Genomic DNA, 57,671 nt, shown 5'->3' with positions numbered 1-57,671 from the left:
AAATGCTGTGTTTCCGGGGCAGGTGCGTTAAAAATCAACTATAAAACCCGAACCCTTAAAGTTAATGGCCATGAGTACCACGAAGGGGATTGGATTTCAATCAATGGCTCAACAGGTAATATTTTGGAAGGAAAAGTCGGCACCAAGGAACCAGAATTGAGCGGGGAATTTGCCGAGTTGATGGAACTATCCGATAACTACGCCACCATGGAGGTAAGAACAAATGCCGATACCCCAAAAGATGCTCTGATCGCACGAAATTTTGGTGCGAAAGGCATTGGTTTGACCCGTACCGAACATATGTTCTTTGAGGTGGACCGCATTAAAGCCATGCGGGAAATGATTCTGGCCGATACCGTAAAAGGCCGTAAACAAGCCTTAAAAGAACTGCTCCCTATGCAACGAGACGATTTTGAAGGAATTTTTAGGGCCATGGAAGGCTATCCCGTGACCATACGATTGCTCGATCCACCATTGCATGAATTTGTACCCCATCAGTTGGCGACCCAAAAAGAGTTGGCCGAAGAGTTGCATATTTCTTTGGCCGCTGTAAAAAGTAAAGTGGCCGAACTGGAAGAGTTCAACCCCATGATGGGACACCGTGGATGCAGATTGGGGAACACCTATCCTGAAATCACCGAAATGCAGACCCAGGCCATTTTGGAAGCTGCACTTAGTGTAAAAAAAGATGGTATCCATGTAAAACCTGAAATTATGGTTCCATTGGTAGGTACCGTTGAAGAGTTTGTGCAACAAAAAGCAATTATTGATGCAACTGCCCAAGAGGTATTCAAAAAACGTAAGGATACGGTGGAATATTCCGTGGGCACCATGATAGAAACCCCAAGGGCTGCTTTGATAGCTGATAAAATTGCAGAAAATGCGGACTTCTTCTCTTTTGGAACCAACGACCTTACCCAAATGACATTTGGATATTCCAGGGATGACTCAGGGAAATTCATGCCCACCTATCTTGAAAAAGGTATCCTGAAAGCAGACCCTTTTGAAGTTTTGGACCAAGAAGGTGTGGGCCAATTAGTGGAATTAGGCACCAAACGAGGTCGTGAAACACGATCCAACCTTAAAGTTGGAATCTGTGGGGAACATGGCGGGGAACCTAGCTCAGTAGGCTTTTGCCAGAAAGTGGGAATGAACTATGTGAGCTGCTCACCCTTTAGGGTGCCCATTGCACGGGTCGCCGCTGCACAAGCAACTTTGACCGAAAATTGACCAACTGACTTTTACTTGGTTGAATCCCCAGCTTTTTTATGATTCAAAAAGCTGGGGATTTTTTTTGGGTGCTTTTTTATTCTGTAATCACGACCTTAGCAACATGTAATCAAAAAGAGTGAGCAACGAAAAAACCGCCATACGAACCACTTATTTTAGCATACTTGGCAATGTGGGCTTGGCCTTGATAAAAGGTTTGGCGGGATTTTTCGGGAATTCCTATGCGCTAATTGCTGACGCCATAGAATCCACTACCGATATTTTTTCGTCCTTTTTGGTCTTGTTGGGCTTCAAATATGCCGAAAAACCGCCAGATGAGAACCATCCATACGGGCATGGAAAAATTGAACCCCTGGTCACATTTATTGTAGTGGCCTTTTTGGTGACTTCGGCAACCATCATTGCCTACGAAAGCATTCAACACATTCAAACCCCGCACAAAGTTCCAGAACCTTGGACGTTGATTGTTTTGGGAGGCATCATCCTTTGGAAGGAAATTTCATTTCAAGTGGTCATCAAAAAAAGCAAACAGACCCAAAGTTCCTCGTTGCGGGCAGATGCTTGGCACCATAGGAGCGATGCGATAACCTCCGTAATGGCATTTTTGGGGATTTCCATTGCGCTCCTATTTGGCGAGGGCTATGAAACAGCGGATGACTGGGCCGCCCTTTTGGCATCGACCTTTATCCTTTACAATAGTTATTTGATATTTCGTCCCGCTCTTGGCGAGATCATGGATGAACACCAATACGATGACTTGATTTTGGAAATAAGAAAGAAATCTGCCCAAGTGAATGGTATTTTGGGAACCGAAAAATGCTTTGTCCGAAAATCGGGGATGAAATACCATGTGGATCTTCATGCCATTGTGGACGGCAAGATTTCAGTGGAAAAAGGCCATTGGATCGCCCATGAGCTTAAAGATTACCTACGAAAGGAAATTCCCAACCTTGGTCATGTACTCATCCATATTGAACCCAACAAATACACGTATAAACAGTAACGTATCTGAAATACTGACACGGCTCAATTTATGCGTACCGTAAGTGGTTTATATTTGTTTTATGAATCAAATGCTGATACCTGTTCTTCTAGTCCTTTATGTGCTTATTGCATTGACAATGGTTGTAAGCTTATTGTTCAATGGGGTCAGGCCAAGTAAAACCTTGGCATGGCTTTTGGCCATTTTCACAATTCCGGTTGGTGGTGTTCTTCTTTACGTCCTATTCGGGCGAAATAGGAGAAAGAACAAGATGTTCGCTCTAAAAAACCGGTTTGATCAAGAAAATACCAACAACACCATCCATTGTGCACCCGAGGTTTCAGTAAACAAACTCAAAATCACCCAACTGATCAACAATACCTCATGGTGTCCGGTTACCTGCCATAATGATCTGGAATTGCTGAAAGACGGGAAAAACACCTTTGAGAGCATATTTGAGGCATTGGAGGAGGCCAAAGAATACATTCATCTACAATATTACATTTTTGAGGACGGGGAATTGGCCGATAAACTGCTTCAACTATTTGAAAAGAAGATAGCCGAAAATGTTACCATTCGACTTTTGTACGATGGTATTGGCAGTTACTCCCTTAGCAAAAAATATCTGAAAAAGCTTAAGGAAATAGGTGTGGAAACAGCTCAGTTCCTTCCCTTTAAGTTTGGCAGGTTTATTAGTTCCCTAAATTACAGGAACCATAGAAAGATCATTGTTATTGACAATAAAGTTGGATTCACCGGGGGGATCAATATATCTGACAAGTATTTAAGGGGAGACACTGCCCTAGGAAAATGGCATGATACCCATTTAAAAATTGAAGGCGAGGCTGTTGATTTCTTGAACAAAACCTTCATTAAAGATTGGTTCCTTGCCAGTGAGAAAAATGTGGATACCTCAACTTTTAAAACATTCCCCACTCCAGAAAAAGGGTATTCGTTGCAAATAGTTCCAAGTGGCCCGGATGATGATTTTGATGTGATGGAGCAGGCTTATTTTTCCATCATAAATAGTGCAGAAAGGTATCTATACATCGTAAACCCATACATTATACCCAACCATGCCATTTTACAGGCCCTAATGACCACAGCATTGAGCGGGGTGGATGTTCGGATTCTCATGTCTACCACAACAGATAGCAAACTGGTGGATTGGTGTGTTAGGGCTTATTTTGAGTCCTACCTAAAGGCCGGCATCAAAATTTACTTATACGCTGATGGTTTTTTGCATAGCAAGGTGATGCTGTGCGATGATGAGATAGCCAGCATTGGAACTGCAAACTTGGACAATAGAAGCCTGCAACAAAATTATGAGGCCCAGGTTTTTGTTTACAACGAAACCCTTTGCCAACAAATGAAATCCGATTTTTTGAAGGATTGCGAAAAATCCGTCATTCTATCGGATTATGAAAAACACAAACAAAGGCATTGGTTTAAAAAGTTGATTGAAGGCTTTGCCAAATTGTTGAGCCCCCTTTTATGAGACAAAGGTTTCATAACCCAACTCGTTTTTGCAGCCCCTCCCCTCTTGCCAGCAGTCAATGTTGTAGATGGTGGTCTCAGCAATCCGGTCCAGGGCTTCATTGGTGGCAAAAGCTTGGTGCGGGGTCAGCAATACATTGGGCAACGAAAGGAGTTCCAAAAGCTGCTCGTCCTTAATCCCCGTTCTGCTGTTGTCCTTGAAAAAAATGCCTTCTTCCGCCTCATATACATCTGTGGCATAGCCTGCCAAATTGCCTTTTTTGAGTGCGTTTATAACATCTTTGGTCTTTACAATGGCTCCCCTAGCGGTATTGATGAGAATCGCATCCTTCTTCATTAGTTTGAACAATGATGCCCTAAAAATGTGATGGGTATCGTAAGTAAGCGGAGCATTGATGCTGACAATATCGGATCTTTTGCAAAGCTCTTCCAGGGTTACGTACTCCAAACCGTAGTGGTTCTCCAAATATTGGTTCTTTTGAACATCATTGGCCAATACCTTGCATCCAAATGCATGGAGGATTCTCACCACAATGGACCCTATCCGGCCAGTTCCGAACACGCCCACAGTTTTTCCGTTTAAATCAAAACCCACCAGATTATCCAACAGAAAGTTGTATTGATGTACCTGTTCATGGGCCTGAATCAATTTTCGGTTCAACGCCAAAAGTAGTGCTATGGTATGCTCAGCAATGGCATGTGGGGAATATTCCGGTGCATAAGCCACTCTAAGACCTATACGTTTTGCAGATTTAATGCTGACATTGTTGTAGCCTGTTGCCCTTAAAGTGATGTACTTCACCCCCAGGTCCTTCAAAATCTCGAGCACCACCAAAGAGGCATCATCATTGGAGAAAATGGAAATGGCCTCATATCCGGCGGCCATAACTGCCGTATTGGAATCCAATTTATCCGGCACAAAGGTGATTTTGTGCTTGTTTCCATTCACCTTTTTTATATTGTCAATCTCAAAATCTTTGGCACTGTAAACTAGTACTTTCATCGTTGGCGTATTAGTATAATAAATGGGCTTGGGCAGAGTTCAAAATGATTCTACTGCATCCATTAAAATAAAACAAATGGGATTCCCAACATCCTAATTGAGAAGTTTTTTTTGCTTTTTTCTTTTGATGGCCTTGGAGACTACATCAAAAATCTTGGTTTTGGCCTCACGGTATTGTATAAAGTAGGCCTCCATTTCCTTGGCCAATTCTGAATGGGTGTCCAAATAGGCATTCTCCATCTTGTTTTGGTCCACCTCATCGACCATGATCTCCAGTTGGTTCTCATGCAATTGGACTTTTTTGAAGATATGGACCAGATCGGATTCCAACTTTTTCAACGACTCAACCACGGGTTGCACGGTGTTGAACATATCAGCATCCAATATGTCCAAGGTATAATCCTTGACCATACTGTTCAAGAACTTTTGCTCGTCCTTGGCAAATTTCAGTTCGGAGCACCATTTTCTGGATTCTTCGTGCAGTTCCGCTGCACTGAACCACTCCCTGAACGTTCCTTTTTTGTTTTTTGGTTTCATAGCTTTTGGCATTGTTGCGGCAAATGGAAATCCATTTGCCGCGTGTTCTCACTTAAACAACCTCAATGACCTTTTTTTGGTTTTTCTTGGCTTCCTCCATTTTATGAAGGTTCAGCTTTAGAATGCCATTTTTATAGGTTGCCTTTACATCTTTTGAACGGTCCACCGAATTGGGCAATTGCATACTTCTGGTAAACGCACTGTAGTTGAACTCCCTTCGGGTGTATTCCTCATCTTTTTTGGTTTCCTCTTTGCTTTTTTTGGCGGAAACTTCCAAGACGTCATCCTTCATGGTGACCTGAAAATCTTTTTTATCGAACCCTGGGGCCGCAATCTCAATTTCAAAATCATCATCATGCTCCTTTACATTCATTGAGGGGTGGGATTTTTCCAAATTGAAGAAATCATCGTCAATAAATGCATCGCGATTAAAAAAATCGACCAAGCTTTCGTTCCATGGAAATCGTTTTCCATTAAATTTTACAAGTGACATAATAATTAGGTTTTAAGATTAATGAACTTTAGTTTAAAAACATTCACCGTGGTATGGCAAACATCAATCCACGGGCTTCCTTCTTTTCAATACAGACCCTGCGTAGCTGTACACCTTGTTTTTGAGGTTCAGGTAATCATCCAAATAGTTCAGGATCCTATTCTGTAATTTATTGTGCTTTTCGTAGTAGCTGACATCACAAATCTCCGAGGTGCACTCAAAAATGCCTCCTAAATGGCTCTCGTGACGGCGAATCTGCTTTTTAAGCAGCTCCTTTTCTTTTTTTGATTCCAGAAATTCTTGTTTGAATTGTTCCAACCGCTCAAACAAATTGGGGGTCCTGGGTTCAAAGACATAAGAGTTCAACAACTTTTGTATGAAGGACATTTCACCCTCTATGAACTGCAAATGCGATTTCCATTTTTGCAGCTCATTGTGAAGATTTTCTATTTTGTTCTGTACAACCATGACCCAATCCTTCATTGATTTGAAGTTGAACATGAAAGTAAGGTTTGGTTGGTTCCTGTGAAATGATATAAATCAATTTGGTAGGTTGATCAGAGATCCATCACAACTGATCATCAATTTTAAAAAAGCGCTTGGCCATGGCCTTGAATTGGTTGTCGGTCATACTATCAGCCTTCTCCTTGATTTTTACCTTATCGGCCAATTGGGGATGGTTCTCCCTAAGTTCCTTTACAAATTTTTCCGAAGCCTCCGCAGGACCATAAAGTGCCAGTTGATCTACATCTTGGACCGCATCCACGATCTTTTGAAAATAGCGTTTCATCTGGTGTTTTTCCGTTTCCAAATATTTACTGTCTTGGACCACATCCTGGGGCCCCCATTTGGTTTTGGAGCGTGCACCGCCCCTGGGGTTAAAAAAGTCCATTTCCGAAGGAATGTGAAAACCACTTTCCTTCCCATCCTCAAAGACCACTCCCTTGGCCTCCAGTTTATCCATCCAAATTCCTACCTGTTTCATTCTTTCCTATTTTTCAATTATCATTCAGTTCTAAAATGGGTATTGTGGGCTCATACCCAATTTCCTTTACCAACGGATTGGAAAGTATGCTGCCAAAAAACAAATGTTTTCTGTTCATAAATGCAACCATATCGCAATCCTTGCTTTCAATAAAAAGGTTGATGCCCTTGCTGATTTTAACGGCCGACAAAAAATGGATCTCATAATCGGTACCATCCAAAATATCTTGCAATAACCGTTTATTGGTTTCTTCCTGCTTGTTCAACTTTCCGTCCTTGTTCTTATCAATATGCACCACATTGATTTTTGAGTCGTGCAATTTTGCGATCTCCACCAATTGGGCCATCTCGGTCTTCTTAAAGTCTGTTTTGTAATCCGTTGGAAAAACAATTTCTTTGGGCGGAGCATATAAATAATCACTGGGAACGGCAATGACAGGGCATTTTTTTATAGCTTCCATTACCGATACCGTGTTGGTGCCAAAAATCCGTGCCTTCGATTCGGTCAAACCTTTGGTTCCCATAACGATGAGATCAATATCCTTTTTTGCAATCACGTTCTTAATGGCTTCCACCAAACTGTTGAACGTGCAAATGGTATGGAATCGATGTTTTGGGTTTTCTGGGTGGAGTTTAATCATTTCCATGAGCCGCTCCATCCCTTCCTCAGATTCTTTTTTGGCCAAATCGTAGAAACGCTCTCCCGGTTCAGGAACCATCATACTGTCCAAAGTATAGCCCGAAACATGAAACGCATTCAAAATATAAAAATCACACTGAATATCTTTGTAGAGATCTAATGCATATCTAATGGCATTCAATGCATTTTTAGAATAATCCGTAGGCAACAACACTCTTTTGTCCATGACCACTTGGTTTTTCATTAAAGCTACACTAAGCTGTCATCCTGTGCCATGATTTAAGTCAATTTGCCTGATGGGACAAAATCAAAAATGGGACGGTTAATTTGGTGTTCAGTTCCTTAATTATTCCATTCCCAATAAACTCCAAGAAAAAATGATGCGGATAATACACCATGCAGAGCAAATCTATGTTCCATAAATCCACAAACTCCATAATGGTCTTTGTCTTATCCCCAAAAACGGGCAGTACCACCTCTTTGGACATCTTTTCTGAAAGAGCCGAAAAAAAACTTTTCTTGTGCTCCAAGACCCTTTTTTCGCCTTTACCATCATCAATGCTCATCGGCACCAGAGCACTGTCCGTCACTGTTTGAAAAAATTGCAGGGCGCGGATGTTCTCTTCTGAAATGGGGTTGGCGTAATTGGAGATAAATCCAATTTTTTCCACGTTCCTAAAATCTATCTCCAAGGGAACAATAAGAATGGGACAGATAGTGACCTCCCGTACCAATTGCATGGCGTTTGTACCGAACAAAATGTGCTTTACCTCCTCTTTGGCCTTGTTCCCGATGACCATGAGGTCGGCCTTTTGTTCTTCCACATAATTGGAAATGCCTTTGTTAACATCTGCACATAGCGAAACTTTTTTGAGTTGGTGCTCTTTATTTTTGCCAACATCCCTTACCAACCTATGGCAAATGGCATCTAGACCTTGGGCAGATTCAATTTTGGCTTCCTCAATTTTTGATTCGCCTTCATTGCCGCAAACATTCACCACATGAAAAGTACATTTCTTATCTTTTAGAAGTTGGGCAGCATAAAACAGCGCATTGTACGAGTTATTGGAAAAATCGGTGGGCACTACTATCTGTAACATAATGCAAGGTTTTTAGGGGTTATACGAAAGCACCAAAAAGGGAACTTTGCTATGCAACCCAATATTTTTGATTATGGGCTCCACAAAAAGACGCTCCAAAAAGGAGTGTTTGTTTTTTACCATGGCCAACATATCAACAGGGACTTCTTCTTGGAAGGTATTTATGGCCTCTACGAGTTCTTGGTCTGGAAGATCATGGATCTCATGGGCGTGTTGGTGCATCATTTTCTGGAGATTTGCCTTGTTTGTTTTTTGTAGTGGCGTGAGTCCATCAGGAGTGGAAACATGCATTACATGCAGTTTGGCACCCCATAATTTTGACAAGTGCAACAAGAAATCCAGGTCCGTATGCGCATAATCCACTTCATAATCTGTGGGGAACACTATTCTTTTAGGTGGGGTGAAGTCAAAATTGGATGGGACGGCCAAAACGGGAACAATGGCTTTTTTAAGGACATGAACGGTGTTGGATCCAAACAATATTTCTCTGGCCCCGGTTGCACCTTGGGTTCCCATGATGATCAAATCTATGTTCTCCTTGATTACCATGGTCTTGATCTCATCTTCCAAAGTATTGAAGGCCGCATGGGTCACAAATTCATGCCTGGGATTGTCAAACTTGGCTTTGATTCTTTTCTTGGTTTTTTCCAAAGCGACCTCGGCACTGTATCTATGGTCATCAGGGAGCCCAAGTTGGCCAGGACTGCCCAAAGTATAATCCACCCGATAAATAGGTGGCGTGTAGGCATGCAAGAGATAAAAAATACAGGTAGTATCCTTTACTAATTTGGCTGCATATGCAATGGCATTGAATGCATTCTCTGAAAAATCCGTGGGCAATACAATCCTCATCATGACATACTAATTTTAACAAAACTACATCTGACCCAAGTCTTATACCATGATTTTCATCAATTCCCGAAAAAATCGGATCTCATAAATTGCATCCATAAATTGTTGTACTGATGAAAGGAAATTTTAATGACCTGATAGACGCTGACCAATTGGTGCTGATCGATTTTTCCGCAGAATGGTGCGGACCGTGCAAAATGTTGGCGCCCATCCTCAAAGAAGTGAAGGAAGAATTGGGAAATTCGGTGAAAATTGTAAAGATTGATGTGGACAAAAACCAACCCTTGGCCAACAAATACCAAGTGCGGGGTGTTCCCACCATGCTGCTCTTCAAAAAAGGGCAACAACTATGGCGGCAATCTGGTGTACTGCAAAAATCCGAGATTGTCCAAGTAGTAAAATCCTTTATGTAAACCAATTCCGAATCTCCGTTTACTCAAACAGGTGCATCACCAAAAACGGCACTTGGGTATTGAAGGAAACTTTCTTGATAACGGCCTCATGGGTAAGCTTTTCAAAAAATCCATGGCCGTAGTTTATCATGGCCACCATGTCCACATCCTTGTTCTCTTCAACAGTTTTTTGAATGGCACTGTGTATTGAACTCCCTTTTTCCACTTCAACAAATTTATGCTTTACGCTTTTCAGCTTCTTTTCCATGACTTTTTTCGATGCAAGCTGTTGGGGAGTCAATTCATTTGGGTTTCCAGCGTGGGTTACCCATATTTCAGCGTCAAAAAGTTTTGCAAGCTTCAAAAGAGGATGTAGCTCGTAGGTTTCAAAAAGATGCTCATACCCGGTTGCCAACACAATGGTATTGATGGAATCCTTGATTGTATACTCATCGGGAACGGCAATAATGGGGCAAAAATCTATTTCATTGATGATTTTATAGGTATTGCTGCCCATAAAAACTTCTTTAAGTCCAGACGCCCCTTTGGTCCCCATCACTATATAATCGACTTCCTTATTGTAGACGGTCTTTCCAATGGCATTAACAAGGTTGTCCGCAATGGAAAATGTGGTAAAACTGTGTTTGGGGTTGTCACCAATTTCCTTGATTTTTTCCATAAGCCTTTTGAGCTCCCGCTCTGATTGTTCTTTCATCAACCGGAACAAACGGGTATCATTGGCCCTTCCCCTTTTGGTGGCCAGGCCAGAGGAACCCACTTGGTAGGCGTTCACAATGAAGAACTCGCACTCCACACCTTTGAAGATGGATAGCGCATAGTTAATGGCATTCCATGCATTTTTGGAAAAATCGGTGGGCAGTACAATTCGTTTCATGTCTTTGTTGTTTCTATGCTATCCCTGAAAATCTGGTAGGACCATCAAAGGGATTTCGGTTCTAAAAGTTACTTTTTTTACCACAGGTTCCTGTGTCAATTTATCAAAAAAATCATGGGAATAGTTGGTCAGTACGATCATGTCGGTCCTTTCTTCTTCCGCAAATTGCCGTATGGCCTCTGCCACAGTGGTTTTTATGACCACCTTATGGAAGGAGGTTGGATGACCTGCAAACCGCTTTTTCAAGATTTCCTTGTTCGATTTTTGTGTCTCCGATAAGCCAAAGGTCTGTGCCACATGGAACACTTTGACTTTGGAATTCCACAATGTGATCAATTTCAATAGCGGTTGAAGTACATTTTTTGGAAAAAAATGGACATACTCCGTAGGAAAGACCAACGATTCCAGTTTTTGGAAATCATAAGATTCGGGAACTACCACCGTAACACAGTTCTTAATGCCTTTTAAGACGTTTACCGCATTACTGCCCATAAAGACCGATTTGGCCCCGGTTGCACCTTTGGTTCCCATGACAATGGTGTCAATGTCGTACTTTGGCACGAGGTCCCGGATGGTTTCCACCAGCCCTCCCGAAATGGACAACTTCCCAAAGCTATGCTTTGGATTCTTGTGGTTTTTCTCTAAATATTCCATAATCTCCCCAAGCTGCCCTTCCGATGCTTCAGCCAAGGATTGGTATACCACTCCGGCCCGGGTGCTGCTTTTAAACCCAGCAATGTTTTCTTTTTTGGGCTCGAAGGTGTGCAACACATAAAATTTGCATTCCATATCGGCGTAAAGTTTTACGGCCATGAAAATGGCATTCCAAGCGTTCTTGGAAAAATCGGTGGGCAAGAGTATATTTTTCATCATTTCCGGTTTTTTGATATGTCAGCCGTGTCGGGCAGCACCAAAAAGGGCACCGCACTATGGTATCCCACAGCATCTACATTTTGTTTGAGCACAAGCCGCTCCAAAAATGAATGTTTACGGTTCATCATGGCAATGAGCCCTATAGCGTTCTTTTCAATATAGGTGTGCAGGCCATTGGGCATATATTCATCTGTAATATCTTTAAAAACCGTTGGGATTCCTTCCAGTAATTGCTCCAAATGCTTTTTATTTTCCATCTGTACGCTCGTCAAATCATGTTCTTCCACAACATGTGCCACATGCAGGTCGGCTCCAAATGTTTTAACAAGATCTATCAAAGGTTTTATTTCATTTGATTTGTACTTGGACCAATATCCAGTGGGTAAAAGCACTTTTTTTATTTCCTTGAAAGCATATTTTGTAGGGACCGTCAAGACGGGCACTGTGGCTTTTCTAATGACATGAACGGTATTTGAACCAAGGAAAAACTCTTTGGCCCCGGAAGCCCCTTGGGTTCCCATGACCACCATATCTATTTTTTTATCCTCACAGACTTCCTGTACTTCATCTGTCAATGTATTGAAAGCGGACAAGGCCTTGAATTGATGGTTGGGGTTTTTGTGTTCTTTTTTGATGCGCTTCATGACATGTTCCAGCCCCTCGAGGGAAAGATCGATGCCAATGTCCGGTATGGCACTTTGTGCCGGCCCGCCAAACATATAATCTACCCTATAAAAGGATGGCGTGTAGGCATTCAACAGATAAAAAGTGCACTTTTCATTTTTAAAAAAGTTGAGCGCATAATCAATGGCATTCCAAGCGTTCTTGGAAAAATCGGTGGGCAACAATATCTTTTTCATCTTTTTATGGCATATAAGGTTTATCGATTGAGATTTTGCATGACCAAAAATGGAATTTTCACTTTAAGTCCAAGCAAATCAACAGTGGAACGGTAGAGCATATCCTCAAAAAAGGAGTGCCTGGAATTTACCATGACCAACATGCCCACTTCCCGTTTTTCTATGTATTCCATAATGGCATCGGCTTTGTTTTTTACCGATGAGGTCCCAAAGGAGAGGTAAGCCTTTGAAAGAGAATCCTGAAGAAATCGCTTGTTGTCTTCCTGTCTGGAGCTCAGTTCATCAAAATCTGTAAAATACAGGCAATGCACCTCAGATTTGAACTTCCCCGCCAAATCGCCCAAGAGTTTTAACTCCCTGCGCTTATAGGGCAACATGTAATCTGTTGGAAAAAGAATGGCCTTGGGCTGTTTGTATTCAAAGTCCTCCGGAATGGCCAACACGGGGCATTTTACATACTTAAAAACCTCTATGGTATAGCTGCCAAAGGTGGTTTTATGGTCACTGGTCTCCCCTTTTGTTCCCATAATGACCAAGTCAATGTTCATCTCATTGACAAAATCGTTGATGCCGTCCACAAGGCTATCAAAGGAAGCGATTGTCTCAAAATTGTGCAATGGGTTTGGGGGTGTCCCTATCACGGACTGTAGCAAGTTGTCCAGTTTTTTCTCCGATTCCTTTTTCTTTGCTTCTTTTTGCGCTTCCATATCTTCTACGGAAGCCGTTTTGTAGGCACCGTAAACCTCATCCATATACGTGTGCAGAACAAAAAAGCAAGCGCGCTCACATTTGTAGAGTTCCTGGGCATACTTCAATGCATGCAGTGCATTCTTTGAAAAATCTGTGGGAATGAGTATTGTTCTCATGTTGACCTCTTTTTCCAAAGATAGCAGTGCACAAATCGGTAAAAAATGATATTGGTCACTACTTCGGTGGCAACTCCTATTCGTGGATCACATAAAATGGGATTTTGGTATGAAAACTGATTTTTTCCACAATGGAGTCAAACAAGATCTGCTGAATAAAATTCAGGTTTTTGGCCACCATTATGATCATTTCAATATCCCTGCTCTCCACAAAACATTGAATGGCGGATTTTACGTTTTTATTGGTAATGGTATGAAAACTGTACCGGTTTGGAAATGTCTCTTCCAAATAATCAAACAGGTATTCCCTGTTCTTTTTTTGGTCCATATTGAGTTCGTCCCCATTTTTTATGACATTCATTACCCTAAGCTTGCCCGGGCCCAATTGCAACATTTCTGCCATGGAACTTATAATTCCGTGTGAGTAGAAAATATTGAAATCCGTAGGGAAAGCTATCTCCTTGGGTCTGGAAAAAATGACCTTTTCAGGGATTACCAACGTATTGCACTGCACTTTTGTGATGACGTCCCCAGCATTGCTCCCCACCACTTTTTCCTTAATTCCTGAAGCACCGTTGGTCCCCATTACAATTAGGTCTATTTGATGTTCCTCCAAATTCTTTTTAATGCTCTGGATGAAAAATCCATACTCGTGCAGGGCATAGAAATAATGGTTTGCCTCCGTGCTGTGCCTTTTACATTCTTCCACCAAATCCACCAACTTTTCCTTGGTGTTCCCAGTGGAGATGTCCTTGCCCGTTTTTTTTGAAGTTTTGACAGAATCCGTTTGTGTATCCAAAAGGGTGCCAACATACAGCACATAGAAGTTGCACTCCACAGAACTGAACAATATTTGGGCATACCGCAAAGCTCTCTTAGAGTTTTCTGAAAAATCGGTGGGGATCAAAATGTTTTTCATATTCCACTAAATGACGGTGCAAGTTTATCATTCCCCAAAAAAGATGGAATGATAAATATCATTTACGGCTAGTGGACTTGGCTGAGGGCCTCTTTGTCCAAGACCCTAATATTTCGGTTTTCAATGGCGATTAGGCCTTCATTCTTGAAATCGGACAAGGTTCTGATCAAGCTTTCCGTTGCAATGCCCGCTACGCCTGCCAAATCGCTTCTTGCTATTCTTAAGGGACCTTCCTTGCCCTTGTTCATTGTTTGGGAATACAGTAACAGGGTCTGGGCCGTTTTTTTTCGGACAGAACTATAGGCCATTTGCAACAATTGCTTTTTTATGTGTGCCAAATCTTCGGCCATAACATTGAGCAATTCCAAGGAAACACTTTGGTTTTCTTCAAGTATTGACTTTACATGGGTCTTGGAGATTCCCGCAAGTTCCACATCTTCAATGGCAATGGCATATTCGCGATACGGAAGATTTTCCGTCAGGGAGGTAAATCCCAAAAAATCGTCTTCAGAATACACAGAAGTGATGAGTTCCTTGCCCTCTTCATCCAAGCCACAGCACTTGGCCACTCCTTTTAAAATAAGGTACACCATGTTGGAGTGTTCCCCCATTGTATAGATGGTCTCATCTTTCTTAAAGGAAAACTGTTGCCCATGGTCATCAAAAAAATTCTTCAATTCGTTCAATGATCGTATGTCGTGTTGTTTGTCTTGCTCATTTCGCTTTGAAAAAATACTCTCAAGCTGTGTTGCTTTCTCCAAACGAGTGTGTATGGCGTTTAAAAGCTCCGCTTCTTCAAAAGGTTTGGTCAAATAGTCATCGGCGCCAAGATCCATACCCTTTCTTACGTCATTGCGCTCTGTCTTTGCCGAAACAAAAATGAAGGGGATGTGCCTGGTGGCATCAAAGGAAGAAAATTGTTCAAGCACCTCGTAACCATCGACCTCTGGCATCATAATATCGCACAGAACAATATCCGGGGTTTCCCTTTTGGCAATTTCATGGGCCATTTTGCCATTAGGGGTAGAAAATACCTGAAATCCCGATAGATCTAAGAGTTCCTCTATATTTTCCCGTAAAGAGGTATCATCCTCAACCAGTAGAATTTTTTTCATCTTCACTTTTGTTTTTAGGTATGGTCAACGTAAATGTTGAGCCTGCACCAGGTTTACTTTTAAAACTGATGTCCGCTCCAAGATTTAACATATGCTGTTTTACAATATTAAGTCCAATTCCCGTTCCTTGGCTGGTGAGCACATTGCTTGCCCTATAATAACGGTCAAAAATAAAGGGTTGGTCTTCCTCTGGGATGCCAAGCCCCTCATCTATAATGTCTATGTGGAGGCTATCATTGTTCTCCGTGACCCGAAGCTCTATGTTGGTATCCTCGTGGGAATATTTTATGGCGTTGTGCAACAAATTGGACAGGGACAATTCCATGATCTTTTCCTCAAAGGACACGGTTATGCCGTCAATATCCTTCGGATATTGGATTCGCTGGCCCTCCTTTAAAAGTGTGTTGGAATTATAGATCACTTCATTGATGATCTTGCTCAAAGGAAAAGTGCTGATATTGTATTTTACCTTGCCCGTATCCAGACGCTCTATGGACAGGAAATCGGTAAGGATGTTGTCCAAATATTTTACCTTTTCCTTAATGGTATTGATGTGTTTGTCCCGTTTTTCCTGTTGATCGGTCTTGGTATATTTTGAGAGCAAAGAGTTGGAGGTCAAAATACTGGACAAGGGCGTTTTAAATTCGTGCGAGACCAAGGACAGGAACTTTGTTTTGAGTTCATTCAACTGTTTCTCCGCTTTCAGCGCTTCCCTGAGCTGTTCGGTGCGTTCCTCTACCGTATTCTCCAAATGCTGGGTATAATTTTTCCGTTCCGTTATGTCCAACACAATGGCAAGAAATACTTGTTTTTTGCCTATTGAAGACAATTGCAAGTGCACTTCAACGGGATATGCGGAGCCGTCCTTTCTTCGGTGTATGGTCTCAAAATCAACCTTTTCCCTGGTTTTATCGACCAGTGGTGATATTAATTTTTGAAAGCTTTCTTGGGAGAGGTCGGTTTTGATGTCGAGAACGGACATCTGGTTCAACTCTTCCATGGTATACCCCAAATTAAGCTGTGCCCCTCGGTTTACATTGATGAACACAAAGGATTCCACATCAAAAATATAGATTTCGTTGAGGGATTCGTTAAAGACCTCGAACCAATGGTCTATGGTCTGCTCTGATTTTTTCCGCTCTGAAATGTCCACGATAATGGCCATTACATACCTCCTTTGCAACAGTGTAAATGGATTGAGACTGATCTCAAGGGGAAACTCTCCACCATCCTTCTGAAGGCCTACAAGGTCTAAGCCTTGCCCCATCTTTCTTCTACGTCCTTTTTGTATGAAGCCCCCTGCATCGCCCCTATGTTGGCCCCTTATATTTTTGGGAATCAAAATTTCCAAGGGCTTTCCGCCCAACTCTCCATCCAAATAACCGAACATGCGGTCGGCCACAGCATTACTGGCCACAATGTTCTGCTGATCATCAACAATGAGGATCCCCTCCGAAATAACTTCCGTTAAAATCTTTAGTACCTCATTTTTCTCTAAGAGTTTCACACACTAAATATACGTATAACTGATTTACATCATGGGGGAAAGTCCCTTCAATATATATATTTATCGAACAATAAAAAAATAGTGAAATGTTGGATTCAAAAAAGAAACTTGGGAATGAATTTTATCAGAATTTGGGAAAACTTTTCTATGCCGTTGCCATGGCCGACCACAGTATCCATGTAAAGGAAATAGACAGGTTAAAGGAAGTGGTACGCGATCATTGGTTAAATGTGGATGACATTGAGGATGAATATGGGACTGATGCCGCTTTTCAAATTGAGACTGTTTTTGATTGGCTGTTGGAATATGGAAAGGACAATGATGAAATCTATGAAGAATTTGAGGCCTTTTATACCGAATACAAAACCCTGTTCCCAGACCATGTGAAACAGCTCATCATGTCCACAGCCAGAGCCATTACCTCTGCCTTTGCCGGCAGCAACAAGTCCGAGTTGATACTGTTGGGGCGAATTGAGCTACTGTTCAGGACCTGATCAAAGTTTAAGGGTAAGCACCGGCAACTTGGCTTGGTTGGAAACATTTTCGGCCGTACTGCCTGCCAAAAAATGGGCAATCCCCTTTCTGCCATGGGTTGGGATGGCCAAAAGATCAACATTGTGCTCCAAACAAAAATTAAAGATGCCCCTTTCAACACTATAGTGGTTATAGATACGTACAGGCACCTCTTCACCCAGTTTATCGGTAAAGTTTTTAATTTTCTTTTCAATATCGGAGTATCCCATATAATTGGCACCAGAGGTGTTCACATAAAACGTTTCCAATTTGGCCGAAAACAGTTCTGCAAATGCAACAACTTTGCTGTATGCCGGAATGTTCTCCGGGTCTAGATCACAGGCAAATGCTATTCTTTTAATATTGAAATCTTCATGTGGTTGTTTGATCACCAACACGGGGACTTGCGAGGTCCGTACCACTTTTTCCGTGTTGGAGCCCACAAAAAATCTGCTAAGGCCACTGGTACCGTGAGACCCCATAACCACGAGGTCGCAATTATGCTCTTGGGCCACCTGGTTCACTTCACTGAAAATCTTGTAATTCTGGATAATGGCCTCTACGGGAACGTCTTGAAGGTGTGCCTTCTTTGTAAGGTCTTTTATTTTTTCCTTGGCCAGTTTCATGTAATACTTTGCTTCTTTCAATTCCTCTTCTTCGGATTTGGCAAGCACGGATTCTGACAATCCCAGCATGTGCAAAATAATGATTCCCGAACCATGCTTCTTGGCAATTTGCGAGGCAACCTCCAAGGCATAGCCCGAATATTCGGAAAAATCGACCGGTACCAGTATCTTCTTCATCATAGTAATATCTGCTGTTAGGAGAGTTTGGTTTTTTCCCAGAAATGAAAAAATGGAATCCAATGTGTTGACTCCGGAAGCCATGATCGTTTCTTTTAGGATTTGAAACCAAATGTAGAAGGTATGCACAACTTTTCCCATGACGTATATCATTTCAAAACAGCTTTGTGGACACGACCTTTATGAAGGAATCTAAAATTTTAAGCCATGAAAAAACTATTCACCCTATTCGCAGCTTTTATGTGTATTGGAATACATGCACAACTCCCTAATGACTTGGATTTTGTTGCCCCCTTCAATGAAGGACTTGCCGCCGTACAAAAAGGAAATGAGTGGGCCTTTATTGATGATATTGGCCATACCGTCATTAATTTTAGGGGTGACCTCTATTGGAACAAAGATAACGGTACAACCTATGATGATGTTAGATCGGTCCACTATCCCAAATTTTCCAATGGTCGATGCATTGTTCAAAAAATGGTCGATGAAATCCCCGTATTTGGATTTATCGATACAGAAGGGAAGTTGGTCATTGAACATCAATTCTTAAATGTACGCCCTTTTGAAAATGGAATGACAACAGGTATCATTTTTGAAAAGGTCCTTAGGGGCAAAAATGAGTTCAACCTTGATATTTATGAATACAAGTTCCATGAAGTATTAATGGATGTTGATGGTAACATTCTTGATTTTTTAAATAGACGTTACAACATTCAAATGACCAAGAGACGTTATAAAACACCTCCCATTTTGTCCAAAGTGCTCAATGATAAATTGGTTGCTGTAAAAAAAGACGAAAACTGGGAAATCAAGAAACTGGAACTCTAGTCAGAAAGTGCCGAGAATTGTTGAAGAGCCTCCAAAGCCTCACAACCATAGACCACTGCGGGCCCGCCTCCCATAAGAACGGCCACCCCAATGGTTTCCACAATCTCATTGGGGGTTGCGCCGGATTTCAGCGCATCATGCACATGGAAAGCAATGCATCCATCGCAGCGCACGGTAATGGCAATGCCCAAGGCAATCAGTTCCTTGGTCTTTTTGTGGAGCACTCCATCTGCGGTACCCGATATATGGAGCTTTTCAAATGCTTCCATTGTTCCGGGAATTTTACTTCCCAATTGCTCCATCAACCCGATGAGCTCGTGATATTTTTTTGGATGATCGTTTAACATGGCAACTTATTTTGGGTTATGTTTTCTTATCAAAACTATCGCTAAGCATTGTGCTGTGTAATGACACAGATCATTTACTTGACCCCACCTATTCCATTACCTTGTTGTACTAAATTATTTACGATGAAAAAGTTCATTTTTTACCCCGTTCTCTTCCTTGCCCTATTGGGATTTCAGGCCTGTGGCCCCGTAATTGTCTCACACAGATTGGCCGACCCACCCCCACCTTGGTTTTATCCGAACAGGATTGAAACGGTGCGGTATGTGTTCTTTCCAGAAATCAGTATTTATTATGACCTATCCACAAGGACCTACGTTTATTTGGATGGAGGTGTATGGGTAAGGCGAAACGTGTTGCCGCCCCGGTACCGATCCTATAATTTAAGTCGCACACGGTACGAACGAATACGGAATTACTATGATGATGATATTCAACGATATCATCAGAACAACAATACCAATAGGGGGCGTAGCAACAAAACTGTGCAACGAAGGAACAATTAGATAACCTATCCCTTGGTCAACCAATGATCGTTGTCATAAAAAACAATGGGGATTGGTGCTATTTTTAATTGAACATAAAAATTTAGCCATGCTCAATTCAGAAAAAATTGGAAATGAATTCTACCAAAACCTCGGCATGCTCTTTTACGCTGTGGCCATGGTTGACAAAAACGTTAGACCCGTAGAAGTAAAAAGGCTACGGAAATATGTTCGGCAACACTGGTTGGATGTGGATGGGTTTGAGGATGAATTCCATACAGATGCGGCCTATCAGATAGAAATTGTTTTTGATTGGTTGGAAGGCGAAGAGAAGGATGGAGATGAATATTTTGATGCATTCAAGGAATTTTACAAGGAGCATCCAGAAAAATTCACCCCAAAATTAAAGGCCCTGATCGTGGAAACCGCAGAGAGCATTGCCTATTCCTTTGCCGGAAAAAACAAGTCGGAGATGTTGATTATCTTTAAATTGAAACAGCTCTTTAAGCATTGATATGTTTTTACCGGAATTCATAGATCACACCAACCTAAAACCCACAGCACTTCCAGCGGATATTAAAAAATTGTGTGAAGAAGCCAAGACCCATAATTTTTATGCCGTTTGTGTAAATGGGTGCCATGTTTCCTTGGCGAGGGAAGCGTTAAAGGCCTCCAAAGTGAAAATTGCTGCCGTGGTCGGTTTTCCCTTGGGAGCCATGTCTACAAAATCCAAAGTCTTTGAGGCAAAGGATTGTGTGGACAATGGTGCGGATGAAATAGACATGGTCATCAACTTGGGATGGTTAAAATCCAATAGGGATGATGCTGTTCGCAATGAAATCAAGTCCATAAAACAAGCCATTGGGGACCATTTGTTGAAGGTGATCATTGAAACCTGTTTTCTTACCACGCCCGAAAAGGAAAAGGCCTGTATCTTGGCCGTTGAAGCCGGTGCCGATTTTGTAAAGACCTCCACAGGATTTGGTGATGGCGGGGCCACTTTTGAAGATGTAATCTTGATGAAAAAGGTTGTTGGCAACAAAGCACAGATTAAAGCCTCTGGAGGAATCAAGGACAAGGAGGCCGCATTAAAATATATTGATCTTGGAGTTACCCGAATTGGAACGTCATCCGGGCCATCATTGTTGAACTAAACCATATCCATGAGCATACATATTGAAGCCAAAAAAGGAGAGGTTGCGGAAACCGTGCTGATGCCGGGAGACCCCTTACGGGCCAAATGGATTGCGGAGACCTTTTTTGAAAGTCCCTTCTGCTATAACAAAATTCGCGGCATGTTGGGCTACACGGGAACCTACAAAGGGATGAAGATTTCTGTGCAGGGAAGCGGTATGGGAATGCCCTCTTCCATGATTTATTTTCATGAACTCATCAAAGATTACGGGGTAAAGAACATCATTCGGGTGGGATCGGCAGGATCCTATCAAGAAGATGTAAAACTGAACGATGTTGTCCTGGCCATGGCCGCCTCCACCACCTCGGGCATGAATAATTCAAGGTTCATCAATTCCGACTATTCACCCACAGCCGATTTTGAGTTGTTCCAAAAAGCAGTGAACTACGCACAACAGCACAACATCCCCATAAAAGCGGGCAATGTTCTTTCCTCCGATGAATTTTATGTGGATGATCCAGAAGAGTACAAACTCTGGGCCCAATATGGCATTTTATGTGTAGAAATGGAAACCGCTGGATTGTATACCATTGCGGCCAAGTATAATATCCGCGCACTTACCATTTTGACCATCTCGGATTCCTTGGTCACCGGCGAGCGTCTATCCGCCCATGAGCGGGAAACTTCCTTTACCAATATGGTGGAAATTGCCTTGGCAGCGGCCCTCCCTTAGAGAAAATTATTTGAACCGGTTCGGTTCTTCAATTCCCTATTACTTTGTCCCGTTTTAACTGCTCAACTATTCTGGCGACATAATCATCCACTGTTGAAGTGATCTGTTGGGGGTCTACAATATCAAACGAACCTACCCAGACCAAAGACCGGTCCTCTCCCCCAACCAAATTATAAATTGCGGTCTCCACATGGTACACTTTGTAGTTTGAGTAATATTCAGGGGTATAATAAATACCTTGATAGGTGTACCAATATCGACCAAAATGATATCTTCTGTACCCTACATCATAATAACTGGAACGATAATCCATCTCGCTATCCACTCCCTTGACCGCTGAAATGGCCACAGCGTCAAACCCTTCATCAACCAACTTTTGGGTCATCCCCTCAATTTCTTCCATATTTCTTTGGGCATCAGTAAACTCCTGATCAATGATCCCATCGCTTACATACGCATTGATGCCATATTGAATGAACGCCAAACGCAATTCATCCTCAAAAATCTTTCGGGCCGTCAAATTACTGGTCATTCCCACCACCAAGAGCTTTTCGGGCTTGAAGGAGATAATCTCTTTGTTTTTCCAACTATCCACAAATCGGGTGCTGGAGCAAGAAGCCAACAAACCCGCAACCATCACGACAACTATTTTTTTCATAACAACTTTTTTAAGGAAATACATTTGGGTTATACCTATATCGATACAATGTATTGTAGAGTCCCGGCATAGGAAATGACCTTCATCATTCTGGAAAAGTGGGTTGGTCTGACAAGCATCATTTTATGGCAATTCCTTCTCGTATATCTTAGTTTGAATTATGGATGTTGGAACGGTAACCATCATCAGTATTCGAATTTAAAACCCATTTGTCATGAAAATAAAACTCACCCTTTTAATTTTAGCCCTATTTTTAAGCTGTAAACAAAAAACGGACAGTTCAAAAACTGAGGAGTTGGCCCAAGAGCCCACTCCCGCTTACCAATTGCCACAAGCACTCAAAGAAATAGCGGAATTTGCCAGCATAAGCTTAACGGATTCAACCGATGTAAGCAAGGTCATGAATTTTAAAGTGGTGGATACAACAGGTATTGTGGCAAAAACAACCATGGATGAAGCCTTATCGCTTTATAAAACAGTCATGGAACCCGGTACGTCCACTGCACTGCCTATTTTTGAATTTAAAGGCACTCCAAACAGTTTGCTCATGGTGTCTGAAAAGGGGTTTGGTGGAAAAATTTGGGGAAAGGTATTGGTGGACAAAACCACTTCTGAAATAACAAAGGTAGCGTTTGACCATAAAGCGGAATCTGATGAGTACGGCGCAGATGGAATCACCTTGTCCTCCTTTGAAGACCAATTCATTGGGAGCAAAATAGATTGGACGGAAAATACTTTTGGGCTACATCAAAGTGGAAAAACACTTGTTGATGGGAACACAACAATTGATGGAATTTCCGGTGCCACCGTGACCAGTCAGGCCGTATTAAAAATGATGAATGAAGGCCTACAGAAATATAGTGGTTATCTGAATCAATCCAAACCAAGCAATCCTTGAGCAAATGTATTGGAAATTAAAACACAGATCATTATGGAATTTCTCAGCAATTGGAACTCCTGTTCAAATGGCAAGCCTGTAGTACCTGATTGGCCTTACTGCCATCTCTATAGACGGTAATGCCCTTGAGTCCGCACTCCCAAGCAGCCCTGTAAATTTCCGAGATGGTTTCCGCATTGGTGTCCTTACTTAAATTGACAGTTTTTGAAACGGCATTGTCCGTATATTTTTGAAATGCCCTTTGGTGTTGCAAATGATATGTCCAGGGAATCTCCAAACTGGTTTCAAATAATTTCCTTATCTCTTCTGGAATGTACTCCAGATGTTGGATGGTTCCAGCCCTGAGCACTTCTTCTTTCAGTTTATCGTTCCATAATCCAAACTGTTTCATTTTAATTACAAAAACAGGATTGATCTCTAACTGGGTCTGGTCCTCCAAGATTCCCACACGTTTATAGGCCAGTGCATATAGGGGTTCAATGGAATACGATGTGTTGGCAATGACCGAAATGCTTCCCGTAGGTGCAATGCTGTTGCATGTGGCATTTCTCATGGGTCTATCAGGATGGTAAATGCTTTCCTCCCAACTGGGAAACACTTCCCTTTCTTTGGCAAGATGATATGAGGTTTGATAACTTTTTGATTGTATGAACTTCATTATTTTCTCCCCAAGCGAAATGGCCTCATCTGAAGCGTAGGGTATATCCAACATGATCAGCATTTCAGCCCAGCCCATAACGCCCAAACCTATTTTCCTGTTTCTTTTTGTTTCCTTTTCCACTTGGGGGAGCAGGTAATGGTTAACAGAAATTACATTGTCCAAAAAGCGGATGGCCACCTCAATGGTCTGTTCCAACACATCCCAGTCCACCTCCCATCCTTTACTAGTGGAAATTAACATTTTGGATAGATTGAGAGACCCAAGATTACAACTCTCATATTCAAACAAGGGGACCTCCCCACAAGGGTTTGTGCTCTGAATTCCACCCCTTCTTGGAGTTGGGTTGTATGTATTGATGGTATCCAGAAAGATGAGCCCCGGATCACCAGTCTTCCATGCTTGTGATACAATAAGACGCCATAATTCTTTTGCCTTGATGGTTTTAGCTGTTTTTTTGGTTCTAGGGTTGACCAATTCCCAATTGCTATCGGACTCCACAGCTTTCATAAAATCATCCGTAATCCCAACAGAAAGATTAAAGTTTTGAAGCTTATCTCCTTTAGATTTTGCAACAACAAACTCCTCAATATCCGGATGATCCACATTCAAGATTCCCATGTTGGCCCCTCTTCGTTTTCCGCCTTGTCTCACATGTTCCGTTGCCGTATCATAAACTTTGATGAATGCCATGGGGCCGGAGGAAACTCCCCCAGATGATGTAACCCTGTCCCCATGCGGGCGAAGCTTGGAAAAATTATATCCTGTACCGCCCCCACTCTGGTGAATCATGGCGGTATCTTTCAGTGTAGTGAAGATGCTGGCCAAACTATCCTCAACGGGCAAAACAAAGCATGCGCTCAATTGTCCTTCAGGCAAGCCTGCGTTCATCAAAGTAGGCGAATTGGGCATAAAGAAGAGATTCGCCATTACCGTGTAAAACTTGTTTTCCCAACCATTATTCTGTCCACTCCCTGCACCTGCCACGTGCTTGGCCACCCGTCTGAACAATTGTTCTGGGCTTTCCAAAACCTTTCCTTGGGCATCTTTTAAAAAATACCGTGCATTGAGTAATTGTTGGGCGTTTGCGGTAAGTTTCATGTTGTTTCGGGTGACAATCCAATAATCGATATGACATTATGCCATTATCGCTTTTCCATTACCTTTCTTTCTTACAAAGAGCAACATAATTCCGCCGTAGGCAACGGCCAATACAATTACTGAGAGCAAAAGACCGAGGAAGGGCACCAATGTCAACAGTCGTAGAACCATTGCAATGGCAAGGGACAGGAACAAAATGGCCCAAAAACCCATGGAGCCCTTGTTCACCAAGTTCCAATAGTGGGAGGCTATGGATGCGGCGACCAAATGTCCAAAAAAGATGCTGAACAGGTAGAAGGACAACAAGAACAAACCTATGGGAATACCAATGATCATGGCAAAAGTGATTCCTATCAATAACGGGAGTCCCAAGATATAAATGAGCCCATAGCCAAATCCTCTCCAAAAATCCCCTTCCAGACTGTCCGCCGCTCTTTTAAAATACGTTCTAAAGGCCAAATCCAATACCAACAACACCAAGAATGCAGAAAGCACATAAAAAATCCAGAAGCCCAACGATGCAATTCCAAGGGCTTTCCAAGAAAATTCATCCCGTTCTTTCATAAGGTCTTGGTTAAAATGGGCCGAAGAACCCACCAGCGCATTGCCAAAGTCAATCTCACCAGCTTCTGTCCAGTACTCCACATCCCCATGGAACTGGGCACCATCCCCTATGGTGATAGCATCGGCCACTATCTTTGATTTTCCATGTATTTGTCCGTTAATACTGATATTTCCCCCGTAGAGTTCCATACCCTGGCCAACTTTTCCGTTAAAATCCAAATCCCCGCCATAGGCTTTCACCATACCATCCACTTCACCTTCCATGGTGATTTTTCCCGAAAAGTTCACCAGATTTCCATGTATCTTGGCATTGTCCGTGACAAATACCTCTCCACCAAAAACAATGACATCATCGGCCACTTCATTGGAAATGGTCAATTTTCCAGCCATGGCCCTCACGTCATCCCCAATGGGTCCCATCACCAACACATCACCCCCGGCGACCAAAAGGTCTTGTTGCAAACTATCACGAATCCTGATTTCACTCCCGGCCACCACAAAATCACCATTGATCTTGGATTCCATATTAATGATTTCACCAGCTGCATAAAAGTCGTCCTCCTGATTTTCGGATATGGTAATGGTTTCATCTGCCTTAAACTGCCCCCACAAAAATAGCGGGGCAAAAATTGCCAAAAAGACTAGTTGTGCTTTCATGATCTTATTTTTTACAAGAACCTTAAAGTTCCTGATAATGAGCAATTAATGAAATGACCTACATCAGTACACTGCTTTAATCATTCAATTGACGATTGTCATTTCAGTAGCCAACAGCATCTTTTACATTTACAGCCATTCAATACACTCAATCTAAAATCTTGAACCGATGAAAATCTTAATTGTTTATGCCACAAGTGAGGGGCAGACCCGAAAAATAGCCCGTTTTATGGAAGAGGTCCTTCAAACTGATAACCATAAGGTAGTGATTGCCGATGCCACCGAAGAACCACCATCTCCCGAAAATTTTGATGCTGTGCTTATAGGGAGTTCCATCCACATCCAAAAGTACCATTCCTCCATCAAGGATTATATCATGAAAAATTTGGATGAACTCAACCAAAAGCATTCTGCTTTCTTTTCTGTTTCCATGGCCATAGCTTCAAATATTGAGGAAGAACATGAGGAAGTGAAAAAAGTAGCCTTGGGGTTTATGGAAAAAACGGGTTGGAAGCCCGATGAAATCAGTCATATGGCTGGAGCGCTCAAGTATACCCAATACGACTATTTCAAAAAGCTCATTATGCGAATGATCGCTAAAAAAGAAGGGGGTTCCACGGACACTACAAAAGACCACGAATACACCGATTGGGATGCGGTACGGTCTTTTGCCCTGGATTTTGCCAACAAGGCATAATTTTATTGCAATGCTTCACCCGGGAAGATTTGGGGGATATGCTTTCTCAAATCTTCCCGCTGTTTTGTATCCATAACCTACCTATTCAATTTTCTGACTATTTTAGGGGTACAGCAAAAATCCGGTATTGACCAAAAAAACCACTGCTCCATGATAATCCATCGTTTTGATTCTGAAAACTCCTTGCTCAATACCTTTATGGCAGAAATACGGGATAAAACCATTCAAAAGGATCCCATGCGGTTCCGAAGGAACATTGAACGCATTGGTGAGATACTTGCTTATGAATTGAGCAAGACCCTGGATTATGAAACTGTTGTAATCGATACCCCTTTCGGTACAAAGAAAAGCTCACAAACCATAGATTCCCTGGTGCTTTGTTCCGTACTCCGCGCTGGATTGCCCTTGCACCATGGTATTTTAAATTATTTTGATAGAGCAGAAAATGCATTCATCTCTGCGTACAGGCACCATCCTGATGGCGGAGACGACTTTGAGGTTATTGTAAAATACTTGGCCGCACCATCCCTGCAGGGAAAAACATTGGTCTTGACCGACCCCATGTTGGCCACGGGAAAAACTTTGGAAAATGTGCTAAAGGCCCTCAGCGGTCATGGTGCACCAAAGAAAATCCATATTATTTCTGTAATAGGCTCAAAAGCAGGAGTGGCCCATGTGCAAGAAATTTTTCCGAAGGAAACGCAATTGTGGATTGCCTCAATTGATGAAGAGCTTACCAGCAAAGGGTATATTGTACCTGGCCTTGGTGATGCCGGGGACCTCTCCTACGGAGAGAAACTATGAGGTTATAACATAATTTCCACCACTTCGTGGAGTTCAGGAACATGGATTTGCCAGCCATATTTTTCTTTTATCTTGTCTTTGAAGGCCTGTAGCGCTTCATTTTCGCCGTGGATTAAAAACACTTTTTCAGGAATATTTTTAATGGAACCCATCCAATGGAGCAGTTCGCTTTGGTCTGCATGTGCGGACAGACTTTCCAGATGTTCAATCTTGGCTTTCACAGGAATGTATTTGCCAAATATTTTCAATTCTTGGGCACCTTCCAATAGCTTTCTCCCCCGGGTTTCCTCAGCTTGGTATCCTACAAGCAAAACGGTGGTGGACTTTAAATCCATAAGCTGCTTTAAATAGGTCAACACCCTACCCCCTGTGACCATTCCACTACCGGCAATCACAATCTTGGGCCGCGGGTCATCAATGGTTTCCCAGGTTTCCCTGTATGAACTCACCAAGTTCACATGGTTGCACATATTGTGGTATTCGCTCATGGAAAGCTTGTGCCACTCTGGAAAACTTCCAAATACATCCAAGACATTGTTGCCCATGGGACTGTCCACAAAAATGGGTATGTTGGGAATCTTGTTTTTGTCATACAGTTTCCAGAGCATATACATTAAGGATTGCAGTCGCTCCACGGCAAAAGAAGGGATAATCAGAGTGCCCCTGTTTTGTAAGGTTCGCTCAACAAGACTCTTAAAAATGGTTTCCAAATTTTCAACAGGATGGTCTTTATCACCGTAGGTGCTTTCCACAAAAAGATAATCTGCCCATTCCGGTTGTAGGGGCGCTTCCAACAAATCATCCTTCAATCGACCCACATCACCGGAAAAGACAAGCACTTTCCCCTGAATGTTCAGTTCTATGAACGTAGATCCGATTATGTGCCCATTATATTTGAAACATGCGCTGCAATTGGGGGCAAGTTCAATTTGCTCCCCTTCTTCAATACTCTTGAAATAGTTTAGGGTACGTTCTACGTCTTCTTGATCATAGAGCGGCAAAGCTGGGTCATGCTTACTGTAGCCCTCCTCGTTGGCCCTTTCGGCTTCTTCCTCATGAATTTTGGCACTGTCCTTCAATATAATTTCGGCAATGGCCAAAGTTGGGGCCGTACCAAGAATATCCCCCTCAAAACCCTGTTTTACCAAAAGAGGGAGGTACCCACAATGATCCAAGTGTCCATGGGTCAACAACACCATGTCAATTTTGGGAACATCAATGGGAAGGGGCTGCCAATTTTGTTGCCGAAGCTCCTTGGTCCCTTGGAATACGCCACAGTCCACCAATATATTGATATCCTCAGATTGCAGATGAAATTTAGAACCGGTTACGGTACCAGCCCCTCCTAAAAAATGGACTTTAAGTTTTTTCATAGAGCTTTTATGCTATGCACAATGATTTCATTTCTTTACTAATTTTTTCCTTTCTTCCGTTGGAAACGCCCAAATGGTCCAAATAGAACAAATCTTCTCGCAATTGCCGGCAGAGAATTACATTTCGATCCAAAAGAAACTGTTTTTCCCTATTGGTGAGCAAGGTGGAAACTGTGATTGGATAAAGTCCCAAGCGATCAATCCGATCTTTTAAGCCATCTCCCGCAGGATAATCCCAACTCAACAGATACAATCCAACACATTTTCCGTATTGCATGGCATCCTCCGTAAAGCGGGTATTGGTGGCCAACCAGCCCAATGTGCTTTCAAAATCTTTTTCCTTTTGGGCATGAAGCGGCCCTTTTACATCGTTGTACCGGGAGTTGATGTACAAAGGCACTTTAACGTTGCAATTGAGGCCTTCTTCGCCATGGAACTTGCATTCAATGATGTTCAGGGTTCCATTTTTAAAGGCCAGCACATCAATCTCATGGGAAACACAATCGCCCTGAAGCACTTCACCAACCTTGGTCCGGTACCCGGAATAATGTAAAATTCCGGCAAGAAAACGTTCAAATGGAAATCCCGTTGGACCAAGTTCATAAATGGCCTTTTTTAATTTGTATTTGGACGCATATACGGATTTTGCCTTTTTCAATAAAGCGAAAGCCCGGTTATAGATTTCCCGGGTAGTGATTTCCGGATAAAGCTCATCCATCACCTGATCCAGAATTTTATTGACCACATTATGGGTGGCCCCACTGGATTTTAGGGAGTTCCGTAATTTGTCAACAGAAAATTTGGTCTTTTCCCCGGTGGATTTAATAATATCAAATTCCTTTTCTTTCATTCGTCTAAAATAGCATCAATTGCATTATGGTTCCCTAACGGAGCAATGATTAACAATTGCCTAATCCTTTTTTTCCTTACTTGCTTCTTTTTCCAGTTTTCTAAAATACCTACGGGTCAAAAAATTATGCTTTAAGGCTTCCATATTTTCATTAAACCGTGCCGTGCCTTCCTCTATGCTCTGCATGGTCCGTTCCAATTGGTTTACCAGGACAGTGTCCGTTGCCAAGTAGTTTATGGCTCCTTTTCCCTTGGAAATGCTTGTGGAAAGACTGTCGAGAGTATGGGAAATTGAAGCCATTTTTTCGCTCGAAGTCTCCAGGTTTTCCAAAATACCTTTCATCTGTTGACCGGAAACGGAGTCGTTTAACAACACATGGGCCACGCTGTTTTTAAAATCAATGTCCGTTATAATGCCATTGAGTTTTTCAAGTGTGAGGTTTGCTTCCGTGCTTATTTTTTTTAGATTGATGGAGGTTTGCAAAAGGCTGTTTGACATCACCGTGTCATTGAGCAACCTTCCCAAGGTTCCCTTATTGTGTTTTAATTTTTCTGTTATTTCCAATAAATCTGCCGTTAACAGTGCCGCATTTTCATTGGTAACGTTCAAGGTGCCCAACATATCATCCGTCCCTATCTTACTGTACGAAACAATTTGATCCCCGGATGCAATGGGCTCCCCAACTCCATGCCCTGGTACAATGTTCACTATCATACTCCCCACCAAACCATCTGAACCAATACTGGCTATGGCATTCTTTCGGATGTGTTGCAGCATTTTCTCCTGAATGACCATGGTAACAACAATAGTGGTGTCATTGAACATTTCAATAGTGTTCACCGTGCCAATATCAATACCGGAATACCTAACATTATTGCCTTTCTGAAGACCGTTCACATTTTTAAAAACTGCATTTATGGTAAAGGTGTTGCCAAACAGATTTTGCCTATTTCCGATAAAGTAGGCTGCGAGCACCAACAAAATGGTCCCCAAAGTGACAAAAACCCCTAGTCTTATTTTTTCTGTTGTTGTTTTATCCATTTCATTATTTTTTAAAGAATGCCTGCACTTTTGGGTCACTGGAATTGGTAAGGTCCTGAAAAGTGCCCTCAGCATAATTGATGCCATCCACCAGTAATATCATGCGTTCGGAAATTACCCGGGCACAGTCCACATCGTGTGTAATGATCAATGAAGAGGTACCATATTCCTTTTGGATGTTGCGCATAAGCTCAATGATTTCCTTTGAGGTAATCGGGTCCAGTCCACTGGTGGGTTCATCATATAAAATGATTTTTGGTCGCAATATGATGGCCCGTGCCAAGGCCACCCTTCTTTTCATGCCGCCTGAAAGCTCTTCGGGCATCAAATCCATGGTATGCTCCAACCCAACACTCTTAAGGGCCTCCAGAACAAATGGTGTGGTATCCGTAACCACTCCCATTTTCTTTTGGTGCCTCCTCATGGGGAATTCCAAATTTTCTCGTACGGTCATGGAATCGTAAAGGGCGCTCCCCTGGAACAAAAAACCGATATCCGCCCGTAGAATATCCAGTGCTTCCTGATTGAGTCCACCAATATCCTGGCCCATCACAATAATTTTACCGGCATCGGGCTTTACCAAACCTACCAGACATTTTATCATCACAGATTTGCCCGAACCCGATTTGCCCATCACCACCAAATTCTCCCCTTCATACAGTTTCATGTTAAAACCATTGAGCACGTGGTTATCGCCAAAGCTTTTGTACAATCCCTCAATATGGATCACCTCTTTAAGTGCTTGCCCAGGTACAGTTTCTGTCACTATTTTCTTTTCGTTTGACATCATAGTTCATAAAAAATATCGGATATGAACACGGCTATAAAATCAATCACAAACAACAGCATTGAGGTAAAGACCACCGCCGTATTTGCGGCCATACCCACCCCAGCGGTCCCTTTTTTGCTGTAATATCCTTTGTAACACCCCACAAGACCTATAGCAAAACCAAAAAAGAACGATTTTATGGTAGCGGGGATCAAATCTCCGTAGGAAAGCGCACTGAATACGGTATTAAAGTACAGCTGAAAGGAAACATTTCCCTTAAAATTCTCCACAAGTGCCGAGCCGTAGAGTGCAACGGCATCACCCAAGATAACCAGAAGGGGCAGCATCAATGTGGTTGCCATGATCCGGGTGACCACCAAAAATTTAAAGGGGTTGGTCCCTGAGACCTCCATGGCATCAATCTGTTCCGTTACCCGCATTGACCCCAGCTCAGCTCCAATGCCCGATGCAATGCGCCCAGCACAGACCAAGGCCGTGATCACTGGACCAAGCTCCCTTACAATGGAAATGCCCACCATATTGGGCATCCACGAAACCGCCCCAAACTCAATAAGGGTGGGCCTGGATTGCAAGGTGAGCACCAAACCGATGATAAATCCCGTGACCAAGACCAAAACCAAGGAACGGTTGCCCATATTATAGCACTGCCTCAAAAATTCCTTGAACTCATAAGGTGGCCTAAAACCAACTTTAAAAAAACGTCCTGCAAAATAAGATAGCTCCCCAATTTCCATGAAGAACTTTCGAATTCGCAAAGTAGCCTGTGACGTGCGCATAATTTTACCCTTTGAAGGTAGCTATTTTCAAAAATAAAACTTGGGATAGGTTATGGGAATGACCGAAATCATAATACTGATCAATATCATTTTGGCAAAGAAGCGTAAAACCTAACTTTAAGAATGCTATAAAAACAAACAAAAATGGAAACAAAAGCCGTCTATAACCCAGATTTGCACTTTGAGCACAAGCAATGGGAAAAGGAGCTTGAATTTTGGGAAGATGAACTAAAATCTTTTCAAAACAGACTTGATGAATTGGTAAACCGCTGGACAGACAAAAAAGTCTTGGCGGAATTAAATGAGTTCCAAAACCAGTTTTTAATCCATAAATCCAAAATTGAAGAATTCAAGGAAAAGATACAGGCACACGAGCTCAATATCTCCAGACATTTGGAAGCCCATGAAGATGTCATAGACCGGTCACATTTTGAACATCATAAAAAAATCAGGGCGGGCATTGAAACAGAAAGAAGCATTTACAATGATCTGAAGAAGCAATTCTTTCGTTTCCTTTCTAAATACATGTAACACGAGAAGGAGTTTTTTCCGCAAAAGCTTTTTATTTCCAATGCATATGATCTTTGGGGCCTTTTACACCAAAACAGTGGCGGTTAAAGGTCCCTTTTTTGTCGTTGACCCCAAACATTTGGCCGTTCGACAGATTTTGGGAGTTTAATAACATTTGCTCTTTAAATAAAATAATGCATTCGGATTATCTTTGCCTAAACCCGTTGTGGCCCCGATGGTGTTTGCTTTTTTTCAATCCACATGAAAACAAAACATATTGTTTACACCCTACTGGGTATTGGAATAGTAGCGCTGATCGCTTATAGGATAAAATCCAATGCTGAAATTGGAAAGGTAGGGAATACCGATCCCACTACACCCACGGTCACTGGTATAATCCTGAAACCCCAAGTATTCAAGGACAACATATCACTTTCAGGTACTTTGGAAGCCGATGAACAAATTGATATCCGCAGTGAGGTTTCCGGAGTGGTTGAAAGCATCAACTTTAAAGAAGGCTCCAAAGTAACGCAGGGGCAGGTACTGCTCAAGGTAAATGATATTGAACTGCAGGCACAGCTTTCGAAGGCTTTGACGGCAAAAAAATTGGCATCGGAAAATGAACGGAGGGCCAAGCTACTTTTAGAAAAGCAGGCCATAAGCCAAGAAGAATATGATATTGCCAGTGCTGACTTTCAATCTGCTTCCGCGGAATCTGAACTGATAGACGCACAATTGTCCAAAACAACGGTACGTGCCCCATTTTCCGGAACCATAGGATTGCGTTCCATTTCAAAAGGGACCTACGTTACCCCTTCCACACCCATAGCCAAATTAGTGAACACGGATGAGCTGAAAATTACCTTTTCCGTCCCTGAAAAATATGCTTCGCAAATACGTGTGGGCACAGTTCTGACCTTTACCACATCAGATTCAAATGAGATCTACGAAGCGACCATTTATGCCATTGACCCCGAAGTGGACATTGCTACCCGAACCCTTAAAATGAGGGCCGTTATGGACAATCGGGACAAAGGACTTTACCCGGGGGCCTATGCCAATGTGCATTTACCTTTGGAAACGGTAAACGATGCCCTATTGGTCCCCACCGAATCCTTGATTCCTGTGCAAAACGGTAAAAAAATCTTTGTCTACAGAAATGGCAAGGCCCAAGAAGTGGATGTTGAAATTGGCGCTCGTACCGGAAGCGTTGTCCGGGTATTGACCAACCTCCATCCCGGTGACACCGTACTGACCTATGGTGTCATGGCTTTGAAGGACGGGGCACCTGTTGATGTTGTCCTACAAGAACTCGAACCTCTGACGGCAGTACAATGAACCTCTCGGCAATATGCATTAAACGGCCCGTTCTTACCATTGTAATGAACATTTCCATTATCCTGTTCGGGATTATTGGATATACGTTTTTGGGTGTTCGGGAGTTTCCTTCCATTGACCCGGCCATAGTTTCCGTTCGCACCAGCTATTCGGGTGCCAATGCAGATATTATTGAATCGCAGATCACTGAACCTTTGGAGAAGGCCATCAACTCCATAGATGGTATTCGAAATATTACTTCCAACAGTGTTCAAGGATCAAGTTCCATAAACATTGAATTTAATCTGGACAAGAATTTGGAGGATGCCGCCAACGATGTGCGTGATAAGGTTTCCCAAGCGGTACGGAGCTTACCCGATGATTTGGATGCACCACCCGTAGTGTCCAAGGCCGATGCCGATGCCCAACGGATCATCTCCATGACCGTGCAGAGCGACAACAAAAATATCTTGGAGCTTTCCGATTATGCCGAGAATGTTATCGCCCAGCGAATTGAGACCATTCCGGGAGTAAGCGGGGTTCAAATATGGGGACAACGCAGGTATGCCATGCGATTATGGATAGACCCCTTGAAACTGGCTTCTTATGGACTCACCGTTGCTGATGTACGTGCCGCCCTTCTGGCCCAGAATGTGGAGCTTCCCTCCGGTAAGTTGACCGGGGACAATACCGAATTGACCGTAAAGACCATTGGAAACCTGAATACTGAGGAGGAATTCAACAACATCATTATATTGGCTGATGGCGAAAAACTCGTACAGCTCCGCGATATAGGCAAAGCCACTCTTGAAGGCGAGAACATGGAAACCAAAATGAGTGATTCCGGTCAACCCATGATCGCTGTGGCCGTAGTTCCCCAACCGGGCACCAATTATCTTGAAATAGCTGATGCCTTCTACAAAGAATATGAGAATCTCCAGAGAGACCTTCCCGAAGATTTTAAATTGAACGTGGTCATTGACGATACCGTTTTTGTAAAAAGAGCAGTTACCGAAGTGGCCGAGACCATTTTAATATCCATCATACTGGTCATCTTGGTCATTTACCTGTTCTTTAGGAATTGGTCCTTGGCCCTTAGGCCATTGTTGGATATTCCCGTCTCCTTGATTGCCACTTTCTTTTTTATGTGGCTGTTCGGTTTCTCCATAAATGTGCTTACCCTATTGGCCATCGTTTTGGCCACTGGGCTTGTGGTGGATGATGGTATTGTGGTTACGGAGAACATCTATAAAAAAATAGAAGAAGGGATGAACCCCATTGAAGCGGCCATAAAAGGTTCCAAAGAAATCTTTTTTGCGGTCATCTCCATTTCCGTCACCTTGGCGGCCGTGTTCCTTCCCGTTATCTTTTTGGAAGGATTTGTGGGACGCCTTTTCCGGGAATTTGGCGTGGTTTTGGGCGCTGCGGTAATGGTTTCTGCCTTTGTATCGCTCACCCTCACCCCCATGCTCAATGCGTATTTGACCAAGCCAGGCAAACAAAGTAGGTCCCGTTTCTATCAGGTGACGGAAAAATACTTTGTCGCCATGAACCAATCCTATTCCAGTGCGTTGAAAAGTTTCATGCAGAAGAAATGGTTGAGTTTTCCCATACTTTTTGGCTGTATAGGCCTTATTGTTTTGTTCTACACCCTGCTTCAGAAAGAAACGGCCCCTTATGACGATAGAAGTTTTGTTAGACTCAACGTTACGGCACCTGAAGGGGCATCCTATGAATATATGGACCATTTGATGACCGGTATCACGGAACTTATCAATGATTCCATTCCTGAAAAAAAGGTGAGCTTGGTATTGACCTCTCCAGGATTTGGTTCTTCATCCGTAAACAGCGGACGGGCCAATATTGCCCTTGTGGAGCCCAGTGAAAGGGAACGTTCCCAACGGGAAATAGCCGATGACCTTGGAAGATGGGCCAAGGTTTTTGTGGGCGGAAGAACCAATGTTTCGGAAAGGCCCACCATTTCGGTAAACCGACGCGGTGGCCCCCCGATCCAGTTCATCATACAGGCCAAAAACTTCCAAAAACTGGAAGAAAAGATTCCTGAGTTCATGGCCGAGGCCGAAAAAGACCCTACATTTTCCTTTACCGATGTCAACCTAAAGTTCAACAAACCCGAAATTTATGTCACCATAGATCGGGAAAAAGCGGAAAGCTTGGGGGTTTCGGTACGGGATGTGGCCCAAACCCTGCAATTGTCGCTCAGTGGTCAACGTTTTGGCTATTTTCTCATGAACGGAAAACAATACCAGGTCATTGGTCAGTTCGACAAACAGGATCGGAACGAACCAACAGACCTTACTTCCATTTTTGTAAAAAATAAAGAGGGCCAACTCATCCAATTGGATAATTTGGTCACCACCAGCGAGCACAGCAGCCCTCCCCAATTGTTCCACAATAACCGTTATATGTCTGCCACAGTTTCAGCCAATTTGGCTCCCGGGAAAAGTATTGGGGATGGAATAGACGCCATGAATGCCATAAAAGATAGGGTTCTGGACGACACCTTTACCACCGATCTTGGGGGTGAATCCCGCGATTTTGTGGAAAGCAGCTCCAACACCGCATTTGCATTTGCCTTGGCATTTTTGTTGATTTTCCTCATTTTGGCCGCCCAGTTTGAAAGTTTCATTGATCCTTTCATTATCATTTTAACAGTGCCCATGGCCGTGGCAGGCGCCATGTTCTCTTTATGGCTCTTTGGCGAAACTTGGAATATCTTCAGTCAGATTGGTACCATTATGCTGATAGGTCTGGTGACCAAAAATGGAATTTTGATCGTTGAATTTGCCAATCAACTGCAAGAAGAGGATGAAAGTATCTCAAAAATGGATGCAATAATGAAGGCCTCGGTTTCAAGGCTCCGTCCCATTCTTATGACCAGCCTTACCGTTGCCTTGGGCGCATTGCCCATTGCACTGTCCTTGGGAGCAGCATCAGCCAGTAGAACTGGAATGGGGGTTGTGATCATTGGTGGAACCCTATTCTCCTTGGCCCTTACATTGTTCGTTATCCCGGCCTTATATTTCATGTGGTCAAGAAAAAAAGTACAAAGACCAGAATTCAAAAATCTTGAACTTTCCTCACATGGCCATTAAGAAAAGAATATGTGTTTTTTTAGGTATAATGGGAAGTATTTTTTGGGCAGATGCACAGGAAATCCTTACTGTACAGGAAGCCGTAAAAATAGCCCTTGAGAACAATTATCAGATAAAAACCACACAAAACGAACTGAAGATAGATGAGTTGGGAGCTACCCCAGGGCAAGCAGGGATGCTTCCAAGGTTAGGTGCCAATCTATCGGACAATAACAGCGTTCAGAATTTATCCCAGCTACGAAACGATGGTACCCTTCAGGAACGCGATAATGTAAAGAACAGTAGCTTAAATTATGGCGTCGCACTTGAGTGGACAGTGTTTGACGGTCTACGCATGTTTGCCAACCTTGAGCAGTTGAAGGAAACCAAGAAATTGGGAGAAGCTGAACTAAAACAGGCCATATTGACCACAGTGGGCGATGTAATGATCACCTACTACGACCTGGTTCAACAGCAACAGCAACTATCGGCACTGGACAGTACCCTCATCATTTCGGAACAGCGCGTGGAACTTGCACAGAACCGATTTACGATTGGAAAAGCTTCCAAACTGGAGGTACTGAATGCACAAGTGGACCTGAACACGGATCAGACCCAGATGCAACGGCAGCAAGAACTTTATAAGAACACCAAAATCCAGTTGAACGAACAATTGGCACGAGACCTGAAGATTGACTTTAGTGTGATTCCTGAAATCTTTGTGGACCATGAACTGGCATTGGATGAGCTGGAAACCAGGGTAGCTGCGGAAAACCCCCAGCTACAGGCCGAAAAAATCAGCAAGCGCATCAATGAACTGGAGCTCAAACAAATAAAGGCGGCACGTTACCCCTCCGTGTTTGTGACTTCTGGGTACAACATTGGTAGTTCCAAATCCGAGTTGGGCTTTGCCATAAGCTCGGAATCAAGAGGTTTCAACTATGGATTTGGTGCCACGCTCAACCTATTTGACGGTTTTAACCAGAACAGGAGGGAGAAAATGGGAAAAGTAGCCTTGGAGAATGCGGAAATAGCCATTGCCCAGCAAGAACAGGCCTTGAATTCGTTGGTAAACACTACGTATCAGACCTATTTGACCAATATGAGTTTAATTGAATTGGAAGAAAGGAACGAAGCCATTGCCAAGGAAAACTTGGACATTACGGTTGAAAAATATAGAATCGGTATCATCCCCACCATTGAGTTCAGGACTGCCCAATTGAACTATATTAATGCCAAGGTCCGTCTCAGCAATGCAAAATTTCAAGCCAAACTCTCCGAGATTATCTTAAAACAACTGGCTGGGAGTCTAGAACTCTAATCTCATCCATGTAAAGTAAACCGAAAATCCACTGGTTATTTACAACAATTTTGCAACATAATGTGAATTTTTTGTGATTTTATTGGGGTATTTCAGGTTACTCAAACGTTATAGTAAGGTCATTTTTATACACAACATACCAATTTAGGGCATGCGGTGTTTTCCAAGCCCCTCCTTCTGCTCCAAATGAACTTTCCTATTTGCTGAATACACAGCAACATCCTAAATAACAGCTTGTTGACCCTAATTTATACTTTTTAAAAGCTGCCCGAAAAGTATCGCATGCCTCTACTATTACAAACGGGATACTGCCACATGATCAAAATGCATGAAATTTCATTGTAATGAAAATTCCTTCAACAAATCGAATGTAATTCTGCCTTTGAAAAAATCTCAATCAAATGGGCTTGTTTTGCATAATCATCAAAATATTGTATCATTGGTGATGATTTGCTAAAAAAACCCCGTAATATTTGTGCAGTTAAAACCTCAAAACAAGAATCAGTCTGAAATCCTAGGCAGCGATGCTTTGGCAAGTCTTTCCAAAGAAGATAACCAAGCCATCTGGAAAGACTTCAAGGCCGGTGATGAAAAAGCATTCATCCTTTTATATGAGCAGCACGCCAATATGCTCTACGGATATGGCTGCCGATTTACCGCGGACAACGAGTTGGTCAAGGACTGTCTTCAGGACTTTTTTGTATATCTCCGGGAAAAGAGAGAAGGTTTGGGCGATCCCGCTTCCGTAAAGTTTTATCTGCTCAAAGCTTTCAAACGAAGGGTTCTGGATTACTTGCGAAAAGGCAAAAAAGAAAAGGAGAAAAGCCAAGAAGTAATCAGGGACGGTTTTTATAGCAACAGAATGCATGAAACGGTGTTTATTCAGCAACAAGATGAAACCAAACTCCTTAATCTAGAGAAGGCTCTAAAATCCCTAAACACAAAAGAAAGGGAAGCCATTTATTATTTCTACTACCAAAATCTGTCCTATGAACAGATTGCTGAGATTTTGGACTTTTCCTATATTTCTTCTGCGCGTAGACTTATCTACAGATCTCTAAAAAAGATGAAGGCCATCCTGTAAAGATCAGCCTACCCTTTTATTTCTTCGCTTCCATTATTTAGGACAGAATCGTTTTCCATGCATTATTGGTGCATTGGTTAGTTTTTTTTATTCATCCCATACCCATCACAAACCTTTTAAAAGTGGGCATTTTGAGAAATCAATAATTTTTTCTGTTAAAAAATAACATTGTCGGTATCATTTGCGAAATTTTCCCCTATTTATATATAAAAGGCTTTAAGTGGCACAGCAACAAGAAAATATTTTTAACCATCTAATTCTCAATAAGGGCTTTATTGAGTGGGTAAGAAACCCCAATGAGGCCAGTGATTTCTTTTGGGAAAAGTGGCTAAAGGAAAAACCAGCCCACACCCAAGAATTTTACAGGGCCAAAGCGTTTGTTGAAAAAATATGGCATGAAGATGATAGGCTCTCCAATGATGAGTTGGACGATTTGTTGGGCAAAATCATACAAAAGGAGGACACATCAGATGCAAAAAGACACAGTTCACGAAAAATTTTTAGTGCCAAAGTCACCCCTGCCCTGAAAAAATTCACCAATTACGCTGCGGTTTTCGTTATAGTGATCACCACGGTTTTGCTGTACGATACCCTTACCATTCAAGAGACCACAACTGAAGTCGCTGAAGTGGTTGAATGGGAAATCATTTCAAACCCCAAGGGAAAAAGATCTAAAGTTACCTTGCCCGATGGCACCTTGGTAGATCTGAACCATGAAAGTACATTAAAGTACCCAAAGCAGTTCGACTCTAAAACCAGATTGGTGGAACTGCACGGGGAGGCTTTTTTTGATGTGGTCCATAAGGATGACCATCCCTTTGTGGTTAAAACCGGAGTACTGGAAACAGAAGTGTACGGAACCTCCTTTAATATAAATTCCTTCGCTTATCTTGACGAGTTGGACATTTCATTGGTCACAGGAAAGGTAAAGGTCAGAAAGACCATTGATGACACAGAGGCTACGGACAGTCTTTTTCTTAATCCGGGCGAACAAGTCCAGTTCAACAAGATCTCCCACGAAATGGTCAAGAACGAATTTGATATAGAAAGTGCGATTGCATGGAAAAATGGAACCTTGATCTTTAAAGAAGTTGGGTTTACCGATTTCATTGATAAGTTGGAAAGGTGGTATGGCGTAAACTTTCACATAAAGGGAACACCTCCTAAAAATTGGAAGCTCAACGCCACCTACCAAAACGAAAAAATAGAGGATATTTTAAGAGGTATAAGATTTATATATGGAATGAAATACAATTACGATCACCAAGGTAAAAACATATCAATAACCTTTTGATCAAAGAAAAACGGCCAGCAATAGAATTGCCAGCCGCTTTAGTTAAATCAAAACCAAATTTCTGAATATTTGATGTGACGGTCAATATCCAGATTTAGTATTAATCAAAATCAACTCAAAATTATGAAAAAAAAATCAGTACTGCGCCAATCTAGCATGCGTAGGTGGTTACTTTTGCTCATGGCCTTTGTGTCAGTAACACAAATGGTATCTGGGCAAGACGATCTTACAGCGCTCAATGAAACCGATGTGAACATCCAAAACGATGACCAGAGGCTGAATATTAGCCAGAAAAACATCGACACGAAAGAGCTCATGGAAAAATTGGAAGCCATTTCCGGCTACAAGTTTGTTTTTGACAAATCAATTCTTGATTACAAAAAACGCTTCACCATTAAAGAAAAGGGAATCTCTTTTAATGAATTGTTGAACAAAGTCTCTGAACAATCCAGATTGCGGTTCAAAAAGGTCAACGACAATATAAACGTTAGACTTGCCGAACCCACTTCATCAACATCCACTTTGGATGAGGCCCAAGCAGATGTGGTTATCACAGGGCAGGTATCCGGAACCGATGGTATACCGCTGTTGGGAGTTTCCGTAGTGGTTCAAGGAGGCGATATTGGTACGGTTACCAATTTTGACGGAAATTATACCCTCACCGTTCCTGAAGGTTCTGTGTTGGTATTCTCATTCATTGGGATGAGAACGCAATACGTTCCTGTAGCTGATCAGACCGTGATCAATGTGGTAATGGAAGAAGATGTTGCAGCATTGAACGAGGTTATTGTTGTAGGTTACGGTAGTCAAAAAAGGAGCGATATTACCGGTGCAATAGGTGTAGTAGGCTCTGAAGAATTTGAGGACGAACCCGTAGTACAAGTAGGACAGGCGCTTCAAGGAAAAGTAGCGGGACTCCAGGTTACACAAAACTCAGGTTCCCCAGGTTCCGGTCTTTTGATCAGGGTTCGTGGGGCAGGAACTGTAAACAATGCAGAACCCCTGTACGTAGTGGATGGAAATCCCAATGCAGATCCAATAGATCTTATTCCAGAACAAATTGAGAGTATTCAGGTGCTTAAGAGTGCCAGTGCCTCTGCAATTTATGGAGCCCAAGGGGCAAATGGGGTAATTTTGATCACCACCAAGCAAGGAAGACCGGGCAAATCTAGATTGGATATCAACTTTTCCCAAGGGTTTCAACAAATTCAAAGGAATGTTCCTGTGACCAACGCCACGGAATACGCAACCCTTTACAATGAAGGACTTGTAAATGCAGGTGGCGAACCACTTTATGATAATCCAGAAGCACTGGGTGTGGGTACAGACTGGCAAAAAGCGGTTTTCCAAATGGCCCCAATGACCAATATAACGGTCTCTGCCAATGGAGGAAGTGAATCCAGCAGATATTTCTTCTCAGGGGGGTATACAGACCAAGAAGGTATTGTTAAAGGTACTTCCTTTAACAGGGTTAACCTAAGGATCAACTCGTCACATGACATTACGCCTGGCATTTCCATAGGACAAAACTTGTCTGCGAGTGTTTCCAGTTACGAAAACATCTCAGAATTTAGTTTTGGTTCCATTTTAGGAAATACCTTGACAGCAAACCCAGAGATTCCAGTAAAATTTCCCGATGGTTCATGGGGCTATTCTGAAACTTCATTGAACTCTACAAACCCTGCGGCGTCAATTCATTATACAAATAATGATACCAAAAGAAAAGTAGTGAACGGGAACGTTTATGTCGATATAACCTTCCTAAAAAACTTTGTTTTTAGGTCGCAATACAACTTCAACATTGGCGATACTGAAAATGTCAATTTTTCACCGCAATATGAGATTTCATCCAGAATCTTCAATAATATTGCCTCGCTTACAGAAACAACCAACCGTTTTGATGAAAACAGTTGGGCCAATACATTAAACTATACTGCCAATACAGGCAAACATAATATTGATGCTTTGGTAGGTTTCACCACGCAGGAGTCCACAACCAAACGTGTCTTGGCCGAGGGTGCAGGTTTGCCCGCCAATGCCACGTTCAATGAAAACCTAAGATACCTAGACCTGAACACCCAGTCAAATCGAGTTGAAGGTAGTGGAGGTTCTTACGGTATTCTTTCCTATTTGGGCCGAGTGAACTATAACTATGCCGGAAAATACTTTACAACGGTAAACTTTCGGGCAGACGGTTCTTCCAGATTTGGTGAAAATAACAAGTGGGGGTACTTTCCTTCCTTTTCCCTTGGATGGAAACTGTCTGAAGAAAAATTTCTTGAGGATACGGAATGGATAGACAATTTGATGCTAAGAGGTGGATGGGGATCCTTGGGGAACCAAAGTTCTTTACCGAACTACGCTTTTGCAAGTTTGGTCACACCTAACATCAATTATGTCTTTGGCTCACAACAGGAGGTTTACAGAGGTCAGGCCCCAATAGGCCAAGGCAACCCCAATTTGAAATGGGAATCCACGGACGAGACCAATTTTGGTTTTGATTTCAATGGTTTCGATGGAAAGGTTAATGCTTCTTTTGATTATTACCATAAGCAAACCACAGATATGCTTTTGCAAGTGCCTCTTGCCGGATATTCCGGTCTACAAAGTTTCCCGTTTGTTAACGGGGGTGAGGTAGTGAACAAAGGTTTTGAATTTTTGTTGGGATATGAAAACACCACACCCGGTGGACTCAACTATAGTATCTCAGGTAACATTGCCCGTAACAAAAATGAGGTGGTTGACTTGAGCAACGCTGGTTCCTCCCTTTTTCAACGTATTTCATTTGTAGGTTTGGTCAACGTAACCCAAGAAGGAAGTCCAATAGCCTCATTCTATGGATGGGAAACCGATGGCCTTTTCCAAACCCAGCAAGAAGTGGACAACCATGCATTTCAAAGTTCCGGAACGGCCCCTGGGGATATCCGCTTTAAGGATTTGAACGGAGATGGTGTTGTAAATGCGGAGGATCAAACCATAATTGGTAATCCTTGGCCCAAATTCATCTATGGTTTCAATGGTTCGCTTTCCTACAAAAACTTTGATTTTAGGGTGCAGTTGAATGGCGTTGCAGGCAATGAAATTTTTGCTGGATATAAATTTAGGACAGAAGGCTCCAACTTTTTCAACTACACTAGGAACGTATGGGAAAATCGTTGGACAGGGCCCGGAACCAGTAACACGGTCCCAAGGGTCAATACAGATGACCCCAATAACAATATGAGATCATCCGAATACTATTTGGAGAATGGATCCTATTTAAGGGTAAGAAACATTCAAATGTCTTACAAATTCCCTGAAAATGTTTTCAATGATGCAGCAACAGTGAGCATTTATGCTTCGGTTCAAAATGCTTTTACATTCACCAACTATCCTGGTTTTGATCCAGAATTGGGTACAAACAATAGCAGTAACCCATTGTATGTAGGTATTGATGAGACCATTTATCCGGTTCCAAGGATTTATACCATAGGTTTAAAAGTAGGATTATAGTTAATTGAATTAGCAAAGAAAAAGATAATCATGAAAAATAGATTTTATTTACTGACAATTTTGTTGACTTCCTTATTGGTAAGTTGTTCAGATATACTTGAAAAAGAACCCTTGGCTTCCATTTCGGAAAGCAATGCATACATAACTGCTGATGATGCCGAAAAAGCCATGACGGCAGCATACCACCCTTTAACGGGTAACAATTGGTGCTGTGGTAATTATGGAAATGGCGGATTCATGCATTGGGTACTTGGCAATGTGGCTTCAGATGACACCGAAAAGGGAGGTGAATCTGGATCGGACCAATTGTATGCGCAACAAGTTTCCCTGTTCAATATCCCGGCCGATAATGATGCTACCCGTTTTGCATGGGCAAATCAATATATAGGCGTACACAGGGCCAATCTCGTGTTAGACAAAATTTTGGACATAGAGATGGACGAATCCCTAAAAAACAGGTACTTGGCCGAAGCCAAGTTTTTAAGAGCTTGGTACTATTTTAACTTGGTAAAGGTGTTTGGAGATGTTCCCCTGGTTTTGGATGCAGAACTAGAGTCTTATGATATGGAGAGAACACCAAAAGCACAGGTTTATGATCAAATAATCAAAGATTTAAAAGAAGCCAGTGAAGTACTTCCAGAAAAAAGTGCTTATGGTGATGCCGATCGTGGTAGAGCTACCAAAGGAGCTGCCCTTGCCTATTTGGGCAAAGTGTACCTTTATTTGGATGATTTTGTGAATGCTGAACTTTATTTTAAACAGGTCATAGACTCGGGAGAATATTCCCTGGATCCAGATTATTTGGGCATGTTCCTAAGAGATGGAGAGAATAGTGTTGAGCACATTTTCCAGACACAGTTCCTTCACGATCAAGGGGCCGCTCCAGTGAGAAATATTTTAACCACGGTTTTTGGAAGTAGGGCAAGAAACGGTTGGGGCTTTAACCTGCCAACACAGGATTTTGTGGATAGCTTTGAAGACGGCGACCCAAGACTTGGCCACACCGTCTATCAGAATGGTGATCTTATGCCCGATGGGGAAATAGCCAATGTTGGAAACAGTACAACAGGATATTTGAACAAAAAATACTATGTCCCAGACTATGAGCGTGTGGGTGGTTCCATTCAAATTGGAAGGGACGACATCTATATGCGTCTTGGAAAGGTATTGCTTTGGTATGCAGAAGCTGCCAACGAAAACAACCATACTGCCGAAGCTTTGTGGGCTTTAGAGGAAGTACGGGCTCGGGCAAGAGGTGGTGAAGCGGTACTTCCTGAAATTACCGAAACCAATAAAGATGCCCTTAGGGAAATTATCTGGCACGAACAACGTGTTGAGTTTGGGCAGGAATTTGAACGTTTCTTTGAACTTGTACGTCAAGGCCGTGCAGGAGAAGTCATGCGAAATTATGCCGAGACTTATGATACGGCCAAGGGAGCAGGCTTCCGAGATGGCGTAAATGAGATATTTCCTGTTCCACAAACAGAGATTGACCTGAGCGATGGGAAGATAACCCAAAATCCAGGTTACTAAAAACCAATTAAAAGGGTATGGAAATCCAATTTTCATACCCTTTTTTCACCAATGGAGCAATTACAATTAAAGTGTATAATTTTCAACTTTTATGTTTAAGACCGATGTAGGTGAAATTCCTTCCACCTAAATCCCTTGAAACCAATACAATTATTGCACAAGGCAAAACAAAGAGTCATTCCTTAACCGGACCGTAACCATGAAGAAAAAAATCAAATTCATTCCATTTTCATTGGGAGATTTGCCAATCTCCTCCTCGTTCATAGGATCCCTAGCTCTCTTGGTTCTTATGAGCCTTACTTCGGCATGCACCAATCACGAAAAAGGTACAACTACAATCGACCAGCATAAAACATGGAGAAATTACGGCGGTGGAAATGACCAATCAAAATATACAGAGCTGAGTCAAATAAATAAATCCAATGTAAAAGATTTGGAAGTGGCTTGGTTCTATCCCACCGGAGATAACAAAATCTATCAGTTCAACCCCATTGTGGTTGATACGGTCATGTATGTCTATGCAAAAAATAATTCCTTGGTGGCCCTCAATGCCAAGACCGGGGAAGAAATATGGATTCATGCCAATTTATCCAGAATGGCACGAAGGGGAATCAACTATTGGGAAAGCGAAGATGGAAAAGACAAAAGATTACTTTTCCAAATTAATAATTACCTGCAGGCCATTGATGCCACCACAGGAAAATCCATTCTCACTTTTGGAGACAACGGTTTGGTGGACTTGAGACAAGGGCTGGATAGAGATCCCAAAACCCTCAACAGGGCACAGTCGGGCACGCCAGGTCAGATTTTTGAAGATTTGATCCTATTGGGTACGGGTACTGGAGAATCCTATCTTTCCACTCCAGGTTTTTTGCGTGCCTACAATGTTGTAACCGGCGAGTTGGTCTGGACTTTCCACACCATTCCAAGACCGGGAGAATACGGGTACGACACTTGGCCAAAAGATGCCTATAAATATGTGGGGGGCGTAAATGTGTGGGGAGAAATTACTGTTGATCCAAAAAATGGAATAGCATTTTATCCTTTGGGTTCCCCAACTTTTGATTATTATGGCGCAGACCGAATTGGCAGTAACCTTTATGGAAATTCACTATTGGCACTGGATGCCAGAACTGGTGAGCGCCTATGGCATTTTCAAACTGTTCACCATGATATATGGGATTACGATTTGACCTCTGCTCCGCAGCTGCTCACTGTAAACCATGACGGTCAAAAAATTGAAGCCGTTGCGGTTGTTGGCAAAAATGGATTGGTCTATGTATTCAACAGGCATACCGGCGAGCCATTGTTCCCCATAGAAGAAAAACCTATGCCCCCAAGCCATGTAGAAGGAGAAGAAGCCTGGCCCACACAGCCTATTCCCAGTGTATTGCCCCCAGCTACCCGGACAACGTTTACAGAAGATGATCTTAGTGAAATTTTCCTTACCGAGGAAGAGCGAGCCGACTGGGCCCGTAAGTTAAAGGACAGTCTCCAAACAGGATTTTTTACCCCCCTTTCCGATAAATTTGAAACTTTGGCCATACCAGGGGCCGTTGGAGGGGTAAATTGGGGAAATACTGCTGCAAATCCAGATAAAGGCATCCTTTATGTTATAGCCCTTGATTACCCATCAGTCTATGAAAAACTCTTGACCTTGGAGCAAATCGAGGCAAGAACAGCCAATACTGGCGGCTTTTATGGAAATGCGAGAATCTACATGCAAAATTGTGCTGCCTGCCATGGACAACAGGGCGAGGGACTTGTAGGCCCTGCTCTCAACACCATCAGCGAAAGGATGAGTATGAAAGACTTTGCCAACATTATTGTTTCTGGTCTTGGAGATATGCCCGCTTTTACAGATTTAACAGCTAAACAAATAGAAGATTTGTATGAGTTTTTAGACGAAGATGGCGCAAGCAGGTACAGTTCTCAGTTTGGAGGTGGTGATGATGGACTTCCCGAAGGTCCCGTAGTGGCTTCAGGGGGTGCTCCCGGTGGTCTTGAAGACCGTATATTGGAAGGTAATCCTGGTAGATATGGTGGGCCATATCCTGAAGGAGTTGAAGTGGAGCACGAACGACTTTACCTATACCAATGGGGTTTAAATTTCCCTTATATCATTAACCCGCCCTGGTCCCAAATAATGGCTTACGACCTCAATAACGGTACTGTAAAATGGAAACGACCCTTGGGTCAGGATTTGGAAGCATTAAAAAAAGGCTACGATAATACCGGTGTGCTTAGGGCACAAAGAAATGGAATGATCATTACCTCAACGGGTCTGGTCTTCTCAACCTCAAAAGATGGAAGAGTCTATGCCTTTGATGCAGAAAATGGCGAAGAATTATGGAAATCCAAACTTCCAAAAGGCAGCGAAGGCTTACCCGCCATGTATGAAGTGGATGGAAAGCAATACTTGGTCGTGACCGCAGCAACTCCCATCAAGTTTGGTCGTGACGGAATTCCTGAAAACGGGGAAGACCCAGATGCACAGGGAGGTTATGTAATATACGCTTTACCTGATTAACTTTATTAGGCATTAAAAACAATTAAGATGAAAAAATATAGTACCCTTGGACTGCTCCTTTTTCTGATTACGCTGGTACAAGCACAGGATTTGGATAAACTACAGGATGTAAAGGCCATCACCTTTGTTCCGGATTATTTGTTTTCTGGTTCTCAACTGGAGCGATGGAAACCTTTTGGGGAAAACCAATGGACAGCCAACAACGGGGTCATAACAGGTACTGTGAACGGCAACAAACCCGGTATTTTACGCTTTGACCAATCCTTTCAGGATGTGGCGTTCCAAGCTTCAATAAAGCGTGAAAGTACCGTGGAAACCGGTTTTCTGTATCGTTTTGAAAACAAAGGGGACAAAATCGATGCGGTTCTGGTCAGTATTGCGGCAGATGGTTCCGTAACCCCATTCAATATCAGTTTTGACCTTCAGGGAAATGAAACAAGCCGTACCAAGCTTGCACGAGCAGGTGGTATTTGGTATAGGATAGCCCCTCCCATCAAAGAAGATGAGGGCAACTCTTTTTCGGGATACAAGCGACCTGAACCCCCTAAAGACCTTCCGGTTACCCGTCCCAATACCGACTTTGTGGAAGGAGAATGGAACCAATTGGAAGGTTATATGGATGTGAACGTCATCCGTTCCTTTTTGAACGATGGTGGTGAAGTGGGCGGAACCACAGGCGAAGAAACCAATGAAGATGGCTACGGGCCAGTTGCCCTATACATTGGCGGCAAGGGCAAAGTGCAATTCAAAAACATTATGATCAAGGATGCCTACATCAAAAACACCCCTCTGGAAAAAGTTTCAGACCGATTTAAAATACAGCCCATAAGCGATATGTATTATTCGTGGGGAACGGATACGGCAGATTTCAACAAAGATGGTGAAGTGGATATCGTGGCAGGGCCCTACATTTATCATGGCCCGGACTTTACCAATCGCATTGAAATCTTTCCAGCGATTGCCGCAGGACCTTCCAAAGAATTTGCCTACAACCGGGTTCAGGATGCCTATGATTTTAATGGCGATGGATGGCCGGATGTGTTATCCAGTGCCTTCTCCACCACCCTTTACATCAACCCAAAAGGAGCCCACAAACGTTGGAAAAGTTATATCGTTCTTCCTGATGGGGGGCAAAGTGAGATTACGGAGTTCACTGATATCGATAAAGATGGCAAACCAGAATTGGTGTATGGCGCCAAAGGTTTTGTGCGTTTTGCCAAACCTGATGAAAAAGACCCCACAAAACCTTGGGCGGTCTATAATGTGTCCGAAGCCGGACATGCCCTTGCCCACGGAATTGGTACCGGGGATATTAATGGCGATGGCCGAGTGGACATTCTCAATGCATTGGGATGGTGGGAACAGCCACAAGTATTGGACAGTACCAAAACCTGGAAATATCACCCTGTAGCCTTTGGAAGATATGGCAAACGAAGCACCAACATTGGAAGCAGCCATATGGCCGTATTCGATGTAAATGGGAACGGACTTCTTGATGTGGTCACCAATTTGAATTCACACGGCTTTGGCCTTGCTTGGTACGAGCAAAAAAGAAAAAATGGGGAAATAAGCTTTGTCCGCCATATGATTATGGACGACTATGGCTTTGAAAATGCAGGAGATGTCTCATTTTCCCAACTTCATGGGGCCACCTCGGCCGATGTGGACAATGATGGTCTACTGGATTTTATTGTAGGGAAACGTTTGTTCACCCATTTGGACAATTATTTTGATCCAGACACCTATGGTGCACCCGTTTTGTATTGGTACAAAACGGTACGAGATACCAATGCACCTGGAGGGGCAAAATTTGTTCCCGAATTGATCCACAACCGTTCTGGGGTTGGATCTGAAGTGGATGCCGTTGATTTGGACAACAACGGAACCATGGACATTCTCACCTCCACCAATACTGGAACGTTCATCTATTGGAATAAGAAATAAAAAATAACCCCTGTTGTAGTAGGAGTTAGTTGTGTTAGTAGTTTTTTTAGTTCAAGTGAAAAAAAGAGAGGCAAATGCCTCTCTTTTTTAATGAAGTATTTTAATGCCAGATTTCTTATTCTGGAAACTCAATATCCTCAAACATCTTGTAGTTATCGATGGAGGTAGCAGGCGCAAAGAAACAAATCACCTTCATTTCAACATCCCCTGTATTCTTGAGCATATGCACCTTTCCCTGTTCAAAAAGAATGGCCGAGCCTGCCCGTACATCCCCTACTTCGTTTTCAATCATCACTTTTCCAGAACCGGTTATAATATATATCAATTCCTCGCTCTTGGGATGGGAATGGGCCGGTCTAACAGCTTCTCCCGGCATTACCCGAATCACACACACCGAAAGATTATTTGCCTGCAAAGAGTCCTCATTGGCGAGCCAGCGCATAAACCTTCCCGGGTGTTTTACCTCTTCTACGTCACTTTCATGCAATATGGTCATGGTATTTATTTTAAAGTTTTTGAAATCGTTTTGCTGAGACTTGCCGCATCCAAACCAAAATGGGCTGCCAATTGTGGGTATGTACCGGAATGGACATAGTTTATCTCACCGTTTTTGGACAGATTGATGGGGTACAGATTGGCAGTATCAATGGTTACCCTTGTTGAAAAAAGCACTCTTCTAAAATGCGTCCAGATAAACCCATTGTTCTGTTCTGCAATGAACACCGGTTTTCCCGATTCATACAGCGTTTGGATAGCATCCGAGTCTATTGAAGGCATATCGATAACCTCTACACCCAACCCTTCCTTTTCCAAAAGTTTGCTAGCCTCCACAGCTTCTGAAACGCCTCTTCCACTGCTCACAATATAGGCATCAATCTTCTTTTTTTGTTCAATGGTATAGGATTTTCCAAACTCGAACATAAAATCCGTATCATACAATACATCGGATGGAGCCCGAAGAATACGCAGGTAGATGATTCCCTTATTTCCTTCCATAATCCATTTCATAATGCCCAATAATTGCTGTGGACAGGACACATTGATGATCTTAACATGGGCTGTTTCATTCATCACAAGCACATCGTCATTGCCCATGTGTGTAGCCCCATTGGATTGCGTTTCCAGATCGGCGGCAGTGGCCAACATGGTATAGTCAAGGCCATGTCCTTCGGAAAGCCAGCCTTTTTCTTCAATAATTTCCAATCGTTCTTGATGGCCAACGGCTATTCTTCTCAGTACTTTCCAATCAAAAAACGGACAGAAAGTACTCACCCAAACATTGGAGCCCAAAATACCCAAGGCCTCCCCAATCAACATCATATTGGCTTCAGCAACACCCGCATTATGGGCCCTTGCCTTGTCCACAAACCCAATCCCGGCCTGAAGTCCACTGGTGGAGGCCAAATCAGAATCCACGGAGAAAACCCTGGAATCCTTGGCAAAAACCTTCATGGCACTTTCAATGACCTTGTGGGCGGCATGGGAACTTCCCTTTTCCAACGCAGGTAGTGCACTGGAATCATATGTAATTTTCTTATCCCGTTTTGGCGCCTTTTTGGTCTTAACTTTAGAAGGTTTGGACTTCACTTCTTTGATCTTCTTGCCTCCGGTCAACTCCAGTCCCATGGAAGCCGCATGTTTCTGTATTGTGGTCTGTATTTCATCATAACCGTCCTCTTGTCCCAATGCATTGAAAAAGTCACAGAAGTAAGCCTCTCGCTCTTTTCTGGCCTTTTTATGTAGGGCAGTTTCTTGATCAAGGATAGCATCATCTATTTTGGCCTTGTGGTTGTTCATTTGGTCTGAAAAACCGCCATGTCCCTTGGTTGATTTACAGATAATCGCAGTGGGGCGTCCATCCCTTGCACCATATTTGAAGGAATGCAGTGCATCATAAACGGCATGGTACCGAGTTGCATCCACCTCAACGACCCTCCAGCCAAAACTTGCAAAGCTTGCCCCAAGGCCATGGTAGGGATAGTGCAGTCGGGATACGGAATCCAATTGTCCGCCGTTGTTATCGACCATCACACATAAATTCTCCAACTTTTGTGCACCGGCATACATTACCGCTTCCCAAATAGGACCTTCTTGTAGTTCACCGTCACCGGTGATGGCAAATACATCAAATTTCTGGGAATTTTGACCTGCAATGGCCATTCCTTGCGCAACCCCCATTCCTTGACCCATAGGGCCCGTAGCCAAATGTACCCCTGGCAATAAAGGTCCAGGATGCCCATTTAAGATGCTTTCAATAGATCGGGAATTCTCCAATATCTTTTTGTCGAAATACCCCAAATCGGAATAGATGGAAGCCAAAGTGGCCACCGCATGCCCCTTGCTCAATACAAACTGATCTTGTTGGATTGAGGTTGGGTTCTCCACATCAATATCGATGATTCCACCATAAAATAGGCTCACCATGGGAATGGTGGCCGAAAAAGCCCCTCCAATATGAATGGCATTGTCTATGGCATGCCTGCATTGATGCAAACTGAGCATCCTGATATCGGCATCTTTGATTTCCAGTAATTGTGTAATGCCCTTTTTAACAAGGGAATCTTTATCTTCTAAATACACCACGCGTTTCTTCTTCTTTAGATCTTTAGTTTATCCTTTTCAGGGTTTGGTCTATACTTTCTAGAGCATGGACCATCCACCGTCCACAAAATAGGTTGCTCCAGTTACAAAGGAAGCCTCATCAGACGCCAAGAAATACATCACATTTGCAACCTCTCTTGAAGTACCCAATCTTTGGAACACACTCTTGGCACCCAATACTTTTTCGGTTTCCTCTGGATCAGGGGAATCGTTAATGGAACCTCTCAACAAAGGCGTATCAATGGCGCCCGGAGCCACACAATTGACCCGAATATTGTTTTCGGCCAAGTCCAAGGCCATGCTACGGGTAAGCGTATCAATGGCACCTTTTGATGATGAATAGGCCGCTCTTTCCCCAACAGCCCGATATCCCAAAATGGAACCTGTATTTACAATAGCGCCTCCACCCTGCTCCACCATCATGGGAACAAAGGCATTGGACATATAATAAATTCCCTTTAGGTTGATGTTGTACAGTTTTACCCAATCATCTTCGGTGCATTGTAAAATGCTTCCGCGAACTTCCAATCCGGCATTGTTGATCAGCACATCTGCCCTTCCAAATTTCTCCTTGGTCTTTTTGGCAGCATCCTGTACTTGTTCTTTGTTGGAGATATCGCAGTAACAAAAGATGGCCTCTTTGCCCAAGGCTTTTATTTTTTCAACTGCGGTCTTTCCTTTTTCTTGATCAATATCAATAATGACAATATTGTATCCGTTTTCTGCAAATTTCTCGGCAGCGGCCAATCCGAGTCCGGATGCACCACCACTTACAATCATTACTTTACTATCCATGTGTTCTTTTTTAGTATTACTATTTATCCGTTTGGTTTTGTGGCAATCTTGATTGCGCCATCCTTTCTATTTTCAAAGGTGTCCAATGCGGTTGCAAAATCCTTTAAATCGAATCGATGCGTCATCAAAGGAGTCAGGTCAATTCGATTGTTCATCAGCATTTCAATGGTGGGTTGGGCCGTATTTGGATTTGCCCTATTCCCGACCAGTTCCACTTCTTCCAACACCATCCGCTTTATGGGAAGCGAAGGATCGGAATGGGGAATTCCGATCATGGAGACCACACCTCCTTTACTTGCCGCCAAACAGGCTGTGTTGATGGACTTTGCGGTTCCTGCGCATTCTAAAACGGCGGGGACTCCTCTTCCATGGGTCATATCCTTCACTTTGGAAACTACATCTTCGGTTCGATAATCGATGGGAATAGCACCCAATTCCTCGGCTTTTTTTAATCGTTCACCACTTCCCGCGGCTATAATTCTACCAGCACCCATGGCCTTGGCGCAGAGAATGGCCATTAATCCTTGCGGTCCGGTTCCCAAAATGAGGATGTCGTCACCTGGTTTCAGCCTTGATCTTTCAACAGTATAGAGTGCAATACTCAAAGGGTCCACACAGGCGGCATATTCCAGGTCCATACCATCGGGCACTTTAAAGATGCTCTTTACCGAAGTCCGCATAAACTGGGCATAGGCTCCGGGGGTGTAGTGGCCGTACTGGCGATGTCCTTTTTCTTCGTGACCATAATTAAGGCAGATGTTGTACCTTCCTTTTTGACACATTTCGCAATATCCGCATCCACAGTGTGAGATGCCACAGACCCTATCCCCTTCTTTCCAACCCAGCTCAGCGGATTTTTTCCCAGTCTGTACAATGGTTCCAGACCATTCATGACCAGGAATAAATGGAAATCCGGTGGGCCAAAAACCTGGAAAATCCCCATTAATGATGTGGGGGTCGGTTCCGCAGATGAAAGTAGTGTCCACCTTGCAGATGACCTCATCAGCATCGGGTGAAGGTACCGGAACAGTCTCTATTGAAAAATCTCTTACACCTTTTAGGACAAGAGCGTTCATTTCTTTTGGTAGTTGCATAAATCTTCTTTTGTTTTTTTATTGTTTCCAATGCACCATGGGCAGACCGGGCACTGGAGATTTAAAATAGGGAATGTTCTTGCCTTTAAGGGAACCAATATAAACCGTGCTTAAATCTGGCCCTCCAAATGTAACACTGGCCATCCATGGCGCTATACCTTGACCCGTGGCAAACAGAACATCTTCCGTGACGTTATTGTTAAAAAATGCCTTTTCAAGGGCATCAACTTTTGCTGGGTCACCTTCATCGAGGAGGGTTTTCATATCCCCTTCCGGCGTCAGCACAAACAGCTTGTCCGAATAGACCGTGGTTCCCCACAAATTACCATAGGCATCAAACGCAACTCCATCGGGCCAGGCCCCTTTCCCCAATTTGGTGGGTCCAAAAATTTCCCTATCGACCAAATCCCCATTTTCGGTAAGACGCATTCTGGTGATACAGCCCCCAGTGGTTTCAACGATGTACAGGTATTCCTCATTTTTATCAAACCGGATTTCATTGGTAAAGCCAAACCCATCTGCCATTATTCGGAAAGCACCATCCTCATATCGGGCCACGTAGCCATCTTTTAGGTCGTGCTTTAGCGCATGCATCCAATTCTTTGTTTTGGTGGAAATGGTTATCCAAATTCTGTTTTTTGAATCCCGTAACACAAAATTCACCTTGCCTATTTCTTCGCCTTCAATGGTATCGGCCAAAACGATGGTTTCCCCCGTTCGCGTCATGCGTTCCAGGCGGTCCGTGCCGAAATTAGAAATTAGAATATCCCCGTTATCAGCAAATGCCAGACCATTGGGCAAGGTTCCTTCCAAATATCTTGTTGCTTCACTGTCTGCGGCTTCAAAAAAATCGGAGCCCGTTTGGGTAATCAATTCTTGTGACCCATCCGGTGATATTTTCATTACTCCACCTCTTGCATCAGCTGCCCATAAGAATCCATCAGGCTCCGCCAAAATGCATTCTGGCCTTTGCAGATCCTTTCCTATGGTTTTTATATCTGATTTTGATAATTCAAAATCGTGAATGGGGTTTTCCTTGAATTTAGCCATGTAGTCTATGTTTTCTTTCCTTTCTAAAATTTTCTTGACCACTCTTTCGGCCATCTTTCAATGACAATCTTGGTCTGGGTGAAAAATTCAATGGCATGTCTACCCTGACCGTGAAGGTCTCCGAAGAAACTTTCATTCCATCCACTAAAAGGAAAAGGGGCCATGGGTGCCGCCACCCCAATGTTGATCCCAATGTTACCTGCATTGGCCTGATTTCTGAACTTACGGGCATTGGCACCACTACTGGTGAAAATACAGGCCATGTTGCCGTATCTTCCACTATTGATGAAGTCCAGTGCATCATCCACTGACCCTACTTCAACAAGGCTCATAACAGGTCCAAAGATTTCGGTCTTGATCACTTCTCCGCCCAAGGGAACATTCTCTAAGATAGTGGGTTTTATGAAGTTACCTTTTTCAAAGCCGGAAATTTTTGCATCACGGCCATCCAATAAAAGTTTGGCACCTTCCTTAACGCCTTGATCAATCAATCCAGAGATACGGGCCTTGCTTTCGGCAGTGATCACTGGACCCATTTCCACGCTCTCATCCAATCCATATCCGGTTGACCGTGATTTAGAGGCTTCGTAAAGCGCTTCTTTTACTTTTCCGTTATCCCCCACGGTGATGATGTTTGAGGCGGCCAAACAGCGTTGACCCGCACAGCCGTAGACGCTATCGGCAATAATTTTGACAGACATGTCCAAATCGGCATCAGGAAGAATGATAACTGGATTCTTGGCACCACCTTGGGCCTGAACCCGTTTTCCATTGGCAGCTCCCTTGGAATAAATGTATTTGGCAATATGGGTAGACCCCACAAAACTGATGGCTTTTACCTTGGGGTGTTCCAAAAGTCCATCCACGGTTTCCTTCCCGCCATGAACGAGGTTGATAACGCCTTCGGGCAAATCCAACTGATCAATGAGTTCAAAGACCTTCATCATGGTCAATGGCACTTTTTCTGAAGGCTTTAAAATGAAGGTATTTCCACAGGCAATGGCATAGGGGAGAAACCAGAATGGAATCATCCCTGGAAAATTAAATGGTGAAATGCAAGCGCAAACCCCCAAGGGTTGACGGATCATAAATTCATCGATGCCCCTAGCAATATTTTCGGAAAATTCACTTTGACCGAGCGTTGGGAGCCCGCAGGCCACCTCTACATTTTCAATGGCGCGTTGCAATTCTCCCCGGGATTCGCCAATGGTCTTACCGCATTCCTTGGTAATGGTCTGGGCCAACTCTTCCCGATGCTCCTCCAACAGGGTCTTAAGCTTGTACAGGGGCTGAACCCTGGTCATCACGGGAACATTGCGCCACTCTTTATAGGCTTTTTCAGCAATCTCCACAGCGGTATGCACATCTTTGGCAGTTGCAGCTCCGTATGGCACTCTACCAAGCACTTCTTGAGATGCGGGGTTAATTACATCCGTGGTGCTTTTTTCCGCACTTTCCACCCAAGATCCTCCTACATAATTTTTTAGTATTTCCATAAAGCATTAATTAATAAGGTTTCTAAATGCATATTTAGAAACCTTATATTTTCTATTGATT

At 42.9% G+C, this 57,671-nt stretch carries 54 protein-coding genes (1 of these 54 running past the window's edge); 23 read left to right on the top strand and 31 right to left on the bottom strand.

Annotated elements, in window-relative coordinates; translation table 11 throughout:
• The 3 genes from ppdK to cls all read left to right on the top strand — a co-directional run.
• Positions 1-1,230, top strand: the 3' end of a protein-coding gene (ppdK, locus tag A7D14_RS08550) for a pyruvate, phosphate dikinase (protein WP_067032809.1). Its footprint begins 1,497 nt before the window's first position; only the last 1,230 of its 2,727 coding nucleotides appear in the window; its start codon lies beyond the left edge, outside the window; its stop codon occupies positions 1,228-1,230.
• Positions 1,231-1,348: 118 nt separating this feature from the next.
• Positions 1,349-2,233, top strand: coding sequence for a cation diffusion facilitator family transporter (locus A7D14_RS08545; RefSeq protein ID WP_067032807.1), 885 nt, complete (start codon positions 1,349-1,351; stop codon positions 2,231-2,233).
• 61 nt (positions 2,234-2,294) lie between these two features.
• Positions 2,295-3,710: a cardiolipin synthase gene (gene cls, locus A7D14_RS08540; protein ID WP_083158032.1), complete on the top strand. Its 1,416-nt coding sequence runs from the start codon at positions 2,295-2,297 to the stop codon at positions 3,708-3,710.
• Here the strand turns inward: cls and A7D14_RS08535 are convergent.
• From A7D14_RS08535 to A7D14_RS08500, 8 genes are all read right to left on the bottom strand, one after another.
• Entirely contained in the window at positions 3,705-4,712 is a 1,008-nt protein-coding gene (locus A7D14_RS08535) for a 2-hydroxyacid dehydrogenase (RefSeq protein WP_067032804.1), read from the bottom strand. The two genes, cls and A7D14_RS08535, sit on opposite strands and share 6 nt — an antisense overlap.
• A 93-nt stretch (positions 4,713-4,805) precedes the next feature.
• A complete protein-coding gene (locus A7D14_RS08530) occupies positions 4,806-5,249 on the bottom strand; it encodes a hypothetical protein (protein WP_067032801.1) in 444 nt (147 codons plus the stop codon).
• 52 nt (positions 5,250-5,301) lie between these two features.
• Positions 5,302-5,742, bottom strand: a complete 441-nt coding sequence (locus A7D14_RS08525; RefSeq protein WP_067032798.1) for an Hsp20/alpha crystallin family protein — start codon at positions 5,740-5,742, stop codon at positions 5,302-5,304.
• Positions 5,743-5,805: 63 nt separating this feature from the next.
• Positions 5,806-6,243: a hypothetical protein gene (locus A7D14_RS08520; protein WP_083158031.1), complete on the bottom strand. Its 438-nt coding sequence runs from the start codon at positions 6,241-6,243 to the stop codon at positions 5,806-5,808.
• A gap of 67 nt (positions 6,244-6,310) precedes the next feature.
• Positions 6,311-6,727 (bottom strand): hypothetical protein, encoded by a 417-nt coding sequence (locus A7D14_RS08515; RefSeq protein WP_067032795.1) that lies wholly within the window; start codon positions 6,725-6,727, stop codon positions 6,311-6,313.
• A 13-nt stretch (positions 6,728-6,740) separates the two neighbouring features.
• Entirely contained in the window at positions 6,741-7,592 is an 852-nt protein-coding gene (locus A7D14_RS08510; RefSeq protein ID WP_067032836.1) for a universal stress protein, read from the bottom strand.
• 58 nt (positions 7,593-7,650) lie between these two features.
• Complete coding sequence (locus tag A7D14_RS08505; RefSeq protein ID WP_067032792.1) at positions 7,651-8,466, bottom strand: universal stress protein; 816 nt, start codon at positions 8,464-8,466, stop codon at positions 7,651-7,653.
• A 12-nt stretch (positions 8,467-8,478) separates the two neighbouring features.
• Positions 8,479-9,321, bottom strand: coding sequence for a universal stress protein (locus A7D14_RS08500; RefSeq protein ID WP_067032788.1), 843 nt, complete (start codon positions 9,319-9,321; stop codon positions 8,479-8,481).
• Between the two features lie 110 nt (positions 9,322-9,431).
• On the opposite strand from A7D14_RS08500, the gene trxA reads away from it, so the two are divergent.
• A complete protein-coding gene (gene trxA, locus A7D14_RS08495) occupies positions 9,432-9,731 on the top strand; it encodes a thioredoxin (protein ID WP_067032785.1) in 300 nt (99 codons plus the stop codon).
• A 19-nt stretch (positions 9,732-9,750) separates the two neighbouring features.
• Here the strand turns inward: trxA and A7D14_RS08490 are convergent, their stop codons facing one another.
• From A7D14_RS08490 to A7D14_RS08460, 7 genes are all read right to left on the bottom strand, one after another.
• Entirely contained in the window at positions 9,751-10,605 is an 855-nt protein-coding gene (locus tag A7D14_RS08490; protein WP_067032782.1) for a universal stress protein, read from the bottom strand.
• Positions 10,606-10,623: 18 nt separating this feature from the next.
• Positions 10,624-11,475, bottom strand: coding sequence for a universal stress protein (locus A7D14_RS08485; RefSeq protein ID WP_067032779.1), 852 nt, complete (start codon positions 11,473-11,475; stop codon positions 10,624-10,626).
• Positions 11,475-12,338, bottom strand: coding sequence for a universal stress protein (locus tag A7D14_RS08480; RefSeq protein ID WP_067032777.1), 864 nt, complete (start codon positions 12,336-12,338; stop codon positions 11,475-11,477). The genes A7D14_RS08485 and A7D14_RS08480 overlap by 1 nt, the downstream gene beginning before the upstream one ends.
• Positions 12,339-12,358: 20 nt before the next feature.
• Positions 12,359-13,204, bottom strand: a complete 846-nt coding sequence (locus A7D14_RS08475; protein ID WP_067032834.1) for a universal stress protein — start codon at positions 13,202-13,204, stop codon at positions 12,359-12,361.
• Between the two features lie 76 nt (positions 13,205-13,280).
• Complete coding sequence (locus A7D14_RS08470; protein ID WP_067032775.1) at positions 13,281-14,123, bottom strand: universal stress protein; 843 nt, start codon at positions 14,121-14,123, stop codon at positions 13,281-13,283.
• Between the two features lie 68 nt (positions 14,124-14,191).
• Entirely contained in the window at positions 14,192-15,238 is a 1,047-nt protein-coding gene (locus A7D14_RS08465; RefSeq protein WP_067032773.1) for a response regulator, read from the bottom strand.
• Entirely contained in the window at positions 15,216-16,745 is a 1,530-nt protein-coding gene (locus A7D14_RS08460) for a PAS domain-containing sensor histidine kinase (RefSeq protein ID WP_067032771.1), read from the bottom strand. The genes A7D14_RS08465 and A7D14_RS08460 overlap by 23 nt, the downstream gene beginning before the upstream one ends.
• 86 nt (positions 16,746-16,831) lie before the next feature.
• Between A7D14_RS08460 and A7D14_RS08455 the strand changes: the two genes are divergently transcribed.
• Entirely contained in the window at positions 16,832-17,239 is a 408-nt protein-coding gene (locus A7D14_RS08455; protein WP_067032769.1) for a hypothetical protein, read from the top strand.
• On the opposite strand, the gene A7D14_RS08450 is transcribed toward A7D14_RS08455, so the two are convergent.
• Positions 17,240-18,214: a universal stress protein gene (locus A7D14_RS08450; RefSeq protein WP_255307419.1), complete on the bottom strand. Its 975-nt coding sequence runs from the start codon at positions 18,212-18,214 to the stop codon at positions 17,240-17,242.
• Between the two features lie 54 nt (positions 18,215-18,268).
• On the opposite strand from A7D14_RS08450, the gene A7D14_RS08445 reads away from it, so the two are divergent.
• Entirely contained in the window at positions 18,269-18,889 is a 621-nt protein-coding gene (locus tag A7D14_RS08445) for a WG repeat-containing protein (protein WP_067032767.1), read from the top strand.
• On the opposite strand, the gene A7D14_RS08440 is transcribed toward A7D14_RS08445, so the two are convergent.
• On the bottom strand, positions 18,886-19,236 hold the full coding sequence (locus A7D14_RS08440) for a carboxymuconolactone decarboxylase family protein (protein WP_067032765.1): 351 nt from the start codon (positions 19,234-19,236) through the stop codon (positions 18,886-18,888). The two genes, A7D14_RS08445 and A7D14_RS08440, sit on opposite strands and share 4 nt — an antisense overlap.
• Before the next feature lie 123 nt (positions 19,237-19,359).
• On the opposite strand from A7D14_RS08440, the gene A7D14_RS08435 reads away from it, so the two are divergent.
• The 4 genes from A7D14_RS08435 to deoD all read left to right on the top strand — a co-directional run bounded on the left by A7D14_RS08435 (position 19,360) and on the right by deoD (position 21,587).
• Positions 19,360-19,740, top strand: coding sequence for a hypothetical protein (locus A7D14_RS08435; protein ID WP_067032763.1), 381 nt, complete (start codon positions 19,360-19,362; stop codon positions 19,738-19,740).
• 88 nt (positions 19,741-19,828) lie between these two features.
• Complete coding sequence (locus A7D14_RS08430) at positions 19,829-20,233, top strand: hypothetical protein (protein WP_067032761.1); 405 nt, start codon at positions 19,829-19,831, stop codon at positions 20,231-20,233.
• 1 nt (position 20,234) lies between these two features.
• Entirely contained in the window at positions 20,235-20,873 is a 639-nt protein-coding gene (deoC, locus tag A7D14_RS08425) for a deoxyribose-phosphate aldolase (RefSeq protein ID WP_067032759.1), read from the top strand.
• A gap of 9 nt (positions 20,874-20,882) precedes the next feature.
• Complete coding sequence (deoD, locus tag A7D14_RS08420) at positions 20,883-21,587, top strand: purine-nucleoside phosphorylase (RefSeq protein ID WP_067032757.1); 705 nt, start codon at positions 20,883-20,885, stop codon at positions 21,585-21,587.
• 28 nt (positions 21,588-21,615) lie between these two features.
• Here deoD and A7D14_RS08415 read toward each other — a convergent pair whose 3' ends face one another.
• The gene (locus A7D14_RS08415) at positions 21,616-22,245 is read right to left on the bottom strand and encodes a hypothetical protein (protein WP_141673312.1); all 630 of its coding nucleotides are present in this window, start codon (positions 22,243-22,245) and stop codon (positions 21,616-21,618) included.
• A gap of 214 nt (positions 22,246-22,459) precedes the next feature.
• Here A7D14_RS08415 and A7D14_RS08410 point away from each other — a divergent pair, with 214 nt between their 5' ends.
• On the top strand, positions 22,460-23,143 hold the full coding sequence (locus A7D14_RS08410) for an FMN-binding protein (protein ID WP_067032753.1): 684 nt from the start codon (positions 22,460-22,462) through the stop codon (positions 23,141-23,143).
• Positions 23,144-23,186: 43 nt separating this feature from the next.
• Here A7D14_RS08410 and A7D14_RS08405 read toward each other — a convergent pair whose 3' ends face one another.
• The gene (locus tag A7D14_RS08405; RefSeq protein WP_067032751.1) at positions 23,187-24,902 is read right to left on the bottom strand and encodes an adenosylcobalamin-dependent ribonucleoside-diphosphate reductase; all 1,716 of its coding nucleotides are present in this window, start codon (positions 24,900-24,902) and stop codon (positions 23,187-23,189) included.
• A 36-nt stretch (positions 24,903-24,938) separates the two neighbouring features.
• The gene (locus A7D14_RS08400; protein ID WP_141673310.1) at positions 24,939-26,123 is read right to left on the bottom strand and encodes a hypothetical protein; all 1,185 of its coding nucleotides are present in this window, start codon (positions 26,121-26,123) and stop codon (positions 24,939-24,941) included.
• A gap of 169 nt (positions 26,124-26,292) precedes the next feature.
• On the opposite strand from A7D14_RS08400, the gene hemG reads away from it, so the two are divergent.
• Together hemG and upp are read left to right on the top strand one after the other, a co-directional pair.
• Complete coding sequence (hemG, locus tag A7D14_RS08395) at positions 26,293-26,820, top strand: menaquinone-dependent protoporphyrinogen IX dehydrogenase (protein ID WP_067032747.1); 528 nt, start codon at positions 26,293-26,295, stop codon at positions 26,818-26,820.
• A gap of 150 nt (positions 26,821-26,970) precedes the next feature.
• Positions 26,971-27,624, top strand: a complete 654-nt coding sequence (upp, locus tag A7D14_RS08390; RefSeq protein WP_067032745.1) for a uracil phosphoribosyltransferase — start codon at positions 26,971-26,973, stop codon at positions 27,622-27,624.
• Between the two features lie 2 nt (positions 27,625-27,626).
• Here upp and A7D14_RS08385 read toward each other — a convergent pair whose 3' ends face one another.
• From A7D14_RS08385 to A7D14_RS08365, 5 genes are read right to left on the bottom strand one after another with little or no spacing between them, the layout of a single operon-like run.
• Positions 27,627-28,997: an MBL fold metallo-hydrolase RNA specificity domain-containing protein gene (locus tag A7D14_RS08385; RefSeq protein ID WP_067032743.1), complete on the bottom strand. Its 1,371-nt coding sequence runs from the start codon at positions 28,995-28,997 to the stop codon at positions 27,627-27,629.
• Positions 28,998-29,004: 7 nt separating this feature from the next.
• A complete protein-coding gene (locus tag A7D14_RS08380) occupies positions 29,005-29,847 on the bottom strand; it encodes an ATP cone domain-containing protein (RefSeq protein ID WP_067032741.1) in 843 nt (280 codons plus the stop codon).
• Positions 29,848-29,907: 60 nt separating this feature from the next.
• A complete protein-coding gene (locus A7D14_RS08375) occupies positions 29,908-30,888 on the bottom strand; it encodes an MlaD family protein (protein ID WP_067032738.1) in 981 nt (326 codons plus the stop codon).
• A gap of 4 nt (positions 30,889-30,892) precedes the next feature.
• Positions 30,893-31,675, bottom strand: a complete 783-nt coding sequence (locus A7D14_RS08370) for an ATP-binding cassette domain-containing protein (RefSeq protein ID WP_067032735.1) — start codon at positions 31,673-31,675, stop codon at positions 30,893-30,895.
• Positions 31,675-32,454 (bottom strand): MlaE family ABC transporter permease, encoded by a 780-nt coding sequence (locus A7D14_RS08365; protein WP_067032732.1) that lies wholly within the window; start codon positions 32,452-32,454, stop codon positions 31,675-31,677. The genes A7D14_RS08370 and A7D14_RS08365 overlap by 1 nt, the downstream gene beginning before the upstream one ends.
• 144 nt (positions 32,455-32,598) lie before the next feature.
• On the opposite strand from A7D14_RS08365, the gene A7D14_RS08360 reads away from it, so the two are divergent.
• From A7D14_RS08360 to A7D14_RS08315, 10 genes are all read left to right on the top strand, one after another.
• Entirely contained in the window at positions 32,599-32,985 is a 387-nt protein-coding gene (locus tag A7D14_RS08360; protein WP_067032729.1) for a hypothetical protein, read from the top strand.
• Between the two features lie 240 nt (positions 32,986-33,225).
• Positions 33,226-34,302, top strand: coding sequence for an efflux RND transporter periplasmic adaptor subunit (locus A7D14_RS08355; protein WP_067032727.1), 1,077 nt, complete (start codon positions 33,226-33,228; stop codon positions 34,300-34,302).
• On the top strand, positions 34,299-37,397 hold the full coding sequence (locus A7D14_RS08350; RefSeq protein ID WP_067032726.1) for an efflux RND transporter permease subunit: 3,099 nt from the start codon (positions 34,299-34,301) through the stop codon (positions 37,395-37,397). The genes A7D14_RS08355 and A7D14_RS08350 overlap by 4 nt, the downstream gene beginning before the upstream one ends.
• Positions 37,387-38,697 (top strand): TolC family protein, encoded by a 1,311-nt coding sequence (locus A7D14_RS08345; protein ID WP_067032723.1) that lies wholly within the window; start codon positions 37,387-37,389, stop codon positions 38,695-38,697. The genes A7D14_RS08350 and A7D14_RS08345 overlap by 11 nt, the downstream gene beginning before the upstream one ends.
• 475 nt (positions 38,698-39,172) lie before the next feature.
• Positions 39,173-39,781: an RNA polymerase sigma factor gene (locus A7D14_RS08340; RefSeq protein WP_067032720.1), complete on the top strand. Its 609-nt coding sequence runs from the start codon at positions 39,173-39,175 to the stop codon at positions 39,779-39,781.
• A 220-nt stretch (positions 39,782-40,001) separates the two neighbouring features.
• Positions 40,002-41,075, top strand: a complete 1,074-nt coding sequence (locus A7D14_RS08335; protein ID WP_067032717.1) for a FecR family protein — start codon at positions 40,002-40,004, stop codon at positions 41,073-41,075.
• A 123-nt stretch (positions 41,076-41,198) separates the two neighbouring features.
• Positions 41,199-44,567: a SusC/RagA family TonB-linked outer membrane protein gene (locus A7D14_RS08330; protein ID WP_083158029.1), complete on the top strand. Its 3,369-nt coding sequence runs from the start codon at positions 41,199-41,201 to the stop codon at positions 44,565-44,567.
• A gap of 30 nt (positions 44,568-44,597) precedes the next feature.
• Positions 44,598-46,100: a RagB/SusD family nutrient uptake outer membrane protein gene (locus A7D14_RS08325; protein WP_067032712.1), complete on the top strand. Its 1,503-nt coding sequence runs from the start codon at positions 44,598-44,600 to the stop codon at positions 46,098-46,100.
• A gap of 199 nt (positions 46,101-46,299) precedes the next feature.
• Positions 46,300-48,630: a PQQ-binding-like beta-propeller repeat protein gene (locus tag A7D14_RS08320; protein WP_067032711.1), complete on the top strand. Its 2,331-nt coding sequence runs from the start codon at positions 46,300-46,302 to the stop codon at positions 48,628-48,630.
• Positions 48,631-48,657: 27 nt separating this feature from the next.
• A complete protein-coding gene (locus A7D14_RS08315) occupies positions 48,658-50,574 on the top strand; it encodes an FG-GAP-like repeat-containing protein (RefSeq protein WP_067032708.1) in 1,917 nt (638 codons plus the stop codon).
• Positions 50,575-50,689: 115 nt separating this feature from the next.
• Here the strand turns inward: A7D14_RS08315 and A7D14_RS08310 are convergent, their stop codons facing one another.
• The 6 genes from A7D14_RS08310 to A7D14_RS08285 are packed head-to-tail and all read right to left on the bottom strand — an operon-like array spanning position 50,690 to position 57,610.
• Positions 50,690-51,070, bottom strand: coding sequence for a cupin domain-containing protein (locus A7D14_RS08310; protein WP_067032706.1), 381 nt, complete (start codon positions 51,068-51,070; stop codon positions 50,690-50,692).
• A 5-nt stretch (positions 51,071-51,075) separates the two neighbouring features.
• Positions 51,076-53,154, bottom strand: a complete 2,079-nt coding sequence (locus tag A7D14_RS08305; RefSeq protein ID WP_141673307.1) for a transketolase C-terminal domain-containing protein — start codon at positions 53,152-53,154, stop codon at positions 51,076-51,078.
• Between the two features lie 60 nt (positions 53,155-53,214).
• Positions 53,215-53,970: an SDR family NAD(P)-dependent oxidoreductase gene (locus A7D14_RS08300; RefSeq protein WP_067032694.1), complete on the bottom strand. Its 756-nt coding sequence runs from the start codon at positions 53,968-53,970 to the stop codon at positions 53,215-53,217.
• A gap of 23 nt (positions 53,971-53,993) precedes the next feature.
• On the bottom strand, positions 53,994-55,064 hold the full coding sequence (locus A7D14_RS08295) for a zinc-dependent alcohol dehydrogenase (RefSeq protein WP_067032692.1): 1,071 nt from the start codon (positions 55,062-55,064) through the stop codon (positions 53,994-53,996).
• An 18-nt stretch (positions 55,065-55,082) separates the two neighbouring features.
• Positions 55,083-56,114, bottom strand: coding sequence for an SMP-30/gluconolactonase/LRE family protein (locus A7D14_RS08290; RefSeq protein ID WP_067032827.1), 1,032 nt, complete (start codon positions 56,112-56,114; stop codon positions 55,083-55,085).
• Positions 56,115-56,137: 23 nt separating this feature from the next.
• On the bottom strand, positions 56,138-57,610 hold the full coding sequence (locus tag A7D14_RS08285; RefSeq protein WP_067032689.1) for a CoA-acylating methylmalonate-semialdehyde dehydrogenase: 1,473 nt from the start codon (positions 57,608-57,610) through the stop codon (positions 56,138-56,140).
• Between the last annotated feature and the right edge of the window lie 61 nt (positions 57,611-57,671).

The sequence above is a fragment of the Allomuricauda sp. CP2A genome (assembly GCF_001683915.1).
Lineage (GTDB): Bacteria > Bacteroidota > Bacteroidia > Flavobacteriales > Flavobacteriaceae > Flagellimonas.
Note: the sequence above shows the minus strand (reverse complement) of the source record. Positions and strands in the feature narration are given on the sequence as shown.

Bases quoted from the DNA above. Each gene is read 5' to 3' on its own strand.
- A7D14_RS08525 (WP_067032798.1), bottom strand. From the start codon at position 5,742: ATGTCACTTGTAAAATTTAATGGAAAACGATTTCCATGGAACGAAAGC.
- A7D14_RS08510 (WP_067032836.1), bottom strand. From the start codon at position 7,592: ATGGACAAAAGAGTGTTGTTGCCTACGGATTATTCTAAAAATGCATTG.
- A7D14_RS08370 (WP_067032735.1), bottom strand. From the start codon at position 31,675: ATGTCAAACGAAAAGAAAATAGTGACAGAAACTGTACCTGGGCAAGCA.
- A7D14_RS08465 (WP_067032773.1), bottom strand. From the start codon at position 15,238: ATGAAAAAAATTCTACTGGTTGAGGATGATACCTCTTTACGGGAAAAT.
- A7D14_RS08410 (WP_067032753.1), top strand. From the start codon at position 22,460: ATGAAAATAAAACTCACCCTTTTAATTTTAGCCCTATTTTTAAGCTGT.
- A7D14_RS08320 (WP_067032711.1), top strand. From the start codon at position 46,300: ATGAAGAAAAAAATCAAATTCATTCCATTTTCATTGGGAGATTTGCCA.
- A7D14_RS08380 (WP_067032741.1), bottom strand. From the start codon at position 29,847: ATGAAAGAAAAGGAATTTGATATTATTAAATCCACCGGGGAAAAGACC.
- A7D14_RS08500 (WP_067032788.1), bottom strand. From the start codon at position 9,321: ATGATGAGGATTGTATTGCCCACGGATTTTTCAGAGAATGCATTCAAT.
- A7D14_RS08535 (WP_067032804.1), bottom strand. From the start codon at position 4,712: ATGAAAGTACTAGTTTACAGTGCCAAAGATTTTGAGATTGACAATATA.
- A7D14_RS08345 (WP_067032723.1), top strand. From the start codon at position 37,387: ATGGCCATTAAGAAAAGAATATGTGTTTTTTTAGGTATAATGGGAAGT.
- A7D14_RS08285 (WP_067032689.1), bottom strand. From the start codon at position 57,610: ATGGAAATACTAAAAAATTATGTAGGAGGATCTTGGGTGGAAAGTGCG.
- A7D14_RS08430 (WP_067032761.1), top strand. From the start codon at position 19,829: ATGCTCAATTCAGAAAAAATTGGAAATGAATTCTACCAAAACCTCGGC.
- A7D14_RS08375 (WP_067032738.1), bottom strand. From the start codon at position 30,888: ATGGATAAAACAACAACAGAAAAAATAAGACTAGGGGTTTTTGTCACT.
- A7D14_RS08435 (WP_067032763.1), top strand. From the start codon at position 19,360: ATGAAAAAGTTCATTTTTTACCCCGTTCTCTTCCTTGCCCTATTGGGA.
- A7D14_RS08515 (WP_067032795.1), bottom strand. From the start codon at position 6,727: ATGAAACAGGTAGGAATTTGGATGGATAAACTGGAGGCCAAGGGAGTG.
- A7D14_RS08400 (WP_141673310.1), bottom strand. From the start codon at position 26,123: ATGAAAGCACAACTAGTCTTTTTGGCAATTTTTGCCCCGCTATTTTTG.
- deoD (WP_067032757.1), top strand. From the start codon at position 20,883: ATGAGCATACATATTGAAGCCAAAAAAGGAGAGGTTGCGGAAACCGTG.
- A7D14_RS08360 (WP_067032729.1), top strand. From the start codon at position 32,599: ATGGAAACAAAAGCCGTCTATAACCCAGATTTGCACTTTGAGCACAAG.
- A7D14_RS08475 (WP_067032834.1), bottom strand. From the start codon at position 13,204: ATGAGAACAATACTCATTCCCACAGATTTTTCAAAGAATGCACTGCAT.
- hemG (WP_067032747.1), top strand. From the start codon at position 26,293: ATGAAAATCTTAATTGTTTATGCCACAAGTGAGGGGCAGACCCGAAAA.
- trxA (WP_067032785.1), top strand. From the start codon at position 9,432: ATGAAAGGAAATTTTAATGACCTGATAGACGCTGACCAATTGGTGCTG.
- A7D14_RS08415 (WP_141673312.1), bottom strand. From the start codon at position 22,245: ATGAAAAAAATAGTTGTCGTGATGGTTGCGGGTTTGTTGGCTTCTTGC.
- A7D14_RS08355 (WP_067032727.1), top strand. From the start codon at position 33,226: ATGAAAACAAAACATATTGTTTACACCCTACTGGGTATTGGAATAGTA.
- A7D14_RS08365 (WP_067032732.1), bottom strand. From the start codon at position 32,454: ATGCGCACGTCACAGGCTACTTTGCGAATTCGAAAGTTCTTCATGGAA.
- A7D14_RS08455 (WP_067032769.1), top strand. From the start codon at position 16,832: ATGTTGGATTCAAAAAAGAAACTTGGGAATGAATTTTATCAGAATTTG.
- A7D14_RS08445 (WP_067032767.1), top strand. From the start codon at position 18,269: ATGAAAAAACTATTCACCCTATTCGCAGCTTTTATGTGTATTGGAATA.
- A7D14_RS08315 (WP_067032708.1), top strand. From the start codon at position 48,658: ATGAAAAAATATAGTACCCTTGGACTGCTCCTTTTTCTGATTACGCTG.
- A7D14_RS08385 (WP_067032743.1), bottom strand. From the start codon at position 28,997: ATGAAAAAACTTAAAGTCCATTTTTTAGGAGGGGCTGGTACCGTAACC.
- A7D14_RS08300 (WP_067032694.1), bottom strand. From the start codon at position 53,970: ATGGATAGTAAAGTAATGATTGTAAGTGGTGGTGCATCCGGACTCGGA.
- A7D14_RS08440 (WP_067032765.1), bottom strand. From the start codon at position 19,236: ATGTTAAACGATCATCCAAAAAAATATCACGAGCTCATCGGGTTGATG.
- A7D14_RS08450 (WP_255307419.1), bottom strand. From the start codon at position 18,214: ATGATATACGTCATGGGAAAAGTTGTGCATACCTTCTACATTTGGTTT.
- A7D14_RS08350 (WP_067032726.1), top strand. From the start codon at position 34,299: ATGAACCTCTCGGCAATATGCATTAAACGGCCCGTTCTTACCATTGTA.
- A7D14_RS08530 (WP_067032801.1), bottom strand. From the start codon at position 5,249: ATGAAACCAAAAAACAAAAAAGGAACGTTCAGGGAGTGGTTCAGTGCA.
- A7D14_RS08490 (WP_067032782.1), bottom strand. From the start codon at position 10,605: ATGAAACGAATTGTACTGCCCACCGATTTTTCCAAAAATGCATGGAAT.
- cls (WP_083158032.1), top strand. From the start codon at position 2,295: ATGAATCAAATGCTGATACCTGTTCTTCTAGTCCTTTATGTGCTTATT.
- A7D14_RS08520 (WP_083158031.1), bottom strand. From the start codon at position 6,243: ATGTTCAACTTCAAATCAATGAAGGATTGGGTCATGGTTGTACAGAAC.
- A7D14_RS08310 (WP_067032706.1), bottom strand. From the start codon at position 51,070: ATGACCATATTGCATGAAAGTGACGTAGAAGAGGTAAAACACCCGGGA.
- deoC (WP_067032759.1), top strand. From the start codon at position 20,235: ATGTTTTTACCGGAATTCATAGATCACACCAACCTAAAACCCACAGCA.
- A7D14_RS08405 (WP_067032751.1), bottom strand. From the start codon at position 24,902: ATGAAACTTACCGCAAACGCCCAACAATTACTCAATGCACGGTATTTT.
- A7D14_RS08485 (WP_067032779.1), bottom strand. From the start codon at position 11,475: ATGAAAAATATACTCTTGCCCACCGATTTTTCCAAGAACGCTTGGAAT.
- A7D14_RS08480 (WP_067032777.1), bottom strand. From the start codon at position 12,338: ATGAAAAAGATATTGTTGCCCACCGATTTTTCCAAGAACGCTTGGAAT.
- A7D14_RS08325 (WP_067032712.1), top strand. From the start codon at position 44,598: ATGAAAAATAGATTTTATTTACTGACAATTTTGTTGACTTCCTTATTG.
- A7D14_RS08470 (WP_067032775.1), bottom strand. From the start codon at position 14,123: ATGAAAAACATTTTGATCCCCACCGATTTTTCAGAAAACTCTAAGAGA.
- A7D14_RS08330 (WP_083158029.1), top strand. From the start codon at position 41,199: ATGAAAAAAAAATCAGTACTGCGCCAATCTAGCATGCGTAGGTGGTTA.
- A7D14_RS08290 (WP_067032827.1), bottom strand. From the start codon at position 56,114: ATGGCTAAATTCAAGGAAAACCCCATTCACGATTTTGAATTATCAAAA.
- A7D14_RS08295 (WP_067032692.1), bottom strand. From the start codon at position 55,064: ATGCAACTACCAAAAGAAATGAACGCTCTTGTCCTAAAAGGTGTAAGA.
- A7D14_RS08505 (WP_067032792.1), bottom strand. From the start codon at position 8,466: ATGTTACAGATAGTAGTGCCCACCGATTTTTCCAATAACTCGTACAAT.
- upp (WP_067032745.1), top strand. From the start codon at position 26,971: ATGATAATCCATCGTTTTGATTCTGAAAACTCCTTGCTCAATACCTTT.